At 59.3% G+C, this 57671-nt stretch carries 52 protein-coding genes (1 of these 52 running past the window's edge); 34 read left to right on the top strand and 18 right to left on the bottom strand.

Annotated features, from left to right (window positions below; translation table 11 throughout):
- A protein-coding gene (locus tag HQ945_RS18655; RefSeq protein ID WP_174208394.1) for a hypothetical protein crosses the window boundary here: on the bottom strand, nt 1-771 show its 5' end (the start). It extends 1002 nt beyond the left edge of the window; the window shows 771 of its 1773 coding nt (coding positions 1-771); its start codon is at nt 769-771; its stop codon lies off the left edge, out of view.
- A 121-nt stretch (nt 772-892) separates the two neighbouring features.
- On the opposite strand from HQ945_RS18655, the gene HQ945_RS18650 reads away from it, so the two are divergent.
- The 4 genes from HQ945_RS18650 to HQ945_RS18635 all read left to right on the top strand — a co-directional run bounded on the left by HQ945_RS18650 (nt 893) and on the right by HQ945_RS18635 (nt 3258).
- Nucleotides 893-1168 (top strand): hypothetical protein, encoded by a 276-nt coding sequence (locus HQ945_RS18650; RefSeq protein WP_155810927.1) that lies wholly within the window; start codon nt 893-895, stop codon nt 1166-1168.
- 55 nt (nt 1169-1223) lie between these two features.
- Nucleotides 1224-1715: a CYTH domain-containing protein gene (locus HQ945_RS18645; RefSeq protein WP_174208393.1), complete on the top strand. Its 492-nt coding sequence runs from the start codon at nt 1224-1226 to the stop codon at nt 1713-1715.
- On the top strand, nt 1715-2848 hold the full coding sequence (gene ydiK / locus HQ945_RS18640) for an AI-2E family transporter YdiK (protein ID WP_174208392.1): 1134 nt from the start codon (nt 1715-1717) through the stop codon (nt 2846-2848). Before HQ945_RS18645 ends, ydiK begins: the two co-directional genes overlap by 1 nt.
- 179 nt (nt 2849-3027) lie before the next feature.
- Nucleotides 3028-3258: a hypothetical protein gene (locus tag HQ945_RS18635; RefSeq protein ID WP_153670178.1), complete on the top strand. Its 231-nt coding sequence runs from the start codon at nt 3028-3030 to the stop codon at nt 3256-3258.
- A gap of 10 nt (nt 3259-3268) precedes the next feature.
- Here HQ945_RS18635 and HQ945_RS18630 read toward each other — a convergent pair whose 3' ends face one another.
- A complete protein-coding gene (locus tag HQ945_RS18630) occupies nt 3269-3643 on the bottom strand; it encodes a VOC family protein (protein WP_174208391.1) in 375 nt (124 codons plus the stop codon).
- Nucleotides 3644-3867: 224 nt separating this feature from the next.
- Between HQ945_RS18630 and HQ945_RS18625 the strand changes: the two genes are divergently transcribed.
- The 12 genes from HQ945_RS18625 (at nt 3868) to HQ945_RS18570 (ending at nt 16429) form a co-directional block, all read left to right on the top strand.
- Entirely contained in the window at nt 3868-4374 is a 507-nt protein-coding gene (locus HQ945_RS18625; protein ID WP_027232744.1) for a putative pterin-binding protein, read from the top strand.
- Between the two features lie 7 nt (nt 4375-4381).
- The gene (locus HQ945_RS18620) at nt 4382-6385 is read left to right on the top strand and encodes an EAL domain-containing protein (RefSeq protein ID WP_174208390.1); all 2004 of its coding nucleotides are present in this window, start codon (nt 4382-4384) and stop codon (nt 6383-6385) included.
- A gap of 58 nt (nt 6386-6443) precedes the next feature.
- Nucleotides 6444-7133, top strand: a complete 690-nt coding sequence (locus tag HQ945_RS18615; RefSeq protein ID WP_174208389.1) for an FkbM family methyltransferase — start codon at nt 6444-6446, stop codon at nt 7131-7133.
- A 106-nt stretch (nt 7134-7239) separates the two neighbouring features.
- Nucleotides 7240-7623, top strand: a complete 384-nt coding sequence (locus tag HQ945_RS18610) for a hypothetical protein (RefSeq protein ID WP_174208388.1) — start codon at nt 7240-7242, stop codon at nt 7621-7623.
- A gap of 138 nt (nt 7624-7761) precedes the next feature.
- The gene (locus tag HQ945_RS18605) at nt 7762-8202 is read left to right on the top strand and encodes a hypothetical protein (protein WP_174208387.1); all 441 of its coding nucleotides are present in this window, start codon (nt 7762-7764) and stop codon (nt 8200-8202) included.
- A 256-nt stretch (nt 8203-8458) separates the two neighbouring features.
- Nucleotides 8459-8776, top strand: a complete 318-nt coding sequence (locus HQ945_RS18600; protein ID WP_027232748.1) for a PepSY domain-containing protein — start codon at nt 8459-8461, stop codon at nt 8774-8776.
- Nucleotides 8777-8797: 21 nt separating this feature from the next.
- The gene (locus HQ945_RS18595) at nt 8798-9397 is read left to right on the top strand and encodes a hypothetical protein (RefSeq protein ID WP_113281037.1); all 600 of its coding nucleotides are present in this window, start codon (nt 8798-8800) and stop codon (nt 9395-9397) included.
- A 127-nt stretch (nt 9398-9524) separates the two neighbouring features.
- On the top strand, nt 9525-9833 hold the full coding sequence (locus HQ945_RS18590) for a hypothetical protein (protein WP_162737211.1): 309 nt from the start codon (nt 9525-9527) through the stop codon (nt 9831-9833).
- A 27-nt stretch (nt 9834-9860) separates the two neighbouring features.
- The gene (locus HQ945_RS18585; RefSeq protein ID WP_113281039.1) at nt 9861-10235 is read left to right on the top strand and encodes a nuclear transport factor 2 family protein; all 375 of its coding nucleotides are present in this window, start codon (nt 9861-9863) and stop codon (nt 10233-10235) included.
- A 211-nt stretch (nt 10236-10446) separates the two neighbouring features.
- Nucleotides 10447-11955 carry an ATPase domain-containing protein gene (locus tag HQ945_RS18580; RefSeq protein WP_113281098.1) on the top strand — a complete coding sequence of 503 codons (1509 nt, stop codon included), beginning with the start codon at nt 10447-10449 and terminating at the stop codon, nt 11953-11955.
- Nucleotides 11942-13990 carry a PAS domain-containing hybrid sensor histidine kinase/response regulator gene (locus HQ945_RS18575; protein ID WP_113281040.1) on the top strand — a complete coding sequence of 683 codons (2049 nt, stop codon included), beginning with the start codon at nt 11942-11944 and terminating at the stop codon, nt 13988-13990. Before HQ945_RS18580 ends, HQ945_RS18575 begins: the two co-directional genes overlap by 14 nt.
- Before the next feature lie 138 nt (nt 13991-14128).
- On the top strand, nt 14129-16429 hold the full coding sequence (locus tag HQ945_RS18570) for an ATP-binding protein (protein ID WP_113281041.1): 2301 nt from the start codon (nt 14129-14131) through the stop codon (nt 16427-16429).
- A gap of 16 nt (nt 16430-16445) precedes the next feature.
- On the opposite strand, the gene HQ945_RS23045 is transcribed toward HQ945_RS18570, so the two are convergent.
- The gene (locus HQ945_RS23045) at nt 16446-16580 is read right to left on the bottom strand and encodes a hypothetical protein (RefSeq protein WP_280140141.1); all 135 of its coding nucleotides are present in this window, start codon (nt 16578-16580) and stop codon (nt 16446-16448) included.
- Between the two features lie 289 nt (nt 16581-16869).
- On the opposite strand from HQ945_RS23045, the gene HQ945_RS18565 reads away from it, so the two are divergent.
- The 9 genes from HQ945_RS18565 (at nt 16870) to HQ945_RS18525 (ending at nt 28446) form a co-directional block, all read left to right on the top strand.
- The gene (locus HQ945_RS18565; protein ID WP_113281099.1) at nt 16870-18102 is read left to right on the top strand and encodes a putative DNA modification/repair radical SAM protein; all 1233 of its coding nucleotides are present in this window, start codon (nt 16870-16872) and stop codon (nt 18100-18102) included.
- Nucleotides 18102-19559 (top strand): UdgX family uracil-DNA binding protein, encoded by a 1458-nt coding sequence (locus tag HQ945_RS18560; protein WP_113281042.1) that lies wholly within the window; start codon nt 18102-18104, stop codon nt 19557-19559. The genes HQ945_RS18565 and HQ945_RS18560 overlap by 1 nt, the downstream gene beginning before the upstream one ends.
- A gap of 258 nt (nt 19560-19817) precedes the next feature.
- Nucleotides 19818-21200, top strand: a complete 1383-nt coding sequence (locus tag HQ945_RS18555) for an SWIM zinc finger family protein (RefSeq protein WP_113281043.1) — start codon at nt 19818-19820, stop codon at nt 21198-21200.
- 2 nt (nt 21201-21202) lie between these two features.
- On the top strand, nt 21203-22606 hold the full coding sequence (locus HQ945_RS18550; protein ID WP_162737212.1) for a DUF5691 domain-containing protein: 1404 nt from the start codon (nt 21203-21205) through the stop codon (nt 22604-22606).
- Nucleotides 22599-23681 (top strand): AAA family ATPase, encoded by a 1083-nt coding sequence (locus tag HQ945_RS18545; RefSeq protein ID WP_174208386.1) that lies wholly within the window; start codon nt 22599-22601, stop codon nt 23679-23681. The genes HQ945_RS18550 and HQ945_RS18545 overlap by 8 nt, the downstream gene beginning before the upstream one ends.
- A 3-nt stretch (nt 23682-23684) precedes the next feature.
- Nucleotides 23685-25976 carry a DUF5682 family protein gene (locus HQ945_RS18540; RefSeq protein WP_113281046.1) on the top strand — a complete coding sequence of 764 codons (2292 nt, stop codon included), beginning with the start codon at nt 23685-23687 and terminating at the stop codon, nt 25974-25976.
- The gene (locus tag HQ945_RS18535; protein ID WP_113281047.1) at nt 25973-27124 is read left to right on the top strand and encodes a VWA domain-containing protein; all 1152 of its coding nucleotides are present in this window, start codon (nt 25973-25975) and stop codon (nt 27122-27124) included. The genes HQ945_RS18540 and HQ945_RS18535 overlap by 4 nt, the downstream gene beginning before the upstream one ends.
- A 60-nt stretch (nt 27125-27184) precedes the next feature.
- Nucleotides 27185-27805 carry a MerR family transcriptional regulator gene (locus HQ945_RS18530; RefSeq protein ID WP_174208385.1) on the top strand — a complete coding sequence of 207 codons (621 nt, stop codon included), beginning with the start codon at nt 27185-27187 and terminating at the stop codon, nt 27803-27805.
- Nucleotides 27805-28446 (top strand): RES family NAD+ phosphorylase, encoded by a 642-nt coding sequence (locus HQ945_RS18525; RefSeq protein ID WP_113281049.1) that lies wholly within the window; start codon nt 27805-27807, stop codon nt 28444-28446. The genes HQ945_RS18530 and HQ945_RS18525 overlap by 1 nt, the downstream gene beginning before the upstream one ends.
- A gap of 75 nt (nt 28447-28521) precedes the next feature.
- On the opposite strand, the gene HQ945_RS18520 is transcribed toward HQ945_RS18525, so the two are convergent.
- The 3 genes from HQ945_RS18520 to HQ945_RS18510 all read right to left on the bottom strand — a co-directional run bounded on the left by HQ945_RS18520 (nt 28522) and on the right by HQ945_RS18510 (nt 30171).
- A complete protein-coding gene (locus HQ945_RS18520; RefSeq protein WP_027232762.1) occupies nt 28522-29016 on the bottom strand; it encodes a YciE/YciF ferroxidase family protein in 495 nt (164 codons plus the stop codon).
- 128 nt (nt 29017-29144) lie between these two features.
- Nucleotides 29145-29753 (bottom strand): DUF6766 family protein, encoded by a 609-nt coding sequence (locus HQ945_RS18515; protein WP_113281050.1) that lies wholly within the window; start codon nt 29751-29753, stop codon nt 29145-29147.
- Between the two features lie 211 nt (nt 29754-29964).
- Nucleotides 29965-30171, bottom strand: a complete 207-nt coding sequence (locus HQ945_RS18510) for a hypothetical protein (protein ID WP_036814916.1) — start codon at nt 30169-30171, stop codon at nt 29965-29967.
- 162 nt (nt 30172-30333) lie between these two features.
- Between HQ945_RS18510 and HQ945_RS18505 the strand changes: the two genes are divergently transcribed.
- Nucleotides 30334-31587, top strand: a complete 1254-nt coding sequence (locus HQ945_RS18505) for a flavin-containing monooxygenase (protein ID WP_343051268.1) — start codon at nt 30334-30336, stop codon at nt 31585-31587.
- Between the two features lie 40 nt (nt 31588-31627).
- Here the strand turns inward: HQ945_RS18505 and HQ945_RS18500 are convergent, their stop codons facing one another.
- The 6 genes from HQ945_RS18500 to HQ945_RS18475 all read right to left on the bottom strand — a co-directional run bounded on the left by HQ945_RS18500 (nt 31628) and on the right by HQ945_RS18475 (nt 41658).
- The gene (locus HQ945_RS18500; RefSeq protein WP_174208384.1) at nt 31628-33949 is read right to left on the bottom strand and encodes a cellulose synthase; all 2322 of its coding nucleotides are present in this window, start codon (nt 33947-33949) and stop codon (nt 31628-31630) included.
- Nucleotides 33946-34995: a family 8 glycosyl hydrolase gene (locus HQ945_RS18495; RefSeq protein WP_113281053.1), complete on the bottom strand. Its 1050-nt coding sequence runs from the start codon at nt 34993-34995 to the stop codon at nt 33946-33948. The genes HQ945_RS18500 and HQ945_RS18495 overlap by 4 nt, the downstream gene beginning before the upstream one ends.
- On the bottom strand, nt 34992-37355 hold the full coding sequence (locus tag HQ945_RS18490) for a cellulose biosynthesis cyclic di-GMP-binding regulatory protein BcsB (protein ID WP_113281054.1): 2364 nt from the start codon (nt 37353-37355) through the stop codon (nt 34992-34994). The genes HQ945_RS18495 and HQ945_RS18490 overlap by 4 nt, the downstream gene beginning before the upstream one ends.
- Nucleotides 37352-39532 (bottom strand): UDP-forming cellulose synthase catalytic subunit, encoded by a 2181-nt coding sequence (gene bcsA, locus HQ945_RS18485; RefSeq protein WP_113281055.1) that lies wholly within the window; start codon nt 39530-39532, stop codon nt 37352-37354. Before bcsA ends, HQ945_RS18490 begins: the two co-directional genes overlap by 4 nt.
- A 112-nt stretch (nt 39533-39644) precedes the next feature.
- Complete coding sequence (bcsN, locus tag HQ945_RS18480) at nt 39645-40565, bottom strand: cellulose biosynthesis protein BcsN (RefSeq protein ID WP_113281056.1); 921 nt, start codon at nt 40563-40565, stop codon at nt 39645-39647.
- Nucleotides 40566-40947: 382 nt separating this feature from the next.
- A complete protein-coding gene (locus HQ945_RS18475; protein ID WP_113281057.1) occupies nt 40948-41658 on the bottom strand; it encodes a histidine utilization transcriptional repressor HutC in 711 nt (236 codons plus the stop codon).
- A gap of 208 nt (nt 41659-41866) precedes the next feature.
- On the opposite strand from HQ945_RS18475, the gene HQ945_RS18470 reads away from it, so the two are divergent.
- The 7 genes from HQ945_RS18470 (at nt 41867) to HQ945_RS18440 (ending at nt 48140) form a co-directional block, all read left to right on the top strand.
- Nucleotides 41867-43018: a CaiB/BaiF CoA transferase family protein gene (locus tag HQ945_RS18470; protein WP_113281058.1), complete on the top strand. Its 1152-nt coding sequence runs from the start codon at nt 41867-41869 to the stop codon at nt 43016-43018.
- Complete coding sequence (locus tag HQ945_RS18465; protein ID WP_174208383.1) at nt 43015-44169, top strand: acyl-CoA dehydrogenase family protein; 1155 nt, start codon at nt 43015-43017, stop codon at nt 44167-44169. Before HQ945_RS18470 ends, HQ945_RS18465 begins: the two co-directional genes overlap by 4 nt.
- 439 nt (nt 44170-44608) lie before the next feature.
- Nucleotides 44609-45427 (top strand): transporter substrate-binding domain-containing protein, encoded by an 819-nt coding sequence (locus HQ945_RS18460; protein WP_113281060.1) that lies wholly within the window; start codon nt 44609-44611, stop codon nt 45425-45427.
- 55 nt (nt 45428-45482) lie between these two features.
- Nucleotides 45483-46130: an amino acid ABC transporter permease gene (locus HQ945_RS18455; RefSeq protein WP_027232772.1), complete on the top strand. Its 648-nt coding sequence runs from the start codon at nt 45483-45485 to the stop codon at nt 46128-46130.
- Nucleotides 46130-46792 carry an amino acid ABC transporter permease gene (locus HQ945_RS18450; RefSeq protein WP_027232773.1) on the top strand — a complete coding sequence of 221 codons (663 nt, stop codon included), beginning with the start codon at nt 46130-46132 and terminating at the stop codon, nt 46790-46792. Before HQ945_RS18455 ends, HQ945_RS18450 begins: the two co-directional genes overlap by 1 nt.
- A 1-nt stretch (nt 46793) precedes the next feature.
- Nucleotides 46794-47567: an amino acid ABC transporter ATP-binding protein gene (locus HQ945_RS18445; RefSeq protein WP_113281061.1), complete on the top strand. Its 774-nt coding sequence runs from the start codon at nt 46794-46796 to the stop codon at nt 47565-47567.
- Between the two features lie 144 nt (nt 47568-47711).
- Nucleotides 47712-48140: a DoxX family membrane protein gene (locus HQ945_RS18440; RefSeq protein ID WP_091924109.1), complete on the top strand. Its 429-nt coding sequence runs from the start codon at nt 47712-47714 to the stop codon at nt 48138-48140.
- A gap of 36 nt (nt 48141-48176) precedes the next feature.
- Here the strand turns inward: HQ945_RS18440 and HQ945_RS18435 are convergent, their stop codons facing one another.
- From HQ945_RS18435 to HQ945_RS18415, 6 genes are all read right to left on the bottom strand, one after another.
- Complete coding sequence (locus HQ945_RS18435; protein WP_244532961.1) at nt 48177-49331, bottom strand: alpha/beta hydrolase; 1155 nt, start codon at nt 49329-49331, stop codon at nt 48177-48179.
- Nucleotides 49332-49403: 72 nt separating this feature from the next.
- A complete protein-coding gene (locus HQ945_RS18430; protein ID WP_091924107.1) occupies nt 49404-49910 on the bottom strand; it encodes a hypothetical protein in 507 nt (168 codons plus the stop codon).
- A gap of 31 nt (nt 49911-49941) precedes the next feature.
- Nucleotides 49942-50067: a hypothetical protein gene (locus HQ945_RS23040; protein WP_280139098.1), complete on the bottom strand. Its 126-nt coding sequence runs from the start codon at nt 50065-50067 to the stop codon at nt 49942-49944.
- 25 nt (nt 50068-50092) lie between these two features.
- On the bottom strand, nt 50093-51286 hold the full coding sequence (locus HQ945_RS18425) for a helix-turn-helix domain-containing protein (protein ID WP_246272720.1): 1194 nt from the start codon (nt 51284-51286) through the stop codon (nt 50093-50095).
- Between the two features lie 295 nt (nt 51287-51581).
- Entirely contained in the window at nt 51582-54659 is a 3078-nt protein-coding gene (locus HQ945_RS18420; protein ID WP_174208382.1) for an efflux RND transporter permease subunit, read from the bottom strand.
- The gene (locus HQ945_RS18415; RefSeq protein ID WP_174208381.1) at nt 54656-55768 is read right to left on the bottom strand and encodes an efflux RND transporter periplasmic adaptor subunit; all 1113 of its coding nucleotides are present in this window, start codon (nt 55766-55768) and stop codon (nt 54656-54658) included. The genes HQ945_RS18420 and HQ945_RS18415 overlap by 4 nt, the downstream gene beginning before the upstream one ends.
- 525 nt (nt 55769-56293) lie before the next feature.
- On the opposite strand from HQ945_RS18415, the gene HQ945_RS18410 reads away from it, so the two are divergent.
- Nucleotides 56294-57671, top strand: a 1378-nt coding sequence (locus HQ945_RS18410; protein ID WP_174208380.1) for a basic amino acid/polyamine antiporter, incomplete at its 3' end; no start/stop codon positions are given.

Here is a 57671-nt window from a genome sequence, read left to right as displayed (position 1 = left end):
CGCAAAGCTTGGCCGCGTGTCGTTGATCCTAAACAACGTGCTGGAAGCGTCGGATGAGCGTCCTGCTACGACGACGACTTCCTTGAATTTCGCAAGCTGACTGATGACTTCATCAGTCAAATCCTGCGCAATATTTGCAGAGCGCTGTGTTCCCGAAAGGTCCTCGATTGGTTCGACCAGCACTTTCGGGATGTCGGGTCCAGCCTGCCTGATACTATTTCCGCCCGTAAGGTCCAGCGGGTCCAGGCGAAACAGATAGCCGCCAGCGAACATGACTGAGCCAATGACAATGGCGGTCAAGACCAGTACCGACCATTTGCCAGGAGACGCGCGCTCCAAGAGGCGGCCGAGGTTTTTTCCATGAATCGGCTTAAAATAGCTGTCGGTTGCAGTTACCGGATCCTTGCGCGAGAAGATGGGAATGTAGCCGCCCTTGGGCATGGTGATAACGACTGGATCGTCGTTGCCGGCAACGAGATAGTAATGTTCGAGGCCGCGCCTGATCAGACCCGCCTGGATCCGGACCACGGGGTCCAATTGCGCGTCAAACGATGACTCGCGCCCAAAGACTTCCATGGCGATCGAGTAGGCTTTGATCCGGTTGCCGCGACCCGCAATTGTCTCTTCAACAACATACGTCAGGAATCTGCGCGCGCGCTCAGGCACATCGAATTCGGCACTCGATCGAATGCGATCAAGTTGCGCAAGGACATCGGCATCCGTCGGCAGAGCTTGCTTGTCTACCGGCACGCCGTCAGCGGCAACGCTCACCCCTTGTTTCCCCGAACAAGCAACCGTCCTTTACGGCTGTATGGTACAGTATCTTACGCCTCTAACTGAAGTTATTCCAATACTATGCGTCGACAAACGAGAGCAGTCAGCGGAGGCACCGATGACGTCGCGATCCTGGGACACGGAGCGGGAAGATGGATTGGCTGCGGCTCTTCGCAGATTTCCGGAATCCGCATTTCGCATTCGACAACTCATGCTGGGAAACGAAGCATTTAAGGAGCTGTGCTCCGACCTCGCGGCAGCCGAACGCGCGCTTGAAGATGCTCGACACCTGCCTGTTAATATTCGTGAGAAACGGCGCGATGAATTCGCGGAGATGGCCGATAGTCTCGCGAGGGAGATCGCTGAAGCGCTCGGGTCCAAGGGCTATCCTTAAGGCCGGCCCTGACCGAACTTAACGGACTGAACCACAACTTACTGGAACTGCAAAATTGGCTATCGAGATCGAACGCAAATACCTCGTCAAGGACAAACGCTGGAGGAAATATGCCTCCAACGGTTCAACTCTGCGCCAAGCCTATCTGCTGGCAGCCGCACAGCGATCGGTGCGGGTTCGAACCATCGATGACTTACGTGCGACACTCACGGTAAAGGTTCGTCTCGGCCCACTTCGACGCGAAGAATTCCAATATGAAATACCCTACGCGGACGCTCTCCAGATATTTCGTCACTGCGTAGGCGTTGTTGTTGAAAAGACCCGCCACGAAGTTGTCGATGCAGGCCAGCGCTGGGAAATTGATGTATACCACGGCATTCATCAGGGACTGACGGTTGCAGAAATCGAGTTGCAAAGCGAAAGCGACCTGTTTCCGCGTCCTGTTTGGTTGGGCATCGAGATAACAGGCGAATTCAGGTACTCAAACCAGGTCCTCGCGATGGCAAGGCTGGCTCCGGGCCAGAGCGGACGGGAGACGATCAGCTGATGGGAACTGCTCCTTCGACCGGTGTTCGAAACCAGGATATTACCCGGGTGACACTCGCGGTCCTCTTTATTGGTGGCCTGCTTGTCAGCTCGATCTGGATCATGCTGCCATTTCTTGCGGCAATCATCTGGGCCTTGACCCTGGTCATCGCCACGTGGCCGCTGATGATCTGGGTGCAGCGTCACACGGGCAACCGCCGCGGCGTTGCCGTGTTCGTCATGACCGTCGTCCTTCTCCTTGTCCTTATCGTGCCGTTCCTGCTGGCAATCAGTCTCATCATGGACAACATGGATCGCATCACGGACAACATCCAGACTGCGCTTGCGCTCAAATTACCGCAGCCGCCAATCTGGCTTAATGAAATTCCGCTGGTCGGAGAGCGGCTGCATGACAGCTGGGAACGGCTTGGGCGCCTTGGCGTGAATGAACTCGGGCCGAGGCTCCAGCCCTACGCCGGCTCCTTTGCGCACTGGTTTGCGGCGGCAGCGGGAAGTCTTGGCGGCATGGTCCTCGAGTTTCTTTTAACGACCGCGATAGCCGCCATCATGTACGCAAAAGGTGAGCAGGGCGCTGCGACTGCCGTCCGGTTCGGGCATCGGCTTGGGGGTGACCGGGGTGAAATGGCGGTACGTCTCGCTGGCCGGGCCATCCGCGGCGTTGCTCTCGGCGTGGTCGTCACAGCTGTCGCGCAGACTGCCGTAAGCGCGATCGGGCTTCTCGTCGTCGGCATACCATTGGCTGGCGTATTGACGGCCCTTGTCTTTGTCCTTTGCCTGATGCAGATCGGCCCTGCCTTGGTGTTGGCGCCCGCCGTTTTCTGGATGTACTACAGCGGCGACACCCTCTGGGCGACAGTACTTTTGCTGTTTGCCATCATCGCCGGGACAATGGACGGGTTCCTGCGGCCGTTCTTGATCCGAAAGGGGGCGGACCTGCCGCTGTTGCTGATCTTCGCAGGCGTCATCGGCGGCCTGATCTCATTCGGGATTCTCGGAATATTCGTGGGACCGACCCTGCTTGCGGTTGCCTACACCCTCCTGGACGCGTGGATGGCAGAGGACGAGGGGATCGTAGCGGTATCTGTCCAGAACGAAGCCCATATCCCGCCGAAAATCCTGGATGATGTGATCTGAAAAGCCGTTGCCGCGTGCAACTGTCGTGAACGAGGCATTGCGACGTCTTTTGGCTGAGTCGGTCGACCGCTCCTTGGAACACACATTTGGCTTGCGCGTTTCAGTCTGACAAACAACGAGAAATTGTCATGGACTGGAATCGATTTCGGCGAAATCGTCCAGTGCCTTCAGGAGATGGGATGAAACAGGTTTATTTTGTAGCGGTGTATGATCAGGGTGAAGCTGGAGAATTGTTTCGATCCGGCGAACCGCAACGGTTCGACGGAGAGGAAGAGGCGCAGACGGCTGCCGATGATTTGGCGTCAAAGCATGCAGGCGTCATTGCTTGGAGCCAGGACGTGAAGCAAGGGGACGAATACGGCCCTCCAATGGTTTTCTACACTGCCGGCGAAACTGTCGACATGAAGTGACTGCGGTGTTTCAGGCTTCGGCTGTGTGACAAACCGCTTCGATGTTGTGCCCGTCCGGACCAATGACAAAAGCTGCATAGTAGTTCGCATGGTAGTGCGGGCGCAGACCGGGCGCACCATTGTCTTTGCCGCCAGCCTCAAGAGCGGCGCGATAGAAAGCTTCGACCTGCCTTCGATTCTCGGCCGTGAACGCCAAGTGAAGATGTGCTGGCTTCTCATCGGATTGGTACAGGCAAAGTGATGCCTTGCCGTTTGAGCTCATTTCGACGCCGTATGTCGGCGACCCCTCCGAGACAACCGCTACGCCGAGCGGTTCGAGCGCCTTTAGGAAGAACGCTTTGCTTGCCGAATAGTCGGTGACGCCGAATTTGACGTGGTCGAACATGAATGCTCCGCGAAGTTCTAGAAGTCCTGCTGAGATCGCCCAGAGGTCCTGTTGCCTGATTTCCCGCAAGGGATCGTTCGCACCCTACACCTCAAAACGCCGGATTGAGGAGTGCTGCGGGTCGATATTCGAAGAAACTGTGCGGCGAATTGCTTCCGATGTTTATTTTTAATGCTGGTCTAGCTCATTTGCTCTATTAAACTAATGGATCATGGAGAAATGTAATGAGCCTAATCCGCCTAATCATCTACCTGGCCTTGTCGATTGCGACGATTTCGGGCGCGTCTGCTGGTTCACTTGCCAAGCCTGATGGCAAGCCTATTCTGGTTATTTCCGGGAAAATTGAAAACACAAACAAGGGTTCCACGGCCGAATTCGACCGTGCGATGCTGGAAGCCATCGGCTTGCAGACCATCGAAACGACAACGCCTTGGTATGACAAGCGCGTACGCTTCGAGGGCGTGCCGCTCGACAAGCTGATGGAACTGGTCGGCGCCACCGGAACGAAAGTGACCGCGGTTGCGCTCAACGACTATGTGACGACGATTCCGCTGGACGATTTCAAGAAATTCAAGGTCGTGCTCGCCCTCAAGCGCGATGGAGAATACATGCCGGTCCGCGATAAGGGACCGTTGTTTATTGTCTATCCTTACGAAAGTGATCCGCAGCTGCAAAGTCAGACTTATTACACACGATCCGCGTGGCAGGTGGCCAAACTGATCATCGAGTAGAGACGCAGTGAAACGGTTTCTAGGGATCATTATCTGTTGCTTTGTCGTGGCGACGGCCTACATCGCCTATGTCATTGCAGAGCGGCAGACTGCGCTGCAGAAGTTTGCCCGCTATAATGACTCCTGGGCCATCGGACAGACTGTCTCCGAATATATGAGGCTCGAACATCGCGTGGCGGCCTATGCCATGGGTATGGACGACGCCGATCGCGATGAGGTTCGTCTGCGTCTTGATATTATGATCGGTCGGTTGCAGCTGCTCAAGCAGGGTAGTCTCCATAGCTTTATCGAGGATGACGCGCAGCGCCGCGAACTGCTTTCAGAGCTGACCAAAGTGCTCGATGTGCTTGATCAGCGGTTCGAGACCCTCGATACCGAAGGCCTCAAAGCGACGCTGAAAACCATGGCCGCCCTCGATGCGTCGATGACAGCGCTTGCATCCACTGCAGTTGAATATGATGTCGGTCTGATAGACGCCGCCCAGGCGGAATTGCGACAGCTCCATCTGATCTATACGGGCCTTGCAGGTGGGCTCATACTCTGCGGGGTGGGGCTCGTTGTTCTCCTTTTGCGCCACAACAGCCTTCTTGACGGTGCTCACCGCAAGATGAAGGACCTGACAGACAATCTCCGCGAGGCTTCAGGTGAATTGAAGCTGCAGAACTACCGGCTGAAACATGTGGCTCACCATGACGCCCTGACCGGACTTCCCAATCGTGTGCTGTTCCGGCAGGATCTGGAAAACCGGTTGAAAACAGCCACAGCCGGTGGACCAACCGCTGTGATCTTTCTCCTTGACCTCGACGGCTTCAAGGATGTGAACGATACGCTGGGCCACGACGTCGGTGATGGCCTGCTCCAGGGTGTGGCAAGCCGCCTTACAAAGCTTGGTGGCGAAGGCGACCTCGTCTGCCGGTTGGGCGGAGATGAGTTCGCCATCCTGACCGCGGGGCTGAACGAGCAGCAGGCTTTTGATTTTGCCCGCGATGTCATGGATGAAATCAGCTTTCCCTATCTTGTCAGCGAGCGTGAGATAAAGATCGGCACCTGTGTCGGCGTTGCCCTGTCGGTGATTGGGTCCGGGACCGATGAATTGTTCAAACAGGCAGACCTTGCGCTCTACGAAGCAAAGTCTCTCGGCTCCGGGCATGCGTGCGTCTTCCAGTCCCAGATGCAAACAAGGTTGACTGAAAAGAAGTCATTCGAAGCCGATCTCAAGCAGGCGCTGCGGAAGGGCGAACTCGAGATATTCTACCAACCGCAAGTGAACACGATTACCCGTGAGATTTGTGGCTATGAAGCCCTCCTGCGGTGGTTTCATCCGATACGTGGCCAGGTTCCCCCATCCGAATTTATCCCGGTGGCAGAAAACATCGGGTTGATCCATGAATTGGGTGATTGGGTCTTAAGGACGGCCTGCACGGAAGCTGCCCGTTGGCCACGCTCGCTCAAAGTCGCGGTCAACCTGTCGCCGGTTCAGTTCCGCAGCCGAAATCTCATTCAGAGCGTCGTCACCATCGTCACTCAAAGCGGCCTCGATCCAGACCGGCTGGAGCTGGAGATTACCGAGTCCGTTCTCCTGGACAAGAATGAACAGACGCTCGAGACCTTGACGCAACTAAAGGCGGTCGGCATCCAGATTGCGATGGACGATTTTGGCACGGGATACTCGTCGCTTGGCAGTCTCAGGAGCTTTCCCTTCGACAAGATCAAGATCGATCGTTCTTTCATCCGCGACGTCACCACCCGCGCAGATGCCTTCGCCATCGTGGAACTGGTGACGGGCGTTGGACGAAGCCTCGGGATGACGACAATAGCGGAAGGTATTGAGACCGAGGAGCAGTTCGCTTGCGTCAAACAGGTTGGATGCGAGCAGGTGCAAGGCTTCTTGATCGGCCGGCCCGTACCTGCGACGCAACTGGACCATCTCCGTCAGGCCAGCAATGGCGTAAGCTTGACTGAATATGAAGGTCTTGTTGATGTGAAAGCAGTGTCGGGCAGGAGTAGCTAGCCGCTTGGTCCTATGGCCCGCCTGCCATCCTCAGCCAACAAGGGAGTTTGAGTTCGAATTGCTGACCGTCCACGGAATTACGGTGCCACTGGCATCAGATGAAGTATCACCCGTTATCTGGCAGGCGCTTACCAGTGGATGCTACGAGGCAAAGGAAGCCAAGTGGGTGTTCAAGGCCGTCAGGGCGAATGACCGGGTGCTGGAGTTGGGGGCAGGGATCGGAGTGATCACTTCGCTGATCGCAAAGATTTCAGGTGTCCAGGTGTGGTCGTTTGAAGCAAATCCATCGACAGCAGCACTTGCTCAACGCGTGATCAGTGCGAACAGCGTCGGCAACGTGGTTTTGTCCCAAGGATTGCTGGCAGCGGGCGAACCGCACACCATCCCGTTCTATGTCCGAAAGGATCTCTGGATGTCTTCCATGGATAAAAACCAAGGTCCTTACGAACGCGAAATATCGCTGACTTCAACGAATATCGATGATTTCATCGCGCACCACGCCATCAACGTTCTCGTCATGGATATTGAGGGCGCAGAACAGGATCTGCTTTGCAAGTCTGAGCTTGCCGGCATCGATCGGGTCTTTCTTGAACTGCACGATCATCTCTACGGATTGTCGGGCATCCGTGAGATCACGCAGGCGCTCGCCGCAAAAGGCTTCGCTTACGACCCGCGGGGATCCTATGGCGCTTGTGTGCTGTTCGCAAAAGAGCAGGGCCTGCGAGATTACGAACCGGAGGCGTTGTGAAGGGTAAGAAAGAAGCGAGACACTTGTGTTCCGACCTCTCCTGACATGAACGTGCCGTCGGGCGTGATACGATCGCGCGACTGCGTTGAAGTGAAGTGGAGACGTCATGTCCAGGATCAATCGCCGCGCCTTCTTTCTCAATTCCGGCGGTGCAATCATCGCCTCGACGGTTGCGGGTCCGGTGCCCGCCACCGCATCGACAGACCGGAATCTGCCATTGTCCCGCGATCTGCAGGCGCTGATCGCGGCGCACGAGGCCATGTACGCGGCGTTCCAAAAAACGATCAGAAGCAGCCGCGACCACGAAAGTGCCAGCCGAGCTGAAGAAAAGGCGCTGCTGGCTGTCTGCGCCTATCCAGCAGTTGGCGAAGCGGACCGTAAGACCAAGGCTCGATATCTTTTGGAAGTCGAGGCGCGAGGCGAACTGGACCTGGCTGAGCACATGCAGGCGCTTCTCCGCTCGACCATGTGGGAAGATAAGACCGGCTAGGCGTCCTTCCTGATGACACGCCCATCCCGAGCGACCGTCGAAATCGACTGTCGACCGCAGGCAATGCCGGGGGACGACGCCCCGCCTGGAACAATCCCGGCGGGGTGGCGTTGGCGAACATTCAACAGGAGGTTCGCTATGTCCATCGGTCAAGAAGATAAGACAGGAAGAAGCAGTCCCACCAGCTTTGGCCAGTCCGTGGAAAGCCAAGCGCAAATTGCCGATGCCGAAAGCCGGTCCTCGTCAGAAGTTGGAAGTGGCGAGGCGCTCAACGTTTACCGATTGGTCCCGACCGCGTCGGCGGATGATCCGCGATGGCAAAACTCGCCTTATCAGGGCGAAGTCACGGTCGCTGCCCGAACAACAGGCGATGCCAGGATTGTCGCTGCGGGCGGCGAACTTGACTTCATGGAGATCGACGCGGCGCCGGCGGACGATGTTACCACCATAAACGCAAGCGCCTTCAGAGACGACAAACTCTATTCGGTCATCGAAATAGAGCGCGATCGAACCGATCTTGCGCGCGGAATTATCAGTGGAAATATCAGAATAGACAACGTCAAACCGGTTCAAATCTAGAAAGAGGCACCTGCCGCGCGATCCTCAGCGCGAAGGTGACACTGCCCCAGTCGTGCAGAGCATGGTCCCTGGGGCACCTGCTGCCCGAAACGTCATCCTACCGCGGGGCCGCGGCTATGGAACGATGACAGCACAGCCCCAAAAGTTCCGGAATGGCAAAAAAATAAACTGCCCTCAAGCCGCGGTTCGTCGCGGAACTTCACGCTGATCTATGGGTTAGTTCTTCCATGATCGCCGATCATAAAAAGGAGAAACCATGAAACGTATCGCACTTGCGCTTGGCGCACTTTCCATTCTTTCGGCAGCTTATGCCCAGGACACAACCACAAAGCCGGACGCGCAGACGCCGGCGGTTGCAACGCCGGACACAAACAATCCTGCGGCTCCCGTTCCAGGCGCAAACAGCTTCACCGAAGGTCAGGCCAAGGAACGCATCGAAGGGCAAGGTTACACCGATGTTAGCGGCCTGACGAAGGGCGAGGACGGGATCTGGACTGGTACTGCCATGAAGGACGGAAAGTCGGTCGAGGTAAAGCTCGACTTCCAGGGCAATATCACAGCATCCGCCAAATAAAGACATCAAGGGAGAATCCTAATGACGATAGTTACTGGACTTTTTGACGATTATGATGATGCGCGTGCGGCCGTAAACGCCCTGGAAGATGCGGGTGTCGCGTCTTCAGACATAAGCATCGTGCGCCGCGGCGGCGCGGGTGACGGTGAAAGCCATGCGGGCGAAGGTGCGGCGACCGGCGCAGGCGTGGGCGCTGTCGTAGGCGGTGCCGGTGGCCTTCTCGCCGGTCTTGGAATGCTGGCAATTCCGGGCGTTGGACCCGTGGTGGCGGCCGGATGGCTTGCTGCAACGGCTGCGGGTGCTGCAGCAGGCGCAGTTGCGGGCGGCGCCGCGGGCGGAATCATCGGCTCGATGACAGGCGCTGGTGTCAGTGAGGAAGATGCCCACGTCTACGCCGAGGGCGTTCGCCGAGGCGGGACGCTCGTCACGGTCCAGGCCGAAGAGAGCCAGACCGACCTCGTCCGCTCGATCCTTGACGACAACACTCCGGTCGATGTCAACGCGCGCCGCGCAATGTATCGTGAAGAGGGTTGGCAGGGGTTTGACGAACGTAACCCGGATCTTACGGAAGAAGAGCTCGTCCGCGAACGCGAGCGAGCGCGTGAATACCGCCCGCTCTGATGAACGCATGAATTTTGAGCGCTCCCCCGGCAGCGTCGGGGGAGCGTCTTTGCACTTGGGGAAAGTCGGGCGCAACGGAACTTCCCGCTGCTTCGTCGGTTCCTATCTAAATGAAAAGGATGTCGTCATGGACAATGATACGACGAAAGCTCCGGTTCAGGAGACTGCCAACGAGGCCCGTCAGGGACCGCCCGGCCGCCCGGTTCTCAAGATTCTCATCGGGGGCCTGCTCCTTGCCATCGTTGCTTGGGGCGCTGCGGAATTGTACGGCCGAACCACCGATAACACGCCAAAAGCTGACAACAGCACGACCGCATCGCCACCAGCTCCGGCGACAAACGAGCCCACGGTAAACACTCCGGCGCAGACCAATCCCACGCCGCAGACGGGTTCGGGAGGCGATCAACAGCCGGCCAAACCGAATGGAACGCAGTAGTCAAACGATTGCCTTAGGGAGATGGTGATGGTGAACAATGAGATCGCCGTCGCCCGCGCGAGTTACGACGCCTATGTGGCTAAGGACAGAGACGCGATGGAGCGCCTCGTCGCAGAGGATTTTCATTTCACCAGCCCGCTGGACAACGGCATCGACCGGCAGACTTATTTTGAGCGCTGCTGGCCGACGAGTTATAGCATAGAGGCATTTAGCTTCATCCACCTTGTGGCGCAAGGCAACGAGGTATTCGTCACCTATGAGGGCAAACGGTCTGATGGGCACAGGTTTCGCAATACCGAGATACTGACAATCCGCGATGGCAAGATTGCCGCGGTTGAAGTCTATTTCGGCTGGTCGCTGCCGCACGATGCCAAACCGGGAGGCTTCGTCAATCCGAAATAGCATAGCGAAAGGTCAGGTCTGCCGCCTGGTTGCATGATACTGATTGTCTATAATTTCGAGGCGCGTGGAACGATTGGCGCGCCATGACGTTATTGGCTCTCAGACAGCGCAGGGGGCGCACTTCTTTATTCCGCCCTTCATTCAATTGCTACGCTAGGGAGCGAGAGCAATTGCGTGTGCTTATTGGATGGCAAAGGGAACGAAGCAAAGCATGGTTGCACCCACGACTTCGAAAAAAGCGCGCACGGGCGTACCGGGACTGGATGACATTTTGTCGGGTGGCTTGAGCGAAGGGCGGGTTTTCTTGCTTGAAGGCAATCCGGGCACAGGCAAGACGACAATAGCGTTGCGCTTTCTGCTCGAAGGGGCTGCGGGGGGCGAGAAAGGCCTCTACGTCACATTGTCCGAAACCGAGGACGAACTTCGGGAGGGTGCTCTCTCCCACGGCTTGATTATCGATGAAAATATCGATGTTTACGAACTGGTACCCCCCGAAAGCCTGTTGGACGCCGATCAACAGCAAAGTCTGCTATATTCATCCGACCTTGAACTTGGCGAAACGACAAAGGCAATCTTCGAGACGTTCGAGCGCCTCCAACCGAAGCGCGTTGTTCTCGACAGCCTTTCGGAAATCCGCCTGCTGGCGCAAGGTTCGCTGCGCTATCGTCGGCAGATACTGGCGCTGAAGCACTATTTCGCCAAGCGTAACGCAACGGTCCTGCTGCTCGATGATCTGACCTCGGACGTGCTCGACAAGACGGTGCACAGCGTCGTCCACGGCGTCATCAAGCTTGAAGAATTGGCACCGAACTATGGTTCCGAGCGCCGGCGTCTGCGCATTGTCAAATATCGTGGTCAGGCATTTCGCGGTGGCTATCACGATTTCATCATTCAAACGGGAGGCGTCGTCGCCTTTCCGCGCCTCGTCGCTCTCGAACATCGCAAGCAGTTTACACGCGACCGGCTCTCGAGCGGCATCGGAGAGTTCGACGACCTTCTCGGCGGCGGGCTCGAGCGGGGATCAAGTTGTCTCGTTCTCGGTCCTGCCGGAACGGGCAAGACCACCTTTGGGCTGCAATTCGTGGTTTCTGCCATCCGGCGCGGCGAGAAAGCGGCAATCTTCGTCTTTGATGAAGAGTTGGGCCTTCTCTTCGATCGCACCCGCGCCATCGGCATAGACCTCGAAAAAATGCGCGACGAAGGCAACCTTCACATCGAGCAGGTGGACGCAGCGGAACTTTCGCCGGGTGAATTTGCACACAGGGTGAGGGAGCGCGTCGATAGCGCCAACCTAAGGACCGTGATCATCGACAGCCTCAACGGCTATCAGGCATCGATGCCCGAGGAAAACGCCCTGGTCCTGCACATGCACGAATTGCTGCAATATCTGAACCGCCAGGGTACGACCACCATTCTCACGGTGGCGCAGCACGGGCTTGTCGGCGACATGAAGGCGCCCGTCGACGTTACGTACCTTGCCGATACCGTAGTGCTGCTTCGCTATTTTGAGGCGCGCGGCAAGGTGCGGCGAGCGGTCTCTGTCATAAAGAAACGCACTGGAAATCATGAGGATACCATCCGCGAATTCCGGATAACAAAAAACGGCCTTTCTCTCGGCCAGCCTCTTGATGAATTCCAAGGTGTTTTGCGCGGCGTTCCCACCTTCGTCGGCAAGGCCGAACCGCTGCTGGCGTTGGGCGTAGTGGATGAAAATTCTTAACGATCATGTCACTCGGGCGCTTATACACGCTCCGATGGGCCGCGACGCGGCTGTTGCTGCGGCCATTCTCGCGGAAGCGTCAATTGCGTCAGAGGTTTGTCCGAGCCTCGACGTGCTGACCTCCCTACTTGGCGAGAGCGCCAGCTTTGTGGTGATTACCGAGGAAGCCATAAGGAACGCCGACCTGAAGCCGCTCGCGGCATGGGTTGAAGTTCAGCCGAGTTGGTCGGATCTGCCGTTCATAATCGTGACGCATCGCGGCGGCGGTCCTGAGCGCAATCCAGCGGCCGCGCGCTTGTCCGAGGTTCTCGGCAACGTGACGTTTCTCGAGCGTCCGTTTCATGCCACCACCTTTGTCAGTGTCGCCAAGACGGCGCTCAAGGCGCGCGGGCGGCAATATGAGGCCCTCAGCCGCCTCGAAGAACTTCGCGAGGGCGAAGAGCGCCTGCAAACGGCGCTTCTTGCCGGCAATCTCGGCACGTGGGAACTCGATTTTGCCAACAACGGACTGATCACATCCGATGTGTTCAGGGGCATCTTCGGTCGAAGCGCCGATCAGGCTCTCACCTATGACGATCTCATCGCGAGCATCGATCCTGACGACAGGCAACGTGTCCTCACGGCCATTGCGACGACGAAAGGCACCGGACGCGATTTCCAGGTCGAACACCGAACGGTGTGGCCGGACGGCAGCGCCCACTGGGCCGACGCACGGGCACGCGTCGTTTCCGACAGGCTCGGCCAGCCCGAGCGACTGGTCGGGGTATGTTCCGATATTACGAACAGAAAAATCGCCGAGGCCGAACTTGTCCAGCTGAACGAGACTCTAGAGGATCGGGTTTTCAAGCGAACGCGTGAACTCGAACAGGCTCACCGCACGCTGCTTGACGAAATCCGCCAGCGCGAGGTCGCCGAAGACCAGTTGCGGCAAGCGCAAAAGATGGAAGCGATCGGCCAGTTGACCGGCGGCGTTGCGCACGATTTCAACAATCTGCTGATGGCGGTGCTGGGCAATCTCGACCTGTTGCGCAAGTCGGTTGCCGACAATTCAAAGGCGGCGCGGCTTGTCGATGGTGCTTTGCAAGGGGCGCAACGAGGCGCCGCCCTGACGCAGCGTCTGCTTGCCTTCGCGCGCCGTCAGGACCTGCAGCTCGAACCCACCGATTTGGTCGCGCTTGTCAGCGGCATGCACGACCTCCTGGCGAAATCCGTCGGAAACGGAGTTCACATCAGTTACGACGTTCCCGATGCCCTGCCGCCGGTGCTCGCCGATGCCAACCAGATCGAGCTTGCCCTGCTCAACCTCGTGGTCAACTCACGCGACGCGATGTCGGATGGCGGCGCCGTCGTCGTCAGCCTCAGGCGTGCCGACATCGCTGCGACAACCGATGACCTTGGTGCCGGCGACTATATCATTCTGGGCGTCAGCGATACTGGTCTGGGCATGGCGCCGGAAACGCTGAAGCGCGCGATTGACCCGTTTTTTTCGACCAAGGAACTCGGCAAGGGAACAGGACTGGGCCTTTCCATGATTCACGGCCTTGCTCTCCAACTCAAGGGCGCGCTCCGTATGACAAGTCGGCTCGGTAAAGGGACCACCGCAGAACTTTGGCTACCGGTTACCGGGGCCGTGAAGCAAGCAGAACCTGTCAGTGAAGAGGCCAGCACCGCCGGCAGCGGCGTCAGGGCGCGCATACTGGTTGTAGATGACGATGCGCTGATCGCCATGAGCACCGTGGACATGCTTGAGGACCTCGGCCACGAGGTCTACGAGGCGAATTCCGGCGCCGATGCGCTGAAATTCCTCGAAAGTGGCAAGGAAATCGACCTTTTGATCACAGACTACTCCATGCCGCACATGACCGGTGCTGAACTTGCGGAAAGCGCATTGTCGCTAAATCCGCAACTGCCGATCCTTGTTGCAACAGGCTATGCGGACCTGCCGCCCGGTTCGGGAATTGATCTGCCACGGCTTGGCAAACCGTATACGCAAGCGGAACTTGCATCACAGATCGCCAAGGCGCTCGCGAAATGAGGCGGCAGGAGGGATCGGCATGACGGCGCCTGGAACAACCTTTCACACCTCTGCGTTAGTGCGTTTTGCAGGGGAGTTGCAAAGACTTAACGTCCTTAGCTATGCAATTTACCAACGCCTGGAGCTGTGGGAGCCGATATGCGCGCTGAAGAAGGAGTGTCACCTGTCAACGATCACACATTCCTGCGCGTCGACGGCGAACTTGCCCGGCTGATCGCAGACTATGACTGGGCTTTGACGCCGCTCGGCCCAATTGACGCCTGGCCACAAAGCCTAAAGTCGACGATCTCGCTCATTCTTCATTCACCAGTGCCGATCGTGACGCTATGGGGCGAACTCGGCATCATGATCTACAACGACGCCTACTCGCTCTTTGCCGGCGGGCGACACCCACAGCTACTCGGCAGCGAGGTGAGAAAAGGCTGGCCGGAGGTCGCCGATTTCAACGACAATGTCATGAAGGTCGGGCTGGAGGGAAAAACGCTCGCCTATCTGGATCAGGAACTCGTCCTTCATCGCAGCGGCAAGCCGGAACGGGTCTGGATGAATCTGGACTATTCGCCGCTGATCAACGAGGACGGTGTGCCCTGTGGCGTTATGGCGATCGTAGTCGAGACGACTGCGAAGATCAAAGCCGAACAAGCCCTTCGCAATGAGACGCGCCTGCTTCAGATATTGAATCGTACCGGCGCCAATATTGCCGCCGAGCTTGACCTTGGCAAAGTGGTGCAGATGGTGACTGACGCGGGCGTCGAGCTGACGGGCGCGCAGTTTGGCGCATTCTTTTACAATGTTCTCAACAAGGAGGGCGAGAGCTACATGCTCTACGCGCTCTCCGGCGTCGACAAGGATGCCTTTTCGAAATTTCCGATGCCGCGCAATACGGCGGTATTCGAGCCGACGTTCAAGGGCGAGGGCGTCGTCCTCTCGCACGATATTATCGCAGATCCGCGCTATGGCCGAAATGCTCCTCACAAGGGCATGCCGAAGGGTCATCTGCCGGTTCGAAGCTATCTCGCGGTACCCGTGACTTCGCGCACCGGCGAGGTACTCGGCGGGTTGTTCTTCGGACATAACGAACCTGGCAAGTTCCAGCCTGATCATGAAACGCTCCTCGTCGGCGTAGCTGGACAGGCGGCGACAGCCATCGACAACGCCAGGCTGTTTCAGGCGGCCGATCGCGAACTCACCGTCCGGCGTAATGCGGAAGAGGCGCTGCAACGGCTTAACGCCACGCTGGAACAGCGGGTTCTCGACGAAATCGCCGAGCGCTCGAAAACGGAAGAACAACTGCGCCAGTCGCAAAAGATGGAAGCATTGGGCCAGCTTACCGGCGGCGTTGCCCACGACTTCAACAATCTCCTGCAAATCATATCGGGCAATCTGCAACTCCTTGCCAAGGACATGGCCGGCAATGCGCGGGGCGAACGGCGGATCGAAAACGCCCTGGCGGGCGTAAGCCGCGGATCGAAGCTGGCGAGCCAGCTTCTCGCGTTTGGACGCAGGCAGGCACTCGAACCCAAGGTCGTCAATATCGGCCGTTTCATCGCCGGTATGGGCGACATGATGCGACGGACCATCGGTGAATCGATCGAGATTGAGATCGTTCGCTCCGGCGGACTGTGGAATACGCTGGTTGACCCGGCGCAGATCGAGAACGCGCTGCTCAATCTCGCTATCAATGCGAGGGATGCCATGCCCGATGGCGGCAAGCTGACGATCGAGGTCGGCAATGCTTCGCTCGACGATGCCTATGTGCGGCGCAATCCGGAGGCGGAAGCCGGTCAGTTCGTGATGCTGGCGGTTACGGATACGGGGACAGGAATGACGCCCGCCGTCCTCGCCCAGGCGTTCGAACCGTTCTTCTCGACGAAATCGGTCGGTCGCGGCACTGGGCTGGGCCTCTCCATGGTCTATGGTTTCGTCAGGCAGTCAGGCGGTCACGTCAAGATCTATTCGGAAATTGGCCAGGGCACGACGGTAAAACTCTATCTGCCGCGCGCGCAGCAGAACGAAGACGAATTGATCGAGACCGATCTTGGCCCGACGATCGGCGGCACGGAGACGATCCTCGTCGCCGAGGACGACGAGGAGGTGAGGGCGACCGTCGTCGAAATGCTGGGCGATCTCGGTTATCGCGTGCTCAAGGCCAAGGACGCGGCGAGCGCGCTCTCGATCATCGAGAGCGGTGTTCCGATTGACGTGCTTTTTACCGATGTCGTTATGCCCGGACCGCTCGGAAGTCCCGAGCTTGCGCGCCAGGCCCGCCAGCGCCTGCCGCAGATCGCAGTGCTTTTCACGTCTGGCTATACGGAAAATGCCATCGTCCATGGCGGGCGGCTCGACCCGGGCGTGGAACTTCTCTCCAAGCCCTATCAGCGTGAGGCACTCGCCCGCAAGATCCGCCATATTCTCGCGCTGCGCCGCGAGAGGGGATAGTGGAACTCGCCTTTCGTCAGCGCCCTTTCGGATTCTCCAGGCGCTTCGCCGTCGTGCTAAAGGCCGCAGGCGCCGCCGCTTTCACTTCCTGGGCCTTCGCCTGTTTGGGTTTTCGAACTTCCTTGTTGCTACGTTGTTGACCTTTGGCCATATCGCTCTCCTGCTCGTGATGGCGGGAGCATTGAACGCTCGCAAGCGCTGGCGTGCCGTCAGAAGACCCAGCGCTGCATCCAGTTAGAGAACCATTGACAGGCGGCGTCAAACGCTAAGTTTCAACTGCAACATAAAAAGCTTGAGCAAAGCGCGCCGGCACTTGCCCTGATCCACAAAAACCGCCGGTGCATGGTTGCGCGTTATTTGGTTGTTGGCTCCGATTGGCGCAGTCCTTGCGATTTAGGGAGGTCTTGACCTGGTCACACCAAGAACATATCATGAACATTATGAAGAAGAGCTTGAAACACCGGTTGGCCATCTTGTCGGATGCAGCAAAGTACGACGCTTCATGTGCCTCCAGCGGAACGGTGAAGCGTGACTCGTCCAGGTCGGGCGGATTGGGATCGACCGAGGGCGCAGGCATATGCCACGCTTACGCACCGGATGGGCGCTGTATCTCGCTCCTCAAAATTCTTCTCACGAACTTCTGTATCTTCGATTGCGCCTACTGCATCAACCGATCTTCGAGCAATGTTGAGCGGGCGCGCTTTACCGTGGAGGAAGTGGTCTGGCTCACGCTCGAATTCTATCGGCGCAACTATATCGAGGGCCTGTTCCTTTCATCGGGCATCATCCGCTCATCGGACAACACGATGGAACAAATGGTCCGCGTTGCCCGGGAACTGCGCACGACCCACGGCTTTCGCGGCTATATTCATTTGAAGACGATACCCGACGCTTCGCCACATTTGATCGAGGAGGCCGGGCTTTATGCCGATCGCCTTTCGATCAACATCGAGTTGCCTACAGATTCGGGTATTGCCCGTTTTGCACCGGACAAGCGGCCGGGCGAAATACGAAAATCAATGGCCGATCTGCGGCTGAAAATCGAGGCGGCAAACGAGCCGACGCTGCAGACAAAGCGGCGGAAGCGTTTCGTTCCTGCAGGGCAGAGCACGCAGATGATCGTCGGCGCAGATGGGGCTAGCGATGCGACGATCCTGCGCGCCAGCTCGCGCCTTTACGGTGGATACCAGCTGCGCCGGGTATATTATTCCGCGTTCAGTCCCATACCGGACGCGTCGAAGAACCTTCCGCTGATCCGGCCGCCGCTCGAACGCGAGCACAGGCTCTATCAGGCAGATTGGCTCTATCGATTCTATGGGTTCGACATTGAGGAAATCACATCGGCGCGGCCGGACGGAATGCTGGATCTGGACATGGACCCAAAGCTCGCCTGGGCTCTGGCGCATCGTGAGCGATTTCCCGTGGATATCAACCGGTCGGCGCGCGAAATCCTGCTGCGCATTCCCGGGCTTGGAACGAAGACGGTCAAGGCGATCCTTTCGGGGCGGCGGCATCGCCGCCTACGCCTCGAAGATCTGCAGCGGCTTGGCGTGTCGTTGAAAAAGGTCAAGGCGTTCATCGTCGCTGACGGCTGGTCGCCGCACCGGCTGATAGACAGTGCCGACCTCAACCACATGTTTCAAAGAAAACCCGAACAACTGGCACTGCTCTGATGCGAAGCGTCATTCTGGAGGGCAGGGGAGATTTCATCGAATGGCGCGATGCCGCGCGGCGCCTGCTGTCGCACGGCATTGAACCCAACGACGTCATGTGGAGCGATGCCGCAGGGGCATCAGACATGCTCGGCCTTTCGATCCCCGACGCGAGCGAAGCGGCGAACGGGTCCCATGCCGTCACTGCAACTGAAAGATTCATCGACCTCGCCGAAACAGTTATCTGCCACAGCAGCCCCGCACGGTTTGGCTTGTTGTACCGTATCCTGTCCCGGATGCAGAGTGACAAGAGCCTGTTGAACGTGGCTTCTGACGAGGACGTGGCGGCAGTGCTGAAACTGGAAAAATCGGTGCGGCGTGACAGTCACAAGATGAAGGCGTTTGTGCGCTTCAAGGAGGTCGTCCACCAGGAGGCCCGCGCACGAAGACAGTTCGTGGCGTGGTTCGAACCCGACCACTTTATCGTGGAGCGTGTGGCGCCGTTTTTCCAGCGGCGTTTCACGGATATGGATTGGATCATCGCCACTCCCCGGGGGTCGATGATGTGGGATGGCCAAAATCTTGTCACGTCGCGGGAGCCTGCGGAAAAGTCGACTGCCTCCGATACAACTGACGATCTCTGGCGCACCTATTACGCGAGCATCTTCAATCCGGCACGATTGAAGCTAAAGGCAATGCGGGCGGAAATGCCGAAAAAGTACTGGAAGAACCTTCCCGAGGCAGTTTTGATACCTGAGCTCGTGGGGAACGCCGAACGAAGCGTAATGGAAATGCGGCAGCGGCAGCCCACGATGCCACCGCTTTTCCACGATCGCTTGCAGGAAGCGACGACGCTTCGAATTTCCGGGGACCACGAAACCCCTGTCCCGGGCTCGCTCGAGGACCTTGGATCAGAAGCGCGGCGTTGTACCCGCTGCCCGCTTCACTGCAACGCCACGCAAACCGTATTCGGCGAAGGCCCGGCCGATGCGAGAGTAATGTTTGTCGGGGAACAGCCGGGCGATCAGGAGGATCTGGCGGGACGCCCCTTTGTCGGTCCGGCTGGCAAAGTATTCGACAATGCATTGGCGGAAGTCGGCATCGATCGCAGAAATGTCTACGTTACCAACGCCGTCAAGCATTTCAAATATGTGCCGCGAGGCAAGCGACGCATTCATCAAAAGCCCAATGCCGGCGAGATCGAGGCTTGCAAATGGTGGCTGCGGCAGGAGATCGATCTTGTGAAGCCGCAACTCGTGGTTGCTCTTGGCGCGACCGCCTTGGCCTCCTTGACTGGGCGGCAGGGACGCTTGACCGATGTTCGAGGCGTCCTGATGCCCCTCGATGGTACACGATCGCTTCTTGCGACGGTTCATCCCTCTTACCTGCTGCGCCTGCCGGACCTCGAGCGCCAGCACTTGGAAATCAAACGGTTTCACGCCGATCTGCGTCTCGTGGCCGAGGCGCAAGGCGCCTAGGAGTGAACCGGCAGAATACGCAATCCGGACGGGCTGATCTCAGCTTGATGAAGCGTTCCGTCCGAACACATCCAAAGACAACTTTGGGCTGCTTTACTAGGGGATGAGACGTAACGTAAGATTGCGGCAATTAGCTTGTATTAGACGAATTTTACGCAAGAATTTGTAATCAAAGCCTATGTTAGACCGGACTGAAACTTCGCAAAGCAGAGCGAGAATGAAGAGCCCCAGGCAGATGCAACCGTGCCGGAGGGTTCATTGAGCCTGACCCTGGCAAGGCTCGAAGCGCTTGCGCCGGATCAGGCATCACTTGCGGCTGCGAAGAAACTCCTCAACCGCTCGAATTGGCCGACGCTCGCCCAGGACGGCTTTGGCCTGGTTTGGGGCGAGTGCCAGGGGTCCGGCTCCACGCCTTACCGGACAGTCGTTTCGGAAGTCGACGCCGGGTATAAATGTAGTTGTCCAAGCCGAAAGTTTCCTTGCAAGCACGGCCTCGCGCTCATGTGGCTACGCGCTGAAGGCGAGGCAGAATTTGCGACCGCAGCGGCTCCCGAGTGGGTAGCCGAATGGGTGTCGCGCCGCCGTGGCCCTTCTACCGGGCCCGCCACGAACGCTGCTGATAAACCTCGGGTCTCGATCGAGGCGGTTGAAGATGCCGAGGCACCGGCTGATCCAAAAGCGGATGCCCGCGCCGCCGCTGCCCGCGAGCGAAGCCGGATCGAGCGTGAGGCTTCCATCGCCAATGGCCTCGATGAACTGGATATCTGGCTTGGCGATCAACTGGATGGCGGTCTTGCCGCCTTTCCGGCCAAAGCATCGGCCGCATGCCGGGTGATGGCACAACGCCTGTTTGATGCCAAGGCGCCCGGCCTGGCCCTGCGTGTGGATACCCTGCCGACGCGCCTTTTTGTGCTTCCCGCATCGGCCCGTCCCACTGCGGCAATCACCGAGCTTGCCATGCTGCATCTTCTGGCCGCAGCCTATCGCCGTCAGGCCGACCTCGCCGATCCGCTGAGTCAGGACGTCCGCCAGATGGTTGGTTGGAACATCACGCGTGCGGCATTGCTCGATGATGACGGGGCGCTCCGCATATCGGATACCTGGCGCGTCTGGGCTACCCGCAGCGAGACCCAGCCTGACAAGCTGCGGCGTATCGAAACCTGGCTCCAAGGCAGCGACCGGCCTGCCGTTCTCGTCGAATATGTCCCCGTTGCTGCAGGCGTGTCTGCGGGCGTCTATGCCATCGGCGATACATTCGATGCCGAGCTCGTCTTCTATCCGTCCAGCGTTCCGCTGCGGGCGCAGATCGCGGAGCAGACCGGGAGCACCATGCCGTCCGACGCACCGTTGAACCTTCCCGCCGAAAACCTCGCATCGGCCTACGGCCGTTACGAGGATGCGTTGATTGCCAAGCCCTGGCTCGGCGAGTTTCCAGTGATGTTTCGCGCGGCCCGGCTCAGGACCTCGGGGGAGAACATCTATCTCGATGATGAAACGATCTGCCTGCCGGTGGCGAAATCGCAAGCCGATGCGGTCTGGCCGCTTCTGCAACTCGAAAACATCGATGGTGCGGGTCTTTGGGATGGCAATGAGTTCACGCTGTTCTGGGCGGAAACGATAATCGGGCGGTGGACAGCGTGAACGTGTCCAGTCTGACAAATGTGATCGTGCCGCGTCTTCTCTCGGGCGCAAAGGACGGTCTGCCGCTCGACGCGGCAGGTGTTGGCGACGCCCTGCAGGCTCTCGCGCTGGTGGGCCAGGCGATGCGATTTGAGCGTCCCTTATCGCCGGAACAGTTTGATGCCGGGAACGCTGTCGTTGATCACGCGACAATCGTTCCGGACGCAGCAAGAAAGCTTCTGCTGCGGCTCCTCACCGTCAAGAACCAGGCATCGAGCCGACTGACAGCCGCCATCGTTCGCAAACTGACCGAGAGAAGGATTCGGTTGCATCCGTTCGACCTGCCAAAGCTCGAGACCATGGTGAGGGCGTATGCGGAGCATCTCGGCGCCGAAGCCCTTGCCTTTTCGAACCGGGAAGTCCCGGTCACCCAACAGCAGAACTACTTCTCGCCCGACAGCCTGAATGCTAGCAACTGGATGCATGCGACGCCCGCGGTGAAGGCGGGATACATCCAGGAACGCCGCAAATCGGACCCGGAAGCGGCGCGCGGCCTGGTGACAACGGCCTGGCAGGCTGAAAGCGCCGAAAGCCGCGTACGACTTCTCGAAGCTTTGCGGGAGAACCTGTCGGAAGCCGACGCCCCTTTTCTCAAGGGTCTCGACAAGGATCGCGCGCCCCGCGTGCGCGACCTTGCTGCAAGACTGCTGGTTCGGTTGCCCGGCTTTGAAGGGGACGATCCGCCCCTGCGCGCTGCACTGGAGCGCATCAAGGTCACGACGTCCGGCATCCTTTTCAAGAAGAAAAGCCTCACGCTGGAATTGCCCGCAACGGTCAGGGAAAACACCGTGATGGCCTGGCTCAACGAAACCTTCGGCCCGGTCGGACTGGATAAACTCGCCAACGCCCTGTCGCTCTCGGTGGAGGCGATGGTGGCAGCAGCCAAGCAAGACGAACTTCTGGTCGCCTTTTTGCTCATGGCCACACAGGACAAGCGCCTCGATATCGTGAAATTGATCAGCGATGGTCATCTCCATGCCAGTTGGGAGCCGTTCATGCGGCTGGAGGCTGATCTGCTGGCGCAATATCCGCCTGAGATGCGTCAGGTATGGGCCGCCTATATCTTCCGCCCGGACAGGTGGACGAACGACACTGCACGGTGGATCATAGGCCAGATGGCGCGTTTTCTCGGCGGCGAGGCGACACAGGCCCTCTTCAGTGACCTGCTGCGATCCAAGCAATGGCAATCGTTCGGCAATGAAAAGACGTACCTTGATACGGATATCGCAGACAGTATGGCCATCATGTGCCCGGCACCGATGCGCTCCCTGCTTCGCACCCAGCTTGCCGCCTTCGATCCGGCGGAGTGCGGCAACGCCATCCTTTTTCTCGATCTCATGGACAAACTGGAGACCACAGATGTCTGAAGCTTTACTTCGTCGTCCTGCGGAAGAGATTTACTCGGCCGAACTGGAGGCGCTCGCGAAGGGCGACGACCGTCCCCGTCCCACCAATTGGAAGCTCTCACCTCAGGCGGTCGCTACCTATCTACTGGGCGGCGATGCTGTCGACGGAACGCCTATCTCGGCCAAATATGTCGGTAGCCGACGGCTGATCGAGACGGCGATCGCGACGCTTGCGACTGACCGGGCGTTGCTGCTGCTCGGCTTGCCGGGCACCGCCAAATCCTGGGTGTCCGAACACCTCGCCGCCGCAATTTCCGGTTCCTCGCAACGTTTGATTCAGTGCACGGCCGGCACGGACGAGAACCAGATCCGCTACGGCTGGAACTATGCGCTGCTCCTCGCCAAGGGGCCGTCGCCGGAGGCTCTGGTCAAGACGCCTCTGGTACGGGCGATGGAAGAGGGCACGCTTCTTCGGCTTGAAGAACTGACCCGCATGGGCTCGGAGGTGCAGGATACGCTGATCACCGTCCTTTCGGAAAAGACCCTGCCAGTGCCGGAGCTCGACATTGCGATCAATGCTGAACGCGGCTTCAACATCATCGCCACCGCCAACAATCGCGACAAGGGGGTGAACGATCTTTCCTCGGCTTTGAAGCGCCGCTTCAATGTCGTGGTATTGCCGTCGCCGGGCACGCTGGAGGAGGAGACGCAGATCGTCGTCAAACGTGTCTACGAGATCGGCAACAATCTCAGACTGCCGGCGATCCAGCCTGCGGACAAGGAACTCGCCCGCATCGTTGTCCTGTTCCGGGAGATCCGTGACGGCAAGACGTTGAATGGCAAGATCAAGCTCAAGACCTCGACCGGCACGCTTTCAACCGCGGAGGCGATTTCCGTCGGCGTGTCGGCATGGGCGGAAGCTGCGCATTTTGGCAATGGCCGTATCGATGCAAATGCGCTTGCTGCCAACATCGTCGGTGCAGTTGTCAAGGATCCGGTGCAGGACGGTGTTGCGCTGTCTGAATATCTCGAAACCGTCCTGCGTACGCGCGATGGCTGGAGCGACCTCTACGAAGCTATTCGCGAAGTGGTCTGAGCCGTGAAGCGCCAGGCGCATCTTTTTGGAATTCGCCACCACGGCCCGGGCTCGGCAGCCCTGTTGAAGGGTGCGCTGGATGCGCTCGATCCCGCCTGTGTGCTGATCGAGGGCCCGCCCGAGGGCGATGCGTTGATCCAATATGCGGCGCTCCCCGGCATGAAGCCGCCGTTGGCGATGTTGTTCTATGCAGCCGAAGAAGCTGCCAATGCGGCTTTTGCCCCGTTTGCCGAGTTCTCGCCGGAGTGGGTTGCGATGCAATGGGCCCTCGCGCGCGGCCGTCCGGTGCGGTTCATCGATTGGCCCGCCGCTGTTTCGCTGGCGCTCGCTAAGGCCGGGCGCGAAGAGGACGTAGCGGCAGACGCTGAAGCTGAAGCGGACGAAAGTGGGAACGAGGCCGGTCACGCAGCGCGCCTCGATCCTCTCGATGTGCTTGCCGGCGCAGCCGGATACAGTGACGGGGAAACCTTCTGGAACGGTTTGATCGAACAATATGGTGGCGGCCAGTCGCCCCTCGACATCTTCGCCGCCATTGAAACGGCCATGATGGAACTACGAAAGTATCCCGGCGGCTACGATGACAGAAGCGCTGCGGAGCGGCTGCGCGAAGAGCGCCGTGAGGCTTTCATGCGGATCCACATAAGGGACGCGCTGAAGCAGTACGATGGCGAAGTCGCGGTGGTGGTAGGCGCCTGGCACATCGGCGGGCTGAGCACCGCCACGACCGTTGCCGAGGACCGTGCAATCATAAAGGATCTTCCGAAAATAAAGGTCGAAGCGACCTGGGCGCCCTGGAGCGATGGGCGGCTGAGCCGTGCATCCGGATACGGCGCAGGCGTGGTCTCTCCCGGATGGTATCGCCATCTCTGGGACCTCTATTCGGGCGACCGTCACGATGGGCCAGAAGCCTTTGCGGCCGGTTGGCAGGCCCGGACGGCAGCGCTTTTGCGGCAGGAAGGGTTCGACGCTTCGACGGCTTCCGCCATAGAGGCCGCGCGCCTCGCGCTCGCCCTTGCAAGCTTGCGCGGGATCGGCATGCCTGGCCTCGCCGAAATGCGGGATGCATCCCTTTCGAGCCTTTGCCACGGAGACGATATCCAGTTGGCGATGATCGAGCGGAAGCTTTATATCGACAGCCGCATAGGCAAGATCGATAAGGCGGTTCCGCAAATGCCGCTGGCGAAGGATTTCGAGCTTTGGTGCCGCAAGACGCGGCTCAAGCCGGACGAGCAGCCGAGCGAAATAAAGCTCGATCTTCGCAGCGAGGCAGGCCTCCTCAAATCGACCTTGCTGCACCGTCTCAATCTTATCCGCGTTAATTGGGGCCGCCTGATTGACGCCGAGGCGGGCCGGGGAACCTATCGCGAGATCTGGAGCGTGTCCTGGTCTCCCGACATGTCTGTCCGCCTGGCAGAAGCCCTGGTCTGGGGGCTTACCATTGAGCAGGCCGCGGCCTCCGCAACCGTCGAACGCGCTCACAAAACGGATGGCATTGCGCAACTTGCCGAACTTGTCCGCTACGCACTGGTTGCGGATCTTCCGCAAGCCGCCAGCACCTGCATCAACCTTTTGCAGGCGACCGCGGTGCATAACAACGATATTACCGACGTGATGAACGCCGTCGCTCCTCTCGTGCGTATCGTACGCTACGGCACCGCCCGTAAGCTGCCGGAGTTGGAATTGCGTGCCCTGATCACGGCGCTTAGTGCAGAAGCCAATGCCGGTGTCCGCGTCGGTTCTCGCCAACTCGACGACGAGGCAACCTTGCAGCGCTTGAATGCAATGCGCGCCTATGACGAATCTCTCGGCCTTTTTGGAGATTCAGGACTGCTCGAGGAATGGCGGCGTCAACTCGCGCTTATGGTCGATGATGCGCAATCCCTTGCGCCTCTCATCGGTTTCAGCCTGCGCCGCCTGCATGATCTCGGCCTGTGGGATGAGTTGCAGGTGTCGGCTGCCTTCTCGAGGCATGTGCTTGGTGAAACGCCGTCCCGCGCCGGCGCTTTCATCGAAGCTTTCGTTGCCGGGTCCGCCGACGTGCTTATTCAGGACCAGACGCTGCTCTTTCTGATCGACGAATGGCTTTGCGGACTGGACGAGGAGGCTTTCGTCGAGAGCCTGCCGCTCTTCCGACGCGCCCTTGCCGGCCTTGATTCCGTCGGCCGAAAGCGGGTGCTTGAGCGCATCGCGGGCGGCAGAAAGGAGCGGAGGCCAGTGCGATCCGTGAGCGAAGAGAATCCCGCCTTCGAACGCGCGCTCCCGCTGCTGAAGCAAATCCTGGGAATAAGCGCATGACTTCGGAACAAATCCGCCGCTGGAAACTGGCACTTGGCGATGACGACATGGATGGACTTGGCGAACGCGACCAGCGACTTGGCCACGCGCTGTCCGCTCTCTACGCGTCGGAGACGCGGGGGAAGCGCGGCGGACTCGGTGCTTCTTCCCCGAAGGTCTCGCGCTGGCTCGGCGACATCCGCGAATTCTTCCCCGCACCGGTCGTGCAGATCATCCAGAAGGACGCCTTCGAACGTCTCAATCTGAAGGCACTGATGCTGGAGCCGGAATTCCTTGCGACACTTGAAGCGGATGTGCATCTCATCGCCGACCTCATCTCGCTGCGAGGCGCGATGCCCGAGAGGACGCTGGAGACCGCCAGGATGGTGATCGACAAGGTCGTTGAGGAACTGATGCAGCGCCTTCGGGCAAAGACCGTTGAGAAACTGTCCGGCGCTCTCAACCGGTCGCGGCGGACACGTCGGCCGCGGCACGCCGATATCGACTGGCCGCGAACGATCCGTGCCAATCTTCGCCACTACCAGGAGCGCTACAACACGGTGGTGCCGGAGACGCTGATCGGTTTCGCCCGCAAGACCCGCACGAGAGCCGATCTCGATCACGTCGTGCTGTGCGTCGATCAATCGGGGTCGATGGCGACATCCGTCGTCTATGCGTCGATCTTTGCGGCGGTTATGGCGTCCCTGCCGGTTCTTTCAACGAAACTCATCTGCTTCGATACGGCTATCGTAGATCTGACGGAGGAGCTGGCGGACCCGGTAAAGGTGCTTTTCGGGGTTCAACTGGGGGGTGGCACCGATATCAATGCTGCGCTTGCCTATTGTGAGACCAAAATCGACCGGCCAGGCAAGACGCACCTCGTTCTCGTCACGGACCTCTGCGAGGGCGGGCATGCAGCGTCGATGCTGGCGCGCGTAGCGGCATTCAAGCAGGCGGGCGTCAACGTCATCGTGCTGCTGGCGCTGTCCGACGACGGCCGGCCGAGCTACGACGTGCGCAATGCCAGCGCGATCGCCGCGATGGATTGTCCGGTCTTTGCCTGCACGCCGGATCAATTTCCGGATATGATGGCATGCGCCTTGACGCGGCAGGACATCGGGCAATGGGCAAGCGCAAACGGCATCGACCTCGTGCGCGGGGCCTCGTAGTAGGTTGACTTTGTATATTCTTGAACCATATAAATACAAAGACAACCACTGGAGGTCGCGATGGCCCGCGAACATGCTGCGCCGAGCCTGACGCTCAATATTCATGCTGATCCGAATTCCGTCCAGGCGGCGTTCCTGCGACGGGCAATGTCAGCGCTGGAGCGCATCTCCGCAAATGCGTCGGCGAAGACGTTGACGGACGCGCTTGCCGCCCCGACCGACGCCGGCTCGCTTGCCCAGCTACTCAGCCGCTCGGATATACTGGGATCGGCGGTGACCGATCTCGATCCACTGGTCCCGGCGCTCGCCCGGAATGTCGAGCATCGCCAGCGGCTGCTCAAGCTTGCGGGCGGCGTATTGTCCGCAGACGAAGCGGGCCGAATCCTTGGCATCACCAGACAGGCGGTCGACAAGAGACGGCGGTCGAACACAATGCTGGCTGTTCGCGAAGGCGGCGACTGGCGCTATCCAGCCTGCCAACTCAATGAGGGTGAGGTGATTGCCGGGATCGCCGATGTCGTGCGTGGCCTTGCGTCGGCAGGTCCCTGGGCGACGCTCGACTTCTTGCTTGCTCCCGACACGGTGCTTGGCGGACGGTCGCCACTTGAGGCGCTGCGGCACGGAGAAGAGGACGCCGTCTTGCGGCTTGTCCGCGCTGATGGATCAGATGGCTTTGCCTGATGGCGGCGGCAAGCATTGACCAGCGGGGCCCTTCCGGGGCCGCGCCACCACCGCCTGCCTGGCTCGACACAAAGCCCTTGCCAATCGACCTACTGCCTGCCGGAACGGTGCTGCATCGCATCCACCGTTCCACGCTTGCCCCCGTCTTCTTCGGACCGGGAAAAGGCGGCGCGCCAACACATCGCTTCGACAGCGCCGGCGGCCGCTTCGGAGTGCTCTATGTGGGAATGTCGCTAAGCGGCGCACTGGCGGAAACGATCCTGCGTAATCCGCAGCGCCTAATGGTGGCGGCCGCGTCCGAAATTTCCGGTCGAGCCGCAACCGAACTCAGACCGCAACGCGATCTTCGCATCGTGAGGATGCACGCAACTGGTTTGCAGGCGCTGGGCACGGACAACGCGATTTCCACAGGGCCATATGAGCCATGCGGGCAGTGGGCTGACGCACTATGGGATCATCCCGACCAGCCTGACGGACTGGCCTATCAATCGCGACACGATCCAGGCGAAATCTGCATAGCGCTGTTTGAGCGTCCGGACCTGACGATCGCTATTATTCGGACCAGACTCCTGACCGCGATGCTGAAGGATGTCGCGGTCCTGCTCGACCGCTATGGGAAGTCGATATCGCCCAGCGCATGAGACCTGTCCGGTGACAACATGGAACAGTGACGCTGGAGAAGAGGGGAGCGCCTTTTGAAAGCGCTCCCTGTCGAATCAGGCAGCCATCGCTGCCGGGTTCAAAGCGCCTTCCGCCAATGCGGTCAAAGCTTCGTCGGTTTTCGTTTCTTCCTGTAAAGTGGTGACGAGAAGCTTCTGCGCGTCCTTTAAGCCAAGCTCGCCGGCCCAGCGGGCCAATGTCCCATAGCGGGCCATTTCGTAATGTTCGACGGCTTGCGCGGCCGAGGCCAGGCCCGCATCGAGAGCTGGCTGTCCCTTGAAATCTTCGAGGATTTCGTCGCCTTCGGCGAGGATACCTTCGATAGCGTCGCAAGTCTTGCCACGTGCCGGCTTGCCCAAAATCTCGAATACCTCCTGGAGACGTTCGACATGGATTTCGGTCTCGCCGCGGTGCTTCTCAAAAGCGGCTTTTAGGTCGGGCGAGGTTGCGCCACGTGCCATCTTGGGCAATGCCTTCAAAATCTTGCGCTCGGCGTAGTAGACGTCTTTCAAAGTTTCATGAAACAGTGTTTCGAGTGTTTTGTCGGCCATCAGTGTGTTCTCCTAGTGGGATATCTACAGGCTTCCAACGCGGGAGATACACTAGCGTTCCGTAACACCGCGCGATGGCTTGCCGATATCTGGTCACAAGGACCGCGATCTCAGAGATCGCGCCGCCGCTAATCTCCGGTCTGTTGATTAGCCGCCATAACTTTCTTGGATTCAGGGGACCCGCGATACCGCAGAAAGATGGACAGAACGACAAGCATGGCAGTCGAGAAGAACTCCGATTGCCAATTTTGAAACGACTCGAACCAGAACTGGGCGTTGCCCATATAGCTCAACGGCGTTAGCGCCGCCTCCCCGTGCAAGGCGGCCTCAGAGTTGTAAGTGGCGAGGCTTGCGAAGAAATGCCCGGCAAAGGACAAGCCGAACAAACTCAACAGTGCCAATCCCATCGAATGATCATAAATCCAGCTTCCGCTGCCGGAGTCCTGCTTTTTTTCAGGCTTGTCGGGATCGCGCGATTCAGAAGAGCCCTTTTGAAAAAGATAAGCCGTCAATACAACGCAGGTCGCCATCTGCAACCACTCGCTTTCCCAGTTTTCAAACAAAGCGGACCAGAATGCCTCATCGGACAGGTAGCCGGTCAGAGACAGGAGCGCTTGCCCATGAAGACTCAACTCATGGTTTTGTTGCCGCCAACCGGACCAGGTCATGCCGACCACGCTCCCGGCAAAGGCCAGAAAAAGCGCAATTGTCAGCCCATTGTTTCGCAGGAAACGCATTCAACCCTCTCCGACCGATCTTAAACGTCGACGTGTATTGTCTCAGACCCTAACGGCACGATTCCTGGAACGTTCCGCACCGGACATGGCAGAAGCCGGACGGGAAGCGCAGTTGAGACGGTCTTCGGTTGAACGAAAATAGCATCGCATGGTGGCTTCATGCCGAGATCGTTGCAGCCTGTGATCGCGTTCGGCCTGCAAGCACCGCCGACTATTTAGCCGGTGCCCGCCTGTCACGTTCATTCGCTTTTGCATCTGTCTTGAATGTCGCGTCACCATCCGACTTTCCCGACAGCACGCGGGGGTTCGCGCTTACGACACCGTCATTGTCCGAGCCGTGGCCCGTGCGGGCAAATTGTCCCTTGGCGTCCGCCTTTGGGGTCTTCTGGGAGTTTCTGTTTTTGGAAGTGTTTGACATCGGTATCTCCTTTGAGCCGCAACTTACGACCATTGCTTTTGGTTCCCGCCAGCGTCTCCTTGCAGACCAAGCGGATAGCTCATCGCGAAGAGAGCAGCGGCTGGACTAGTTGCCGTCAACAAGGCTTAATAACGAGTGGGGATGGCTCGGGGGATGCCGATCATGAAATCACCGCAGCAAATGGATCGTAGTGGCGATGTTCTCTACGCTGTTGTCATCGGGGCCGGCTGGGCGGGCCTCGGTGTAAGCTATTGGCTGGCACGACGGGGCCTGCGCCATAGCGTGCTGGAGCGCGGTCGCATAGGAGAGACGTGGCGCACGCAGCGGTGGGATGCTTTTCATATGAATACACCCAACGTGCAAACCGTCATGCCCGGCGATCGCTACGAGGGTACGGATCCGTACGGCGCCCTGACGCGCGACCAGTTCGTCGCCCTGCTCGAGGACTTCGCCGGGAGAAACGGCCTGCCGATCGAGCCCGATACAGCAGTGAGCGAACTTACGCACGAGAATGGCAACTATCGGCTGACCACCTCAAGCGGCACACATCGGGCGCGCAACGTGATCATCGCAAGCGGTAGCCTCAATCGTGCGGTGCGTCCGGTCTCGTCGGATGCGATGCCGCCTGATATTTATCAGGTCGACGCTTCGGGCTATCGAAGTGCTGCCGATCTGCCGCGTGGAGCGGTTCTGGTGGTTGGAAGCGGCCAATCAGGGGCCCAGATCGCTGAGGAACTGGCGCAAGCGGGTCGGACGGTGTTCCTTGCGACGAGCCGCGTCGGGCGGCTCCCACGGCGTTACCGCGGGCGCGATGTCATGATCTGGCTGGATGAAAGCGGGTTTCTCGACCTGCGGCGAGAGGAGATCATTCGGTCGGCCGGACGCATCCCGGCGCGTGGTGTACTCGGGTCGGAGCACACGATAAGCCTGCAGGCGCTCGCCGCCCAGGGGATTGCGCTTCTCGGGCGGTTGACCGGCGTTGTGGATGGCTGCCTCGCTTTCGCCGACGATGTCGAAGCAAATGTTCGCTTTGGAGACGAAGCCTCGGATAGTGCCAAACGCTTTATCGATGAATATATCGCGCGAGCCGGTATCGATGCACCGGTTCCGGTTCCTGACCCAGCGGAGACGGTCCAGTGGCATCGGCCGGATCCCGCCATCAATTCGCTCGATCTCGCCGGGTCCGGTATCACGAGCGTGGTGTGGTGCACCGGCTTCAAGGGCGATTTCAGCTATGTGAAACTTGCAGGTGCGCTCGACGCTGCCGGACAGCCGATTCACAAGGATGGCGTCGGGGTCCTGCCGGGCCTCTATTTCGCGGGACTGGATTTCGGCTCGACACGCAAGTCTGGCATCATATTGGCGGTCGCCGACGAAGCAACTCGCCTTGTCGAACACATCCTGGGACGTTCGTGAACCGTTGGCATTCGCGGCAACATGCCTGATTATCTCTGACTCAGTACTCTTTGTTCCTTATCGCCCTTATCGTGGCGATTCCCCGCAAGCCTTCCTTGTTGCCCGTCGCCGCAACGGCCTCAAAAATGCGTAAGGCATCGGCGAGCCGGTTCAACTTCATGTAGGAATAGCCGCGCAGGATCATGAGATCGGTGCGTTCGGGAGCGATCCGCGCCCGCTGGTCGAGTGCGAGGATGGCCTCGTTCGGACGGCCGGCGTTGAAGGCCTCCGTTGCGCGCGACGAAAGCAGCGCGATGTCGAGTTCGATCTGACGGGATTGCTGCTGGCGAGCCTTTGAGGCGGCCACCGCGGCCTTGTCGCTGAGACCGGCACGCAGATAGGCAAGGCTTTGGCCGTAGGCGGCGTCGCTCCGCTGTGCCTCCGACCGGCTCAGGAGGCCGCGTTCGAATGCTGCGGCTGCCTCGAGTGGGCGATTGATATCCATCAGGCACCAGCCGCGCGACAACGCGTTCTCGGGTGAAAGTGCCTGCGGGTCGATTGTTGTCGTGCAACCGCGGACCGAACGCGCGCCGGCATTGTTGGTGGCCCCGCGCGGCGCCTGACGCGGACGCGCTTCCGGCGATCTCGGTCGGGGCGCCTGCTCGGTTTGGAGTGCAGGCTGCTCGTATGCGTCGGCTCGCTGGCGGGAAATGGTCTCGGCGACCTCGTCCGCCAGGGTCCGAGGCGGCGCCGGTGGGGTGGGAGGGGAAGTCGAGGCTGGCATATCCTGCAGCGCAAGCGGCGTGGTCAGGGTCGGCCGCAGTTGCGTTTGCTCCAGCGTGTCGCCGAACCGCTCGGGCGAGGGCGCTAGCCCGGGTTGCCGCGTCTTGCGCTGTTCACCGAGCCGCGCGATGCGCTCCGAGCGACCAGCCCAGCGCCGCTGGATCGCGGCCACGCCTGCCGCATCACCGAGCTGTTGGCGCGTCAGTACGAGACCGTAGGAGGATGGTTCGTCGTCCGGCTTCCACTGCAGGGCCATCGAGAACCAGCCTGAAGCGGTCTCGAACTGATTGAGCAGATAAGCGTACCAACCGAGCTGCTGCGCGGCATTGGCATCCTTTGCTTCCAGGACCTCCGGCACCATGCGCTGCAGGATCGCGGGCGCAATCTCCACCGGCGGGTCCTGCGCCAGAAGATTTGCCACGGCAGCCATGTAGACCGCCTTCGTGTCGTCCGAGCTGTCGCGCCATTCGTACATGACTGCTTCGGCTTCTGCCGGGCGCGAGCGCGCGATCATCGCAAGTGCGAGGCCTTGCGCGGATGACGGCGCGCTTTCGCGATCATATGAAAGCTTGAACCATTTTTCTGCCGCCTCGAAATTATTGCGGCGCAGATAATACCAACCGAGGATAAGCGGATCGGAAGGCCCCGTTGTAGCGGTCGCAAGTTTCTCCACCCGCTCGATATCGGGCTGGGGTACGACAAGTTTCGGGTCAGACCCTGCGTCGGCGACGGCTTTGCGCGCGAGGTCGTCGCGTATCGAATCGAATTCGCTCTTCCCGTCGGGCAGGATTTTGGCCTTTGCCAACAACGTGTCGAGATCGGGCCGCGTCAGCAGCGGCAGCGCCTTCTGCACCGTCGCAAGCCGTTCAGCCGGATCGGTACAGGTGTCGAGGATGTATGCGTAGGCAGCTTTCGCCCGGGCCTCGCGATCGGTTTTGGCGAAAGCTTCGGCCGTCCGCCACAGCACGTCGATCTCGCTGCAGGTCATCAGACTGTTATGGGCCGCGCCGACGCGGATCACCGTATCGTACTGTTTCAGGTCGGAGGCATTGATCAGTTGCTCGCGCGCTTCGGCAAGGTCCAATCGGTCCATCAGATCGGCGGGCGGTGTCCAGCCTTGTTCTGTACTCTGCCTATCCTGCACGGCCTTGCGCAATTCGGCGAGTTTCCCGTCGGCATAGAGCTTCCACATGGCATCGAGCGATGCATCGGTCTGAACGGGCACGGCGAGGGGATCGGCGGGGGGCGTCCAATCGGGGTAGAGCGCCCGCAACCGCGCGATCTCCGCCGCCAACCGGCGCTGATCGCCCTGGCGGGCAAAATAACGCAGCGCGGTTTCATCGACTTTCGGCGTCGTCGCGGGAGCAGGTGGCTGCTCCAGTGCAGGCTGCGTGCGGCGGGCAGGCGTTCGGCCGGACTGCGCGACGACATATTCACCGGCTGAATCCGCTTGGGCGGAACTGCCTTTTGCGCCTCCCAACAGCGCCGACCGGATCGTCTCTCCAGCCGTCGCCGACTCCGGCAGATAGCTTTGCTGAAGCGCAAAGGCTGCGGCGCAAGCGACTATCAGGGGTGCGATGATGAGTACCGGCTTCTTCATAAACACTCCGGATGCTGACTATGGGCGAACGAAAGCGATAATAAATGCAGCGTTGACGGGTAGTATAGAGATGGTTCGAACGAGCGTACGGCCTCGGGCAATTTTACCTTGTCCAGCACGCAAGCGACGAGTGCCGGAATGATCGCATATCCCGCATCGGAGAGTGTTTCCTTCACATTTCCGCTATCGCTGTCGGTAATGACCACCTGGCCGCTTTCCGAGGTCATGCCCTTGCGCAACCTCGTAAGCAATTCCCGGTCGTAGATGCGGGCACGCATGAGGTAGAGAGGAATGCGCAAGGCATTGTACCCAAATTCGGCGGGAAATCCCTTAGCAGGCTTTAACTGGGTTTTAGCAGACATCCAGTCCGTCGGTAGCGACCGCGGGCCGGCACTGGCTTTGTTGAGTAACCCAACGCCGGTCATGCTCAATTGCATCCAATCAGTCGTCTTGTCGATCGAGGCAAATTTCGGAAAGGCCTCGAAGACCCAATAGGACAGGTTGATGATCGGACCGTCAGTGCGGTCGGATTCGGAAAATCCCTTGGCACCCGGCAGCAGGAGCAGGCGGTCCTGCCATTTGACAACGTTCGATTTGCCGATCCCGCCGATAATCGTTTTTGCGGCGCCGATGAAATCGTTGCGTTCCCACTCGCCTCCCGCCAGCAACAGCGCATAGGCGATCAAAATATCGCCATCGGAGGCATTGTTGCTGTCGGTAATGTGCGGTTTTGCCGAGGGATCCCATTTCCACATGGCAAGACCGTCGTCGCGCAACAAAAGCTCGGTTTTTGTAAATGACCAGATCAGATCGAAATCCGCCTTGCTATTGGCAAGATATGCGAGCAGCAACCCGTAACCCTGGCCTTCACTATGGCTGATATTGCCGTTCGCATCATCAATCACCCGTCCACCTGCATCAATGAAGCGTGATTTGTAGGCGGCCCAATCCGCTGGTTTCACGGTTCCCGACAAGTTTTGCGCCATCGCAACTCCGCTGCCGGCCCAGGCGAGCAAAAGACATAGAAGGCAGGCATAGGCTCTCATATGCGCCTCCCGAGATTTGCCAGCATCCGCGAGGTCGCGATGCCAAGCAAGCTGGCAAGGACAACAAGGATTAACGAAAACCACAATATATTGCCGGAAAGCCAATTGGCGATGACCAGTCTCATGTTCGAAAATGACAGCGGCTGTGACTGAACAAAGGTGTAGTTACCCACCGGGACCATCTGCATTTCGTCGGTGCCGGCTTTGTAGATGGAAATATGGCCCTGGAGTTCGGGCCAGTGATCCTGCCGCGTCAGGGCGCGGACGCCCTCAATGAGATTGTCGTCTGTTGCCGACGTTGCCACTGTCCACACCCCGTCGCCGTTCGGATTTGGCCGTTGGGCAACGAGGAGCGTAGCGGCAGGTTCCGGCGTATAGGGCGCATCGCTCTCATCGGAGGTCATGAGGCTCGCCAGGGAAATGTTGAACGTACGGTTCAGCCAGTCGTCAAAAGAGGAAATCTGGCCGCGCCAACCTCTACCGGAAAGCCGCTCCCGCCACTCGTTGAAGTCGCTCTGGGTATTTTCCTCTGGTGCCGGTTCGACATTCCCTTTAACGGCGCTCCAGATCGTCCGAGTGTTTTCGGAAATCCCGGTCTGCGTCAGGACACTCGATTCGATTTGCGGAATGGCGCCGATAAACAGGGCATTTGAATTCATGGCGGAATTCGCGGTTGCCCTCGGATCGACCTCCATCGGCCGCCCGGCAGCCACGGCCATGCGGGCAAGCAGCGTTGCGGCCGCCGACAGGCTTTTTTCCCCGGCATTGTTCATCACGACAGGCAACGGTTTGCCCGAACGATTATAGGGGAAGCTCGTGCCGCTCAAGCCAGCAAGGTTGGGGAGGGTACCGATCCTGGCAAAACTTGGAATGACAAATTCAGACGAATCGAAAAGCGCGAACCGAGTCGTCGAGGATGCGTTGGATCCAGGCGCGCAGATGGAATCCGTCTTGGTGGTAAGCGCGGCCTCGATGGTGATCAGGTTCACGCCGGGCCGGAAGTGCCGCATGGTGAAGCTGATCGGAAAATGCCGCAGGATTTCGCCGCCTGAAGTGGTTATCGGTAGCGTGGCGGCAATATTGTCGTTAACGTAAATATTGATCTGACTGCCCGGCAAAACGTCTTCCGAGTAGGCGGCGTCGAGGAGAATGGTCGCCTTTCCATACTCGTTCGCGTAGAAATCCGAAGGAACGCCAATTGCAAATTCAGTTCGCAGCCGGCGTCCGGTGAAATTCTTCGTATCCACCCCAAGTTCGCTGAGCTTTACCCGCGATGAAGAAATGAAAAGCGGCACGTCGGGTGACCGCCATGTCTGGGTAGAAATGAACGTCCGCGGCACGCTGAGATCGCGCTTCAGCGGGTCGACAAAGCCGGCAACCGCATTGGTGACAGATTGCCAATCGGCGCCGCGAAAGCGGAGGATCGAACTGCCGGTTGCAGGGTCGTCCACAAATGCCACGCCGGGCGCCGTTCGACTGTCTCCTGCCCACGGCGCGAGGGATTGCAGTTCCTCATCGGTACCAAGAAGGACCGTCAGCGAGCCGGGCGACTGCTCTGCCGGCAGGGTGGACGAGACCGTCACCGTCTGGTTCGGCATATTGGCAAGGATCGCCAAACCCTGGGCTGTGTGAAGCATGGGAGCCGTCGCTTGGGTGCGGTCAATGGCGGGAACGACAATGTTGAACGCCGTCCGTCCGGTCCCGTCGACACCGATTGCACGTATGTCGTCCAGCTTCTTAAGCCTGCGCGGATTGTCTCCGGTGAAAGAAAGATAAGTCTTTGACGGATCGACTTCAGTCCACAATTCGTAGGTCGATTGCACCGTGCAGTCGGTGCGGTGGCGAAGGCTGGTGTTTATCCGGAATGTATTGAGCCCCTCTTTCAGGACGCCGGCCGGTATCTTCGCCGTCAAAGTCTTCCGGCCCTCCGGCGACTGTACCGGCTCGCTGATGATGCGGGCGTTGTTGATCGAAACGGTCATGGTGGACCACTCCGGCGCCACGACGAGGCTGCTCTGATAGGCCAGCGTCAGAGTGGCAGGAGCTGCTGCCTGATCTGCAGTAATGAAAACGGCCCACGTCTTGTCACCATTCTCACCGCTGAACGAAAGACTGTCCTGAGGCACGATATAGCGCCGCCATTGTCCGTCGGCCCTGATCGGCGCCGGCGCCAATTTGGGAGCGGGGGCGGGTGCGGCCGGTGCCTGCTGGCCGGGCAGTGGCGAGAACGGCGCGGCCGGCTTCTCGGCCGGTGCGGGTTCGGCGGGGCGCTCGGGCGACATGTCGAAAGGCGCGACCTGCGCATAAGAACTCAGCGTGGAAAGGCCGAGAAACAGGCAGGCGCCAAGCAGACGCTTCATAGCGTGCCCTCCCATTCCCTTTTGCCTCTTCCAGTCAAGTGGCGGAAAAGATAGGAAAAACCCCGGTATGTCTGGAATATCGCCACCCCGAAAAACCAGATCGTACCCTTGAACAGGCCGGGATTACCACGCCGATCCAGCTGGAATTTGGTCCACTGAGCCGAATTGGCAAAGATCAGATCGGCGATCAAGGAATGATCGGAGGGCTGGTCAGGCATGAACATGCAGCCGACCGACGTTTCTCCAGCTTGCTTTCTGACATTGCGGACCTGCAATGGAAGATCGCCGAGATCTCCCGTTGCGAATGTCTTGAAGCGGACGTCGGTCAGCATGCCGACGGAAACCGCCTCGGCCACATCGCCCAGCACCTGCACGCGCAGACCATTGACCGACACATCGTCGATCGTCCCTTGCAGCCAGCGCTCGCCCACGCGAAATTCGCAGCGGCGGCTCACCTTCACGCGTCGCGAAGGCCGCTTGTCACCGCGCTCGGATACAACCCCAAGCGCACAGCCCGCGAAAACCAGATTGAGAAGGTTCCACGCACCCACGACAAGCGTGACATCCGCTTTGTATGGCTCGGTGTAAATTCGATAGATCGTTACCCCCACGCCGACAAGCAGCACCAGGAAGATGACAAAGAAGGGCGTGCTCAATTCCGAAAGACGGCTTCGGTCGATACGCTCGTCCTTCGCGGTGACCTTGAATGTCGGCTTGCGCGGGTTCAGGGCAACCGACACGACTGCCGGCAGGAGATGCACGGTCTGGACATATTCGTAAAGCTCGGAAATCCAGGGCCAGCGAAATGCACCGTAAAGATAGTTCTGCATCATCAGGTTCACGACCATGTAGATCAGGGTGTAGGCGAGAAATTCGCCGCCCGATGCCGTGAAGATCTCAAGCCCGAAGAACAGATAGAACAGCGGCGCGACCAGGAAGATTGCCCGCGGGAATGGAAACAGCCAGAACAATGTCGAAGAGAGGTAGCAAAGGCGTTGCGGGATCGTGAGCCCGCCATTGAATAAGGGAAAGCGGAACCGCAGGATTTGCATCATACCCTGCGCCCAGCGGCTGCGCTGGCCGATGAAACTTGCGAATGTGGCGGGTTGCAATCCTGCAATGAGTGGCTTGTCGAGATAGACGCTGTTCCAGCCCTTCGAATGGAGCGCGATGGCAGTCTCGCAGTCTTCCGTAATGCTGATGCCGCTGAACCCGCCCGTGACGTTCAGTGCCTCGCGGCGGAGCACGGCGGCCGAGCCGCAAAAGAAAGCCGCGTTCCATTTATCGAGGCCGCGCTGGATGATGCCGTAGAACATTTCGTTTTCGGATGGCATTTCCTCGAACGTACGCAGATTGCGCTCGAGCGGATCGGGGTTGAGGAAGAAGTGCGGCGTCTGCACGAGAAACAGTTTCTCGTCCTCATCGAAATAGCCGACCGTTTCGAGTAGGAAATCGCGTGTTGGCGCGTGATCCGCGTCGAACACGGCGATCAATTCGCCGGTGGAATGTTCAAGGCCGTTATTGAGGTTGCCAGCCTTGGCATGGACGTTCTTTTCACGCGTCAGGTAGTGAACGCCTAAAGCCTCGCAGAGCTCCGAGAGATCCTTGAAACGCTTTTCAGCAATGTGGGATTCGACAATCTTGTCGGCATTGCGCTTTTGCAGCGTACCGCCGTCATCGAGTATCCAGACGGTGAGCTTGTCAGCCGGATAGTCCATGGCCTTGGCTGCGGCCATGGTGTTTGCAAGCAGTTCGATGTCCTCGTTATAGGTCGGGATAAACACGTCAACGCTTGGCAATTCACCTTTGGTTGCCGGCCGTGTCGTACGATGCGGCAGTGGCATTGAGACGACAAAAAGGCTGAGCGCCAACATCATCACGCTGTAAATCTCGGCGAGATAGAGCAGGAACCCGGGAACGAAGTTTTCGAGCTGGTTGACCGGAGGCAGCGTACTCGTCGTACGCCAGTAGACATAGCGCATGACGATGGCCGTACCGAAAGCGAGGGCGATCAGCCGCCAGATACCGCCGGCATTCAGCGTCTTCAACACCATCATGAGGAACAGTACCGAGGCGCCGGCGATCAACTGCGTCTGCAGATTTACCGGGAGCGTGACCAGTAGCAGAACACTGATCGACGTTACGAGCCACATCAGGATGATGAGGAACTTACGCATGGACGGCCGTGCTTTTCGATAGGCGGGCGGGCGAAGAATTCATCTCATGTCCTGGCGGCGGGTTAATGGGAGGGTCATTCCCCAATGGATGTCACTGCGTTTTGGCTCCGGGTTATTGGGCGGCGGGTGGCGGGGGTGGAACAACGGCCCGATTGATCTGGGTCGGTGCAGGCATGGGCGGGGCCGCACCTGATACAGGCGGCGGCGGTACGATGGGTCCGATCGGCGCAGGTCTTGCCGGGCGTGTCTCGACAGCCGGTGCGGCAGGCGGCTGTGCGCGCCGTTTTGGCGCCACTGCAACTGGTTGCGGCGCTGGCGGAGGCATCAATGCGGCGGATGGCGGCATGTCAGGCCCAGTCGGAAAGACATTGGCGCCCGGGCGGCCAAGATTTTCCGGCACGCCGGCCGGTTCGCCATAAGGGTTCCAGCTGTAATTGTTGAAGGCTGCGTTGATGGTGAACCCATACATGAACGCCAGCAATTGTTCTTCGGTCAAGCGCGAGTCGCAAAGACGCAGCCGGATCTGGATCGAGCCGCGCCCGGTAAACCAGCGCGATTGTGTTTCAGGTGGCCGGATGCGCTGCCAGGCATAGACGCAGGTATCGCCGGAGCGTGAATGCCCGCTGGCGAAACCGAAGGCACCGTACCGGTTCTGCACGAAGTTGGGAGAACGATGCATTGGAACGCCCGGCAACGTACCGCGGAGCTCGCGATCGATGTTCGTTGTACCAAGCTGACGGTCGCGCAGCGTATCACCGCCGGAAAGGTTTGCCTTCACCGGTCCGAACAGCTGTACGCGCAGGACGTTCTGCCCAGGCGTGCGGGCGGACGTTGCCAACAGAATTTCCTGCTGAACGGCATTGTTGTAGGACCGTTCGACGACGCTGACGATGGAGGGACCGCCAGGCGGCGGTAGCGCATAGGCCTGCTGCGCGTCGACGGTTCGCGTCGATGCCAGGATCTGAGGCGGGCCCCCGGATGCGCAGCCGCCAACCAGAAGTAGCAAGATCAGACAGGAGGTCCTCTTCAACATTTGGGAAAACTAGGCGATTGAATTGATTCGTACAAAGGAAATGCTTTACGTCGTTGGGAAAGTTCAAACTTCTCACCTCGACAGTTGCCCGATGGTTACACCTTAAAATTGCAAAACGGCATGTCCCGCAGAACTGTCCGTCGCACCTTAGCGTTATTTCCAACTCGGATCTTCGCAATTTGTTGGTCCTGGCCCTTGTCTACTTCGCTAATCCATCCGTCTGGTAGCTAATACTCGCAATTGTGGAACCTTAGGACGGAACTTTCATATAAATATCTCCACGAGCAGATAGACAATGTCACCAGTGCCAGCCAAATCCAGCCACACAGTCCGCCCGATTCCAGATTGGGCATAGCGCTTGCGAAAGCCTTGCGGCTGTCTCTCAGATTTTGGCCGCTTGATCGCGGCCCTCGTCGGCGCCGAAACTGTGGCCGGGCTGAAAGACCACCCGGACTGTGGTAATGGGTCCAAGATCATTCCAGGTGGTGCGATGCAGGATCAACAATGCCTGGCCTTGCCTCGTCTGCAATAGTCGCGCATCTCGGCGGTCGGCATTCTCGGCTGAAAACGAGAACTCAGCCCGCAGATAGGGTGCGTTACGCACTAGCCATTCATTGGCATTCAAATCCCGGAAGCCGGCGTGTTCAAGTCCTGGCACAACGTGCGGATTAATCCAGCGGTCTTCGAGCTGGTAGGGTTTGCCGTCGGCGTAATGCACCGCCCTGAGATGGACCAGACGTTCCCCTTCCGGAAGACCCAGGCGTACCGCGATGTGGCCGGGAATCGGACTGAGCCGCTGCGCAACGACACGGTGGCTGTAGATCAGGCCCGCGTCCTCGACCTGCTCACGCACGATGGGAATGGAGAAGGTGGCCTTGCGCACCGGATTGACCACCACCCGCGTGCCCGCGCGACGCCGGCGATCCAGAAGGCCTTCATCGGCGAGCACTTGCAACGCCTTGTTGACCGTCGCCCGTGCGGCGCTGAACTCGACCGCCAGATCCGCCTCGTCCGGTATGCGTTCGCCTTCACGCCACTTGAGTTCGACAATGCGACGACGTACCTCGTCAGCGATACTTTGGGCCTTGCGCATTATTTGTCGCCTATGGCTGCTCCCGCCGATGAATCTCCAGCGGAATGCGGGCAAGTTTAGACATATCCATAAAATAAGTATAGACATATTCGCGGGCTTATGTGTAGACATATTCCGTGACAGCGCGCTATGGAGGAGTGCAGATGTACCGTGCCCGTTATACGGCAGCCAGCAATTGTGCGGCGCGTCCCATGTCGGAGCCGTGGGCATGAACCGGCCGCTGGCGGGGATCAAGGTGCTGGATCTGTCGCGTGTGTTGGCGGGTCCTTATTGCACGGCGCTCCTGGCGGATCTTGGAGCCGAGGTCATCAAGCTTGAACCGCCGGCGGGCGACGATTATCGCCACGTCGGCCCGTTCAGCCATGGTGAAAGCGCACTTTTCACTCTTAACAATCGTGGCAAGCGCAGCATCGTTCTGGACCTCAAGGTTCCGGAAGACCAGGCGCTGGCGCAGATGCTCGCCGAGCAAGTAGACGTAGTGGTCGAGAATTTTCGTCCCGGCGTGGCCGAGCGCTTGGGCCTCGGCGCCGCGGCGCTGCGAGCGGCGAACCCCAGACTTATCTATTGCTCGATCTCCGGCTTTGGCCAGGAGGGACCATTCAAGGATTTGCCGGCCTATGACCTCATCGTGCAGGCCATGTCCGGCCTGATGGCAAGCACCGGCGAGGAGGGAGGCGGCCCGCTCAAGACCGGTGAAAGCATTGCCGATCTGCTGGCCGGATTGTTTGCCAGCTGGTCCATCATGGCCGCGCTGGTGCAACGCAATTCGACAGGTCAGGGCGCCACGCTTGACGTTGCCATGTATGACGCCCTGTTTTCAGTGTTGACGACCAGCCATGCGCTGCACCTCTATGCTGGCCTACTGCCGCAACGCGTCGGCAATCGCCATCCGCTCTCGACGCCCTTTGGCTGCTTTGCCACCAGCGATGGTCAGGTGGTGATAACCGTTCTGAACCCCAGGCAGTTTAGCGCGCTTGCTCAACTTGTCGGCGCCCCGCAGGCCGTGGACGACCCGCGTTTTGCTACAGATGCCAGCCGCACCGAACATGAACCAGCCTTGAAGGCCTTGATCGAAAACTGGTCGCGCAAGCTGACCACCGAGGAAGCCATTGCCGCTCTCTCTGCGGCAGGTCTGCCGGCGGCCCCGATCTGGGACATTGCGCAGGCAATTTCGAATGAGCATTCGGCCGCGCGTGGATTGGTCAGCCTTTTGCAACATCCGGTGCTGGGGGAGGCGCCGACAGTCGGTCAGCCCGTCCGCTTCGACGGCGAAAAGCCGGTTGCAGCAGTCTCGGCGCCCCGGCTCGGCGGCGATCGCGAAACAATTCTGCGGGAGTTCGGGTTGGAGAAGCGCGCATGACGGATGAATGGTACATGCTGTCCGACGAGGAGCGGCTGTTCTGCGACGTGCTTGGGCGGCTGTGTGCGGAACGCATTGCGACGAAAGCGGCGGCAACCGACGAAGCCTCTACCTTCGTCCATGAACAAATCGCGGTTCTGGCCGAAGCCGGAATGCTGGGCGCAAATCTGCCGGAAGCCTATGGCGGGAGTTCGATCTCGGCAACTGCGCTGCTGCGGGCAGTGGCGATCGTCGCCGGAGCCTGCGGTTCCACTGCTTCGGCGCTGACCGCGCACTATCTGGCGACCGACTCCATCCTCATTGGCGGAACGGAAGCGCAAAAACAGAAATGGCTGCCCAAGGCGGCAACGGGCGAGGCTTTGGGATCATTCGCACTGACCGAACCCACTGCCGGATCCGATCCTGCTGACATGAAGACTCGGGCGCGCCGCACGAGCGCGGGTTGGCATGTCAAAGGCACGAAATGCTTCATCTCCAATGGCGGCGTTGCAGATTTCATTCTTCTCTATGCCGTGACCGATCCGGAAAAGGGACATCGCGGCATTTCGACCTTTATCCTCCCCAAGGGGACGCCGGGTCTTGAAGCTGGTGCGGCTGAAAGGACAATGGGTCTCAAGGGCGGTCATGTCTTTACACTGAACATCGACTGCGAGCTGCCGTCCGATGCGCTGCTGGGGGAGGAAGGCAAGGGTTTCCGCACGGCCATGCAAGTGCTTGACAATGGCCGTATCGAGGTTGCCGCGCAATGCCTCGGCATGGCCGAGACTGCAATGCAAGCTGCGATCGCCTACGCAAAGGAGCGTGTCATCGGCGGGCAGCCATTGAGTGACCGGCAGGGCATACGCTGGATGATCGCCGATATGGGTTTGGCCTATCGCTCGGCATTGCTCGTTGCGCAGGACGCAGCGCGACAACGGGATCTGGCGCATGCAGGTGGCGGGCGGTTTTCGCTCGCGGCCTCCATGGCCAAGTTGCACGCATCAGAAGCTGCTGGCCGTATTGCGGATATCGCGCTGCAACTGCATGGAGGTTATGGATATACGCGTGATTTCCCGATCGAACGGATCAATCGCGATCTTCGGATCATGAGGATCTACGAAGGCTCGAGCGAAATCCAGCGCATTATCATTTCCGGCCATATGCTGAACTGACCGAAGGCGATCCGTGCATCAGTCAAAGCGCAATGCATCCAATGTTTTCCCAGCGATTGCCGTGGGAACAACCGGCAAGAACCGGCGGAGGTCGTTGCCTCCGCTCGTCGCGCCGAACGGCCGGTTCCTGTCCGGTGGTGACGGGCAAGACGGCGGTCCTGGTGCTTTACCGAATCCGCTTATTGAGTACTTTTCGTTGCACTCTGGCATGGTAAGGTTGCGCAGCGAAGCGGAAGATACCGGGCGGCGGTGGACTCCTGCGCTGTGGAATAATCTGGCGAAAAGCGTGATCCGTTGCGCTTTCGCCAACCCGAACATAACAGCCGGTCAAGGAGCGACATACGGCCTCGATCGGCGAGGCATTTCTCTGATCTAAAAATACGGCGACACAATAAGTGCCCGCCGTGTCAATCCCGTGGGAACAACTAGGAGAACTGAAATGAGAATTCACATGACCTTCAAAGGGGCGCTTGTCGGCTTGGCCACACTCTGTCTTGCCAGCGCCGCCGGGGCGGACCAGCTTGCGGACGTCAAGGCCGCGGGCAAGATCGTAACCGCCACCGACATGCACTATGCACCCTTCGACATGCTCAACAACGGCACGTATGAGGGCATGACCAAGGACCTGTTCGACCAGGTTGCCAAGGAAATCGGCGTCGAGCCGGTCTACCAGGATATTCCGTGGACGGCCGAGCTGCCGGGTCTTGAAGTCAAGAAGTTCGACATCGTGATTGCCCCCGTTACCATTACCCCGGAACGTCTCGAGCGCTACGGCTTCACCTTGCCTATCGCCGATGCCACCGTTTCGCTGCTGAAGGCTGCGAGCAACACCGAACTCACCAAGCCGGAAGATATCAAGGGCAAGACCGTTGGCGTTCAGCAGGGCACCGCGCAATTCAAGCAGCTTGAAGCCTATGGCCAGAAGCTTGGCGGTGTAACGATCAAGGAATACGGCACCACTGACGAAGCCTATGCCGACCTCGCTGCCGGTCGTCTCGATGCGGTTGCGGGCTCGCTTCCGAACCTTACCTATCTCGTGAAGAGCCGTCCTGAAAGTTTTGCCCTTTTCACCCCTGCCCAGTTCGGTGAGCCGAAGTATTTCGCATGGGTGCTGCGCAAGGATGCCGACAGCGAAAGCTTCAACAAGGCCATCAACGATGCGGTGCTTAAGATGACCGATGACGGCCGCGTCAAGGCGATCCAGGAGAAGTGGCTCGGCACCTACACCGAACTGCCGCGTGAGGTTCCGGCCAAGTAATTTGCTGCGGGCGGAGTGACCTCCGCCCGCACATCTTGGGTCACGTGAGGGGCGGATGTTTTCCTTAGCGGTTTTCCTTCAAAGCTTCGAGCCGTTGTTGTGGGCAGCGCGATACACGCTGCTGATCTCTATACTCGGTATCGGATTGGGTCTTGTGATCGGCACGCTGGTGTGCGCAGCTCGCCTGTCGCCTTACCCGCTGCTGCGTCGCTTTGCAGCCATCTGGGTCAGTTTCCTGCGCGGCGTGCCGCTCCTGGTGCAATTGCTGGTGTTCTATTATGCGCTTCCGGTCATTGGCCTCGACGTTCCTGCAATGGTCGCTGCTGTGGTGACCGTCGGCATCTGCGCCAGCGCCTATATCTCCGAAATCTGGCGCGGCGCGATAGCGGCGCTGCCGAGGGGACAGGCAGAGGCGGCGGTCGCCATCGGCATGACGCCATTCGACGTATGGATACGGGTCATTCTCCCGCAAGCCGTTACGCTTTCGCTGCCGGCATTGATCAACGAACTTATTCTTCTGGTGAAGGCGTCCTCGCTGGTCTCGGTTGTCGGTATTCTCGAAATTACCCGCGCCAGCCAGGCGCAGGCCGCTACCACCTTCCGGCCGCTTGAGGTCTACATCGCCGCCGCCTGCATTTATCTCGTGATCAACCTGTGCCTCGCGGCGCTCGGACGTTACCTCGAACACAGGACGGCCGTCTGATGGATTGGAGCATGTTGCAGCAATATGGCCCGTCGCTGCTCAAGGGGTTTGCCAATACCATCGTCTGTTGGGCACTTGGCACCGTCTTCGGCATGGCGCTCGGCCTCGTCATTGCGCTCATTCAACGCTACGCACCGCGCTGGGTGACGTGGATCATCCAAGTCTATATCGAAGTTATCCGCGGCACACCGTTCCTCGTGCAATTGTTCGTGCTTTATTACGGTGGCCCACTCATCGGCCTGCGCCTCGATGCCCTGCCGGCCGGCCTGCTCGGGCTGACAATCTATGGCAGCCCCTACTTTGCCGAAATATTCCGTTCGGGATTCCGGGCCGTGCCTGACGGGCAGATTGAAGCGGCCCGTGCCATCGGTATGGCCGAAGGCCATATTGTGCGGCGTATCCTGCTGCCCCTCGGCTTGGTCTCCGCTTTGCCGGCGCTGGTGAACTTTTCGATCATCCTGACCAAGGAAACCGTGATTCTGTCGATCATCACCGTTCCCGAATTGCTGTACCAGGTGCAGCGAATGTCCGCCGAAACCTTCCGTTATGTCGAGGCAAACCTGGTGCTGGCGCTATTCTTCTGGGGCTTGGTGGAGACGATCTCGCGCGTCGGCCACAGACTGGAAGCGCGTATCACGAAACACCTGATTGAAAGGACGTAAGATGCTTGCAGCGTCATCCGTCGAAATGCGTAAGGTCAACAAATTCTACGGCAAGTTTCAGGCGCTGAAGGATGTCGACCTGTCGATTCTGCCCGGCAAGGTCACCTGTCTCATCGGACCATCCGGTTCAGGCAAGTCGACCCTGCTCCGCTGCATCAATTTCCTTGAAGAATATGATTCCGGCGAAGTCCGCATTGATGGCCAGTTGATTGGCTATGAGGCGCCCAACAAGAAGATGTCGGGCCGCAAGCTCCGCGAGATGCGACGCTCGATCGGCATGGTTTTTCAGCAGTTCAATCTCTGGCCGCATATGACCGCCAAGGAAAATGTTGCCGAGGGGCTGATCCGTGTGCGCCGCATGTCCAAGGCCGACGCCGAGCGGCGCGCCGTGGAGGCGTTGGCCAAGGTGGGACTGGCGGACAAGATGGCGAACCATCCTTCGCGGCTCTCCGGTGGACAGCAACAACGCGTTGCAATTGCCCGGGCCATCGCCATGGAGCCGAGGCTCATGCTCTTCGACGAGCCGACGTCCGCACTTGACCCGGAGCTTGTGGGCGAGGTGCTTAGCGTCATGAGGACACTGGCCGGGGAGGGGATGACGATGGTGGTGGTCACCCACGAAATGGGTTTCGCCGCACACGTCGCCGATCAGGTCGGATTCATGGAAAAGGGCGAACTCGTGGGCGTCGATAGCCCCGACCGCATTCTGCATCATCCCCAGGATGCACGTATCCAGTCTTTCCTGCGGACCTATCACGAGCGCAACAGTTTCTGATAGTCAAGGACCATAAGCGCTGCCGGATCCGCTTTCGGGTACGGATCGGCGTCCAAAAAGAAAATTGCCCGCGCGGTGTCGGAAATGGTCCGCAGCACTCGTCCTTGCAGCGAAAGCTTCGAGACTTGCTTCAGGAGGACCAGTATGACAACGGCAACAGGCAATGCGGGATGGACGACGGCGGCGATTCTGGTGGGGCGACTTATCTTCGCGCTCGTCTTCATCATGGCCGTGAGCTTCAAGTTGATGGATATCGGCGGTACGGCGACGTATATCGCCGGGGCCGGATTTCCGTTTCCCACCCTGCTGGCGTGGCTCGCTGCGCTGCTTGAGCTTGCTCTCGTCGCATGCTTCCTGACCGGCGCCTATTTCTCCGAAGCAGCACTTGTAGCTGCCGCCTACGTTCTGTTTCTGGCATTTGCGTTTCACGGCCCGTCGCACTGGGCCGGAAACCAGGCCGAGTTCGGGTTTTTCATCGACCATTTTACTTTTGCCGCCGGCCTGCTCTTTGCGGCAGCGCACGGACCCGGAGGAGTATTGGCGATCAAGAAGGAATGGCTGCTGCGGCGATAGTGCCGAATTAAGCTACCCACAGCGGATAGCCGCGTATCAGCGACGCACGGCGCTCTCGAAAATGCGGATGGGCGCGCTCAGCGCAGCGCCTGTCACGGTGCCGATGGTCTGGCCGGCCTCAATTGCAGTGGCGCCGAAATTTCCGGAGGCATTCGGATCGGCATCGGAAAGCGATTGTCCTCGCAACAGTCGTTCGCCGAAGAGGCGGACGACCTCGGGGCTCGTTGCAAACTGGGTGTGGTTGAGACTGTCGCCGTCGCGCAGTTGAGTAAGGTCATAGACCGTAATCCCGGTCGCCTTTTCAAGCTGGGCCTTGTAGGCCACGTCGGTAAGATCCACGCCCCCAACGCGCGTGACCTGGCCGGATATTAACCTGGAAAGGCGCAGCGCCCTGTCGTTTGCCGAAACGAATATCGAGATATGCGGCCGTTCCTGGCCGATATCCGTGAGCTGCTTGCGGAAAACGTCGATATCGAGATCCGGCGAGGCAAGGATGACGTCGGTGATTTTGGGCGATATACGCTTGTTCTGCATTGATATATCGCGCAGTGCTTCCATCACCGGCCAGCTGCCCATCGAATGCCCGACAATCGTGATTTCGGAGACATCGGGGCTTTTTACCGCCTGCTGAATGACATAGACCAGTTCGGAGCGAGAAAAATTGGTACTTTCCCGATCGTAATTGTAATCCAGCAGAGCCCCGCGCGATGGCCAGGAAAACAAGACCGGCGTGACCTCCGCGCGCGAGTCGTGAACAATCTGCGCGAAGCGAAACACCGAATCCTCGAACCGGGTGTTGAAGCCATGAACGAAGATCAATACGCGCCTGTCGCTTACTGCATGCGATCGGTACCAGGTACGAATATCTCCGATCTTGATCGGGTTCACCGCTGTCGTTACAAAACTCCGTTCAGGGTCGCCAGGAAGCCGGCGCGGCCACTGAATTGTACCGGGTTGACGGTTCGGCGGAATTGAAACCACGACATTGGCCAGGCTCAAATCGCTGCCGCGCTCGCCGCTGAAGAAGACCCCCTTCTGCGTCGTGGGCGCGCGGGTCGTGGCCACAAGGATATCGACCTTTGCAGTGTCGGGCGATGGCGCGGCCACGGGCGCAAGAACACCGCGCGCCGGCGAGGCGCATGCCGTAATACCGCCGGCGACGAGCATCAGCAGGATTGCGCGGAGGATCAATACGCTTCGACTGAGCACTGAGTGGGTATCCAATTCGCCATCACGACCATGACACAGTGAGCGCGCAAGAGTTCAAGCATAGTTTATTTGGAAGAAGGCGAGGATCAAGCCCACGGCGATGCCGATGAGGGGCGCAATTATTCCTCCAAGTTTTGCTCTCCTCAGCGCGCGTGCCTGACGCTCGCTTACCCTGCGGTTGGTCCGGTAGCGTTCTCTGAACCCTTCGAGATAGTGGCGGGAAAAGGCAGGCCGGTCGTCTCCCGCATCCGCCGCACGCAACCAGAATTCGGCATCCCGACCCGGCAGGTCGATATCCCCGACTTCGAGGGCCCGGAAACACTGCCATGACGACCAGACAAGAACCAATGTCAGGGATGCAAGCTCCCAGCCAACCGCCGGCGAGAATTCGCCTGCGGCAAGTGACGTAACCGCCCCGGTCGCGGTGGCAAGGGCGATGACGGAAAACAGCCGCAGAAGTCCCAAGGCCTGATTGTTGCTCGAATGAATGAGGGCGACGATGGCATTTTGCCGAAACCGCGTATCCTCAATCGCCAGTTTCCAGTCGTCGCTATCGAACATCGTAGTCAATACCTCCAGCCAGCAGGCGAGACTAGTACAGGAGCCAGCCAAGACCCGCCGCAACGATGACGCCGATCAGAAACAATACGGTGAAGGTGAAGGGGCCGACATTCACGCCGAGTTTTCTCAATCGTTCATCCACATCTTCATGACGCATCGAAAACCTCATAAATTGTTGCAGATCAACCGTGGAGCTTGCGCAGGAGAAGACCGAGGCGTTCTTCGGGAGCAGCACTGGTGATTTCGCTTGCCGACCTGCGCGGTATCCCGCTCTTGCGTCCGGCGCGCACCTCCGTGGGTGTGTAACCGAATTCCCGCTTGAATGCCCGGCTGAATTCCGCGCCGTCGCTGAAGCAACGCTGCTCGGCAATTTCGACGATGCGGCGTTTGTCATTCGGATCCGCCAGTGCTGCATGCGCATCGAGGAGCCGTTGGTGCTGAACGTAATGCATCACGCCGCCGAAAGGTTCGAACATCCGGTAAAGCCCGGTCCGGGAGATCGCGAGATCGCGCCGCAGCGCTTCGGCATTGAATGACGGATCAAACAATCTGGCGTTTACGATACTGCGCGCCTTTTCGAGTAGAACGCGCGTGATCGGCGCCTGCGCCTCCTCGATTGTACCGGGCGAAGGCATGACGCAAGCCCTGATCATCGCGCGCGTTGCGCCCACCAGTTCTGGAATATTCTCCGCCTCGACCCCCGGCAGCCGCTTGGCCAGGCCCATGAAGTAATCGGCGAGCAACCGGCCCATCGCTGTGTCGACGGAGGAAAATTCCGCGGCGCTGAGCGCGTGGGCGACATCCGGGTCAAAGTCGCGCGGGACGAAAAGCATCAGCATATCGCTGTCCGTTACATTGCCTTCGAACCAACGTCCGAGCGAATGGATCTGCACGATGCCCGCGCCGCCTGCAAAACTGCCCGCCGGACCGAGGGTGCTTATCGCTCCGTCGAGCGGAAGTGTCATCGTCCAGTGATCGAGCGCTTCCCGGCGCGTATGGCCGGGAACGCTCGCAAATTCGAGTGCGTTGGTCCTGATCCTGGAAAAGGCGAGATTGCCGAGATCCCAGACGGTTTGCCTGCCGTCAAAGCCGTTCGACGTGTCCCTGCGGTCGCCGAACTCCAGCATGGAGGAGAAACTCTTGCGCCAGGAGTCATATTGATCGTCAAGCGGCACGACCCGGGTGTCGAACTTGAACGCGGGTATCGTCGAAGGATAGGAAGACCGCTTTGAAGGCAATGGGGGGCAGTCGATGGGAGATATGGCGGCCGCTTGCGCAAAGTTGTGATCAAGCGACGCTTCAGACGGTGTGGTGTGGTCATGGGCGTTCATGCCGTCACCATGCGCCGCAACAATAGAGTGAAAACCTTTGCCCATGCATCACTGTCCGTACCGGGCAAACTGGTTCGATCCGTTCTTGCTGAAGAAAATGCTGGCATCGCTACCCCAAAAATTCCCCGAAGTGACAAATCACGCAGTTACGAATGCTCGTCTTGAATAGTATGACACAACCCTTATCGTCTGTTCAGTACGTAACTGTTACCAACCAGGTTGCACGACTGACGATCTCCTCCTGACAAGTGTCGGTTGTTAGGCCAAAGCTTTGCCGGAGTTGTCAAAGAACTTTGCCGGCCACAATACGGCCATCCATGACCGCATCCTTTCATGCGATCTATGCTGGGCTTGGGGCAGGTTGGCGCGAAGGTTGATCGGTTGTTGGTTCCTTGACGCGGAACGAGGCCACATAGAGGGCCGGCAGGAAGATCAGGGTAAGAACGGTCGCCACCAGCAAGCCGCCCATGATCGCAATTGCCATCGGTCCCCAGAAGATGGTCCAGGCTATCGGAATCATGCCGAGCACGGTGGATATCGCGGTGAGCATGATCGGGCGGAAGCGCGACACGGTGGCGTCGATGACGGCATTCCACACATCCGTTCCCTTGGCCCGCTCCGTCTCGATCTGTTCGATGAGTATGACGGCATTCTTGGCGATAAGCCCGAGCAACGACAGGATACCAAGAATGGCGACAAAGCCTAAGGGCCGGTTGAAGATGAAAAGCGACCCGACGACACCGATCAATCCCATCGGAACAACGCTCATCACCAGAAACAGGCGGCTGAAGCTCTTCAGTTGCACCATGAGGATGGTGATCATCAGGAACAGCATGATTGGCACTACGGCAATCACGGACGCCTGTGACTTGGCGCTTTCCTCCACGGTGCCGCCTGCGACTATGCGATATGGGACTGGCAAGGTGGCGTTGAGTTTGTCGATTTCCGGTTCCATTGCCTGGACGATCGCCTCTGGCGAACCGCCCGCCGTCACATCCGCTTGCACGGTGAGTGTCGGCACGCGGTCCCGCCGCCAGATCACCGGGAACTCCTGGTCGACTTCAAAGGTCGCGAACTGGCTGAGCGGTACAGTACGGCCATTGGGAAGCGGGAACTGCAGCGTGCGCAGATTGTCGAGCGATACGCGCTGCTCGTCGGTCGAGCGCACGACGACGTCGACCAGGTAGATGTCATCGCGCACCTGCGTGACCGCCATTCCGGACACGACGGTATTGAGCGCCGTCGCCAGCGCCTGCGAACTCAGGCCCAGGAGGCGCGCCTGATCCTGATCGATATGGACGCGGATGGAGCGGGCGGGTTCGATCCAGTCGAAATTGATGCGGTTGAGCTGCGAATTGGCGCCCATGACCTGTGCCAGGCGCTGAGCAATCTCGCGGACCTCGTTGGCATCAGGGCCGCTTACGCGATATTGCACCGGCCAACCAACTGGCGGACCGAGTTCGAGCAGCGAGACACGCGAAATGGCGCTTGGCACCTTTTCAGCCAATTCCTGTTCAAGTCGCGCGCGGAGCCGCTCACGGCCCGGAACGTCCTTCGCAACGACAACCGCTTGCGAGAAAAATTCATTGGGCAATTCGACGTTGAGCGGCAGGTAGAAGCGGATGGCGCCGCGCCCGACATTGGTGCTCCAATGTGCCACGTCCGGATCGTCCCTGAGGAGTGCGTCAAGTTGGTCCGATGCCTTCTGGCTCGCCTCGATGGACGCGTTCTGCGGCAGCCTTATATCGACAAGCAGTTCGGGACGGTCGGACGAAGGAAAGAACTGCCGCGGCACCAGCGGAAGCGCCAAAAGGGCGAGCACGAAACATGCAAGCGTGATGCCGATCGTCAGCCAGCGCATACGCAGTGCGCCGACAAGCAGGCTGCGGAAGAAGCGAAGAATGATGGAGGGCTTTCCCGTCTCGATCTTGTCGGGCTTCTTCAGCAGCGCAACGCCGAGGAGCGGAGAGAAGATCACGGCGCCAAGCCAGGATACGACCAGTGCGATACTCACAACGGCAAAGATCGAGAACGTATATTCGCCGGCTGAACTGCGCGCAAAGCCGATCGGCACGAAGCCGGTTGCGGTGACCAGGGTGCCGGCAAGCATGGCGGCAGCGAGCGTCCGGAACGTGAAGCTCGCGGCCTCTTCCTTTTCATCGCCGAGTGCGAGCCGCGTCGTCATGGAATCGACCGTCGTCATGGCATCGTCGACGAGCAGGCTGAGCGCGATGATCAGGGCGCCAAGGGAGACGCGCTGCAGGTCGATTCCGAGGATCTGCATTACCGCAAAGACCATCGCCAGCGATAGCGGTATCGCAAGGGCGACGACGGTTCCGGCGCGTATGCCCAAGCTGATGAAACTGACGGCCATTATGATGACGATCGCCTGCCAGAGCGATTCCGTGAACTCGCCGATTGCGTCGTCGACCACCTGGGGTTGATTGGCGACGAGCGTCGTTTCGATGCCGATCGGCATGTTCGCGGTGATCTCTTTCATCGCCGCGGTAATGTTGTGGCCGAGCGCGAGAATATCGCCGCCTTCGCGCATCGATATGGCAAGGCCCATGGCTGGCTTGCCGTTCACCCGGAACATCGGCTGCGGGGGGTCCGCATAGGCACGGTGAATTTCGGCAATGTCGCGCAGCCGGATCAGCCTGCCATTTGCGACGAAATTCAGGTTGCGAAGGTCCTCTTCGGAATCAAAAGCGCCGCTGACGCGCAGGCTCAAGCGCTCGTCGGCGGTTCGCAGGGTACCCGAAGGACTGACCACATTTTGCGCCTGCAAGGCAGCGATCACGGCGTTCCTGTCGATGCCGAGGCCCGCCATCTGTTCGGTGGAAAACTCGATGAAGATGCGTTCAGGCTGTGCCCCGAGCACGTCGATCTTGGATACGTCCGGCACATGCAGCAGGCGCGAGCGCGCCTCATCGACATAGTCGGCGAGTTCACGCTGGGTAAAGCCGTCCGCGGTGAAACCGTAGATGATGCCGAATGTATCGCCGAAATCATCGTCGAATCCGGGGCCGACGATACCCGCCGGCAAGGTCGGGCGAATGTCGCCGATGCTCTTTCGTACCTGATACCAGACATCGGGAACTTCGGCCGCCGTCGTTGCGTCCTTGAGATTGACGAAGATGGTCGTCACGCCTGCATTGGTAAAGCTGCGCAGGAAATCGACTTCGGGTATTTCCTGCAGCTTGCGCTCGAGCCGTTCGGTCACCTGTTTCAGCGTATCGTCAAGGGTTGCCCCGGGCCAGCCGGCCCTGACAACCATGGTCTTGATGGTAAAGGCTGGATCCTCGTTGCGGCCAAGATTGATGAAGGCGAATACGCCGGCAACGACGACGGCAATCATCGCATAGATCACGAGCGAGCGGCTCTTCAGCGCCCAGGCGGAGAGATTGAAGCCGTTCATTGGGTGGATCCGAGCAGACGCACTTCCTGGCCGTCATGCAAAGCCTGGACGCCGGCCGTCACGACGACCTCACCTGGGGTGAGGCCCTGCGAAATGATGACAGTGGCGGGATCGAAGCGAACCACTTCTACATTGCGCGTCGACACAGTCTTCTTGTCCTGATCGACGATCCAGACCGCAGGCTGGCTGTTGAACTTGGTCAGGGCCGTCGCCGGTATCGCGATCTCAGGCGATGAATCAACCGTCACACGGCCCGTCACGGTCGATCCAAGGCGCATGGCAGCGGGCGTGTCGCTGAGGCCGACGCGCACCCTAAAGGTCCGCGTCGTCGGATCGGCCTGCGGCGCCACTTCGCGCACCCGTCCGGTGGCCTTTACCGTCGGATCGTCGGTCAGCGCAACCTCGACAATCGCTGTGTCGTGCGCCTGTCGCAGCAGCTGAGCCGGAACGTCGAATATCGCATCGCGTCCATCTTGGCGCGCAACCTGCAGCACCATTTGCCCCGCCTGGACGACCTCGCCGGGCTCGGCGCCGACAGCGGTCACGGTGCCCGCCGCATCTGCGTAGAGCTCGGTGAAGCCCACGCGATCCTCGGCATTTTCCAGCTGCGCCTGCGAACTGTCGACCTGCGATTGCGCCGCGCGCATCGCCTGCTGTGCCGCATCATATTGCGCGCGGGTGGTGAAGCCCTGTCTCAGCAGCGTTTCCTGCCGTGCGAATGCATTGCTCGTCTTGACGAGTTGCCCCTCGGCGGCGACGAGGGTCGCCTGTGCGGTGCGCAGCGCGCTGATTTCATTTTGCGGGTCCATGCGGGCGAGAATCTTCCCGGGCTCGACCGGATCACCGACATTGGCAAGGCGTTCGATCATGCGGCCGCCAAGGCGAAACGCGAAGGAGACCTGGTTCTCGGCCTCGACATGTCCGGTAAGGGTGACGCTGTCGCCAAGCTTGCGCTGCTCAACCGTGACCGTTCGCACGGGGCGAATGACCGGAGGCTCATCCTTGGCTTCATCCCGGCATCCTGCAAGCATTGGACCTGCCATCAGAAGGCCCATGAACGCGCCCAGCGCGCGCACCCTTCGCATCGATTTATTCACTGAAACCAGCATTTCTCATGGACTCCAGGAAACTCTCGTGAAATGGGACAAAGCATACGTCTGCGGGGCAATTCGACTATAACGTCTGCCAATCGTTTGTGATTGGTCAGAAATCCCAAATGCCCGCCCGGAATCCCAATTTCCGCAGTGCGAGAAGCGGCCTCCAGCTATCGTCCGAATGGTTGGCGTTGACGTGCACTCGTAAAGTGCTCAGCGTGGCCCAGGACCATGCGGGATTTTCGCCCACCGGAAGTTTGCATGAAGATCAGAGATTTAAAGGCGCTGCGTTGGGCCGGGTAATGCTCGGCGCGACAGAAACCGGCGAATTGCAGCTGGCATCCTTATGTTGTCGCGATCGCATTTGCTGGCGTTTGTCCGCAATACTCCGACGTAGCCGCGCACGGTAGCAAAATTAGAGACGCGCAGCCTATTTGTGGGATTCTGTGCTGATCACATAGAGAATTGAAACCTCCTATAATCTTTGCCGGAGCCACACCTTGCGCTCCCCTAACCTGACCAATTCTTGGGGGGTAAATCATGGCCTCAGGTTCTACTCAAAAGTTCTCATTGTTCGCGCTGACTGCCATGGTCGTGGGGTCGATGGTGGGCGCCGGCATTTTCTCGCTACCGCGCACGTTTGGTAACGCAACGGGTCCCTTCGGGGCGATCATCGCCTGGTGCATTGCCGGGACCGGCATGTATATGCTTGCCCGCGTTTTCCAGTCGCTTGCAGAGCGCAAGCCCGAACTCGATGCTGGTGTCTTCGCCTATGCCAAGGCGGGCTTCGGCGATTATCCGGGCTTCCTGTCGGCGTTCGGTTACTGGATCGGCAGCTGCATCGGCAACGTCTCCTACTGGGTGCTGATCAAGTCCACGCTCGGACTGTTCTTCCCGGTCTTCGGAGATGGCAATACGGTGGTCGCCATCGTCGTCGCATCGATCGGCATCTGGCTGTTTCATTTTACGATCCTGAGAGGCGTCCAGCAGGCCGCATTCATCAACACGGTGGTCACCGTCGCGAAGATCGTGCCCATCCTCACCTTCATTCTGATTCTGATCGTCATGTTCAAGGGCGATATGTTCAGCGCCAACTTCTGGGGCGGCGTCGGCATGCCGGAATCGCACATCTTCGATCAGGTGCGGGCGACGATGCTGGTCACCGTCTTCGTGTTCCTCGGTATCGAAGGCGCGAGCAACTATTCGCGTTACGCCTCAAAACGGTCGGATGTCGGTACAGCCACCATCCTCGGCTTCATCGGCGTCACCACGCTCATGGTGCTGGTGTCGCTGCTCCCCTATTCGGTCATGGCCCGCGCTGATATCGCGGCTCTGGGACAGCCCTCGATGGCCGGCGTTCTCGAAGCCGTCGTCGGCCACTGGGGGGCGATCTTCATCAGCGTCGGCGTGATCATTTCGGTGCTCGGCGCCTACCTCGCCTGGTCGCTGGTCTGTGCGGAAGTTCTCTACATCGCCGCGCAGAAGGAAGACATGCCAAGGGTGTTCGGGACCGAGAATTCAAACAAGGTTCCTGCGGCTGCGTTGTGGCTGACGAACATCGTGGTTCAGCTTTTCGTCATCAGCACCTACTGGTCTCGGGACGCCTTCGCGCTGATGCTGAGCCTGACCAGCGCCATGTCGCTGATACCCTATCTCTTCGTGGCCGCCTATGGCGTCATGCTGGCGCGGCGAGGGGAGACTTACGAAAAGAAGCCTGAGGAGCGCCAGCGCGATCTGATCATTGCCGGCGTGGCCGCTGTCTACACCCTGTTCATGATTGCGGCGGGCGGACTGAAATTCGTTCTCCTTTCGGCGCTGCTCTACGCGCCGGGCACCATTCTCTATTTCTGGGCCCGCCGCGAACGCGGCAAGCCCATATTCAACACAACTGTCGATTGGCTGATTTTCGCTGCCCCAG

Source organism: Phyllobacterium pellucidum (assembly GCF_013327855.1).
GTDB classification, from domain to species: Bacteria; Pseudomonadota; Alphaproteobacteria; order Rhizobiales; family Rhizobiaceae; genus Phyllobacterium; species Phyllobacterium pellucidum.
Note: the sequence above shows the minus strand (reverse complement) of the source record. Positions and strands in the feature narration are given on the sequence as shown.

Excerpts from the sequence above, each read along its gene's own strand:
- HQ945_RS18515 (WP_113281050.1), bottom strand. The coding sequence starts at position 29,753 with ATGCGTTTCCTGCGAAACAATGGGCTGACAATTGCGCTTTTTCTGGCC.
- HQ945_RS18600 (WP_027232748.1), top strand. The coding sequence starts at position 8,459 with ATGAAACGTATCGCACTTGCGCTTGGCGCACTTTCCATTCTTTCGGCA.
- HQ945_RS18595 (WP_113281037.1), top strand. The coding sequence starts at position 8,798 with ATGACGATAGTTACTGGACTTTTTGACGATTATGATGATGCGCGTGCG.
- HQ945_RS18470 (WP_113281058.1), top strand. The coding sequence starts at position 41,867 with ATGAACCGGCCGCTGGCGGGGATCAAGGTGCTGGATCTGTCGCGTGTG.
- HQ945_RS18440 (WP_091924109.1), top strand. The coding sequence starts at position 47,712 with ATGACAACGGCAACAGGCAATGCGGGATGGACGACGGCGGCGATTCTG.
- HQ945_RS18585 (WP_113281039.1), top strand. The coding sequence starts at position 9,861 with ATGGTGAACAATGAGATCGCCGTCGCCCGCGCGAGTTACGACGCCTAT.
- HQ945_RS18415 (WP_174208381.1), bottom strand. The coding sequence starts at position 55,768 with ATGCTGGTTTCAGTGAATAAATCGATGCGAAGGGTGCGCGCGCTGGGC.
- HQ945_RS18590 (WP_162737211.1), top strand. The coding sequence starts at position 9,525 with ATGGACAATGATACGACGAAAGCTCCGGTTCAGGAGACTGCCAACGAG.
- HQ945_RS18510 (WP_036814916.1), bottom strand. The coding sequence starts at position 30,171 with ATGTCAAACACTTCCAAAAACAGAAACTCCCAGAAGACCCCAAAGGCG.
- ydiK (WP_174208392.1), top strand. The coding sequence starts at position 1,715 with ATGGGAACTGCTCCTTCGACCGGTGTTCGAAACCAGGATATTACCCGG.
- HQ945_RS18475 (WP_113281057.1), bottom strand. The coding sequence starts at position 41,658 with ATGCGCAAGGCCCAAAGTATCGCTGACGAGGTACGTCGTCGCATTGTC.
- HQ945_RS18450 (WP_027232773.1), top strand. The coding sequence starts at position 46,130 with ATGGATTGGAGCATGTTGCAGCAATATGGCCCGTCGCTGCTCAAGGGG.
- HQ945_RS18575 (WP_113281040.1), top strand. The coding sequence starts at position 11,942 with ATGAAAATTCTTAACGATCATGTCACTCGGGCGCTTATACACGCTCCG.
- bcsN (WP_113281056.1), bottom strand. The coding sequence starts at position 40,565 with ATGTTGAAGAGGACCTCCTGTCTGATCTTGCTACTTCTGGTTGGCGGC.
- HQ945_RS18545 (WP_174208386.1), top strand. The coding sequence starts at position 22,599 with ATGTCTGAAGCTTTACTTCGTCGTCCTGCGGAAGAGATTTACTCGGCC.
- HQ945_RS18580 (WP_113281098.1), top strand. The coding sequence starts at position 10,447 with ATGGTTGCACCCACGACTTCGAAAAAAGCGCGCACGGGCGTACCGGGA.
- HQ945_RS18650 (WP_155810927.1), top strand. The coding sequence starts at position 893 with ATGACGTCGCGATCCTGGGACACGGAGCGGGAAGATGGATTGGCTGCG.
- HQ945_RS18635 (WP_153670178.1), top strand. The coding sequence starts at position 3,028 with ATGAAACAGGTTTATTTTGTAGCGGTGTATGATCAGGGTGAAGCTGGA.
- HQ945_RS18505 (WP_343051268.1), top strand. The coding sequence starts at position 30,334 with ATGAAATCACCGCAGCAAATGGATCGTAGTGGCGATGTTCTCTACGCT.
- HQ945_RS18560 (WP_113281042.1), top strand. The coding sequence starts at position 18,102 with ATGCGAAGCGTCATTCTGGAGGGCAGGGGAGATTTCATCGAATGGCGC.
- bcsA (WP_113281055.1), bottom strand. The coding sequence starts at position 39,532 with ATGCGTAAGTTCCTCATCATCCTGATGTGGCTCGTAACGTCGATCAGT.
- HQ945_RS18630 (WP_174208391.1), bottom strand. The coding sequence starts at position 3,643 with ATGTTCGACCACGTCAAATTCGGCGTCACCGACTATTCGGCAAGCAAA.
- HQ945_RS18455 (WP_027232772.1), top strand. The coding sequence starts at position 45,483 with ATGTTTTCCTTAGCGGTTTTCCTTCAAAGCTTCGAGCCGTTGTTGTGG.
- HQ945_RS18445 (WP_113281061.1), top strand. The coding sequence starts at position 46,794 with ATGCTTGCAGCGTCATCCGTCGAAATGCGTAAGGTCAACAAATTCTAC.
- HQ945_RS18465 (WP_174208383.1), top strand. The coding sequence starts at position 43,015 with ATGACGGATGAATGGTACATGCTGTCCGACGAGGAGCGGCTGTTCTGC.
- HQ945_RS18530 (WP_174208385.1), top strand. The coding sequence starts at position 27,185 with ATGGCCCGCGAACATGCTGCGCCGAGCCTGACGCTCAATATTCATGCT.
- HQ945_RS18420 (WP_174208382.1), bottom strand. The coding sequence starts at position 54,659 with ATGAACGGCTTCAATCTCTCCGCCTGGGCGCTGAAGAGCCGCTCGCTC.
- HQ945_RS18430 (WP_091924107.1), bottom strand. The coding sequence starts at position 49,910 with ATGTTCGATAGCGACGACTGGAAACTGGCGATTGAGGATACGCGGTTT.
- HQ945_RS18625 (WP_027232744.1), top strand. The coding sequence starts at position 3,868 with ATGAGCCTAATCCGCCTAATCATCTACCTGGCCTTGTCGATTGCGACG.
- HQ945_RS18495 (WP_113281053.1), bottom strand. The coding sequence starts at position 34,995 with ATGAGAGCCTATGCCTGCCTTCTATGTCTTTTGCTCGCCTGGGCCGGC.
- HQ945_RS18525 (WP_113281049.1), top strand. The coding sequence starts at position 27,805 with ATGGCGGCGGCAAGCATTGACCAGCGGGGCCCTTCCGGGGCCGCGCCA.
- HQ945_RS18570 (WP_113281041.1), top strand. The coding sequence starts at position 14,129 with ATGCGCGCTGAAGAAGGAGTGTCACCTGTCAACGATCACACATTCCTG.
- HQ945_RS23040 (WP_280139098.1), bottom strand. The coding sequence starts at position 50,067 with ATGCGTCATGAAGATGTGGATGAACGATTGAGAAAACTCGGCGTGAAT.
- HQ945_RS18565 (WP_113281099.1), top strand. The coding sequence starts at position 16,870 with ATGAAGAAGAGCTTGAAACACCGGTTGGCCATCTTGTCGGATGCAGCA.
- HQ945_RS18535 (WP_113281047.1), top strand. The coding sequence starts at position 25,973 with ATGACTTCGGAACAAATCCGCCGCTGGAAACTGGCACTTGGCGATGAC.
- HQ945_RS18490 (WP_113281054.1), bottom strand. The coding sequence starts at position 37,355 with ATGAAGCGTCTGCTTGGCGCCTGCCTGTTTCTCGGCCTTTCCACGCTG.
- HQ945_RS18500 (WP_174208384.1), bottom strand. The coding sequence starts at position 33,949 with ATGAAGAAGCCGGTACTCATCATCGCACCCCTGATAGTCGCTTGCGCC.
- HQ945_RS18610 (WP_174208388.1), top strand. The coding sequence starts at position 7,240 with ATGTCCAGGATCAATCGCCGCGCCTTCTTTCTCAATTCCGGCGGTGCA.
- HQ945_RS18460 (WP_113281060.1), top strand. The coding sequence starts at position 44,609 with ATGAGAATTCACATGACCTTCAAAGGGGCGCTTGTCGGCTTGGCCACA.
- HQ945_RS18605 (WP_174208387.1), top strand. The coding sequence starts at position 7,762 with ATGTCCATCGGTCAAGAAGATAAGACAGGAAGAAGCAGTCCCACCAGC.
- HQ945_RS18425 (WP_246272720.1), bottom strand. The coding sequence starts at position 51,286 with ATGGGCAAAGGTTTTCACTCTATTGTTGCGGCGCATGGTGACGGCATG.
- HQ945_RS18520 (WP_027232762.1), bottom strand. The coding sequence starts at position 29,016 with ATGGCCGACAAAACACTCGAAACACTGTTTCATGAAACTTTGAAAGAC.
- HQ945_RS23045 (WP_280140141.1), bottom strand. The coding sequence starts at position 16,580 with ATGGCCAAAGGTCAACAACGTAGCAACAAGGAAGTTCGAAAACCCAAA.